Source organism: Campylobacter sp. RKI_CA19_01116, from assembly GCF_025771405.1.
Lineage (GTDB): Bacteria > Campylobacterota > Campylobacteria > Campylobacterales > Campylobacteraceae > Campylobacter_D.
This window is the reverse complement of the sequence record NZ_JAKMQF010000002.1, coordinates 172,521-230,191: the sequence shown is the minus strand read 5'-3', so window position 1 is coordinate 230,191 and position 57,671 is coordinate 172,521. Positions and strand designations below refer to the sequence as shown.

55 protein-coding genes, 1 tRNA gene and 1 pseudogene (2 of these 57 cut by a window edge) are annotated in these 57,671 nt (G+C 29.2%); 33 read left to right on the top strand and 24 right to left on the bottom strand.

What is annotated here, in order from left to right; genetic code table 11:
* The 5 genes in view from pckA to L8U41_RS02580 are tightly spaced (at most 57 nt apart) and all read right to left on the bottom strand, a layout consistent with a single transcriptional unit that may run on beyond the window.
* A protein-coding gene (pckA, locus tag L8U41_RS02600) for a phosphoenolpyruvate carboxykinase (ATP) (protein WP_257928712.1) crosses the window boundary here: on the bottom strand, positions 1–443 show its beginning. The gene continues 1,132 nt to the left of window position 1, outside the view; only the first 443 of its 1,575 coding nucleotides appear in the window; its start codon is at positions 441–443; the stop codon falls past the left edge of the window.
* A 10-nt stretch (positions 444–453) separates the two neighbouring features.
* On the bottom strand, positions 454–2,238 hold the full coding sequence (locus L8U41_RS02595) for a biotin/lipoyl-containing protein (RefSeq protein ID WP_263727732.1): 1,785 nt from the start codon (positions 2,236–2,238) through the stop codon (positions 454–456).
* A 57-nt stretch (positions 2,239–2,295) separates the two neighbouring features.
* Entirely contained in the window at positions 2,296–3,630 is a 1,335-nt protein-coding gene (locus L8U41_RS02590) for a sodium-dependent transporter (RefSeq protein WP_263727731.1), read from the bottom strand.
* A gap of 9 nt (positions 3,631–3,639) precedes the next feature.
* Positions 3,640–4,977, bottom strand: a complete 1,338-nt coding sequence (locus L8U41_RS02585; protein WP_263727730.1) for a sodium-dependent transporter — start codon at positions 4,975–4,977, stop codon at positions 3,640–3,642.
* Positions 4,978–4,986: 9 nt separating this feature from the next.
* Positions 4,987–6,339 carry a sodium-dependent transporter gene (locus tag L8U41_RS02580; protein ID WP_263679154.1) on the bottom strand — a complete coding sequence of 451 codons (1,353 nt, stop codon included), beginning with the start codon at positions 6,337–6,339 and terminating at the stop codon, positions 4,987–4,989.
* A gap of 197 nt (positions 6,340–6,536) precedes the next feature.
* Here L8U41_RS02580 and L8U41_RS02575 point away from each other — a divergent pair, with 197 nt between their 5' ends.
* The 5 genes and pseudogenes from L8U41_RS02575 to L8U41_RS07890 all read left to right on the top strand — a co-directional run bounded on the left by L8U41_RS02575 (position 6,537) and on the right by L8U41_RS07890 (position 8,786).
* Positions 6,537–6,860 (top strand): F0F1 ATP synthase subunit C, encoded by a 324-nt coding sequence (locus tag L8U41_RS02575; protein ID WP_012661906.1) that lies wholly within the window; start codon positions 6,537–6,539, stop codon positions 6,858–6,860.
* Between the two features lie 26 nt (positions 6,861–6,886).
* A tRNA-Leu gene (locus tag L8U41_RS02570) sits at positions 6,887–6,972 on the top strand.
* An 18-nt stretch (positions 6,973–6,990) separates the two neighbouring features.
* Positions 6,991–7,425 carry a hypothetical protein gene (locus L8U41_RS02565; RefSeq protein ID WP_263727729.1) on the top strand — a complete coding sequence of 145 codons (435 nt, stop codon included), beginning with the start codon at positions 6,991–6,993 and terminating at the stop codon, positions 7,423–7,425.
* Between the two features lie 65 nt (positions 7,426–7,490).
* A pseudogene (locus L8U41_RS07895) lies at positions 7,491–8,258 on the top strand (PAS domain-containing protein); the annotation flags it as partial.
* Complete coding sequence (locus L8U41_RS07890) at positions 8,238–8,786, top strand: methyl-accepting chemotaxis protein (RefSeq protein ID WP_412175022.1); 549 nt, start codon at positions 8,238–8,240, stop codon at positions 8,784–8,786. The pseudogene L8U41_RS07895 and the gene L8U41_RS07890, both read left to right, overlap by 21 nt.
* Before the next feature lie 11 nt (positions 8,787–8,797).
* Here L8U41_RS07890 and L8U41_RS02555 read toward each other — a convergent pair whose 3' ends face one another.
* The 8 genes from L8U41_RS02555 to L8U41_RS02520 all read right to left on the bottom strand — a co-directional run bounded on the left by L8U41_RS02555 (position 8,798) and on the right by L8U41_RS02520 (position 17,402).
* Positions 8,798–9,961, bottom strand: a complete 1,164-nt coding sequence (locus L8U41_RS02555) for a metal-dependent hydrolase (RefSeq protein WP_263727727.1) — start codon at positions 9,959–9,961, stop codon at positions 8,798–8,800.
* Positions 9,958–10,860 carry an NAD(P)H-dependent glycerol-3-phosphate dehydrogenase gene (locus tag L8U41_RS02550; RefSeq protein ID WP_263727726.1) on the bottom strand — a complete coding sequence of 301 codons (903 nt, stop codon included), beginning with the start codon at positions 10,858–10,860 and terminating at the stop codon, positions 9,958–9,960. Before L8U41_RS02550 ends, L8U41_RS02555 begins: the two co-directional genes overlap by 4 nt.
* Positions 10,861–10,862: 2 nt before the next feature.
* The gene (gene gatB, locus L8U41_RS02545; protein ID WP_263727725.1) at positions 10,863–12,281 is read right to left on the bottom strand and encodes an Asp-tRNA(Asn)/Glu-tRNA(Gln) amidotransferase subunit GatB; all 1,419 of its coding nucleotides are present in this window, start codon (positions 12,279–12,281) and stop codon (positions 10,863–10,865) included.
* 123 nt (positions 12,282–12,404) lie between these two features.
* Complete coding sequence (locus L8U41_RS02540; protein ID WP_039668715.1) at positions 12,405–13,085, bottom strand: F0F1 ATP synthase subunit A; 681 nt, start codon at positions 13,083–13,085, stop codon at positions 12,405–12,407.
* A 62-nt stretch (positions 13,086–13,147) separates the two neighbouring features.
* The gene (locus L8U41_RS02535) at positions 13,148–14,656 is read right to left on the bottom strand and encodes a phytoene desaturase family protein (protein ID WP_263727724.1); all 1,509 of its coding nucleotides are present in this window, start codon (positions 14,654–14,656) and stop codon (positions 13,148–13,150) included.
* A complete protein-coding gene (gene radA, locus L8U41_RS02530) occupies positions 14,647–15,987 on the bottom strand; it encodes a DNA repair protein RadA (protein ID WP_263727723.1) in 1,341 nt (446 codons plus the stop codon). Before radA ends, L8U41_RS02535 begins: the two co-directional genes overlap by 10 nt.
* A 3-nt stretch (positions 15,988–15,990) precedes the next feature.
* A complete protein-coding gene (ftsY, locus tag L8U41_RS02525) occupies positions 15,991–16,857 on the bottom strand; it encodes a signal recognition particle-docking protein FtsY (RefSeq protein ID WP_263727722.1) in 867 nt (288 codons plus the stop codon).
* Complete coding sequence (locus tag L8U41_RS02520; protein WP_263727721.1) at positions 16,857–17,402, bottom strand: TlpA family protein disulfide reductase; 546 nt, start codon at positions 17,400–17,402, stop codon at positions 16,857–16,859. The genes ftsY and L8U41_RS02520 overlap by 1 nt, the downstream gene beginning before the upstream one ends.
* A 67-nt stretch (positions 17,403–17,469) precedes the next feature.
* On the opposite strand from L8U41_RS02520, the gene L8U41_RS02515 reads away from it, so the two are divergent.
* The 4 genes from L8U41_RS02515 to L8U41_RS02500 are packed head-to-tail and all read left to right on the top strand — an operon-like array spanning position 17,470 to position 21,401.
* Positions 17,470–18,099, top strand: a complete 630-nt coding sequence (locus L8U41_RS02515) for a 5-formyltetrahydrofolate cyclo-ligase (RefSeq protein WP_263727720.1) — start codon at positions 17,470–17,472, stop codon at positions 18,097–18,099.
* Positions 18,023–19,576 (top strand): ribonuclease Y, encoded by a 1,554-nt coding sequence (gene rny / locus L8U41_RS02510; RefSeq protein ID WP_039628788.1) that lies wholly within the window; start codon positions 18,023–18,025, stop codon positions 19,574–19,576. Before L8U41_RS02515 ends, rny begins: the two co-directional genes overlap by 77 nt.
* A gap of 8 nt (positions 19,577–19,584) precedes the next feature.
* Complete coding sequence (locus L8U41_RS02505) at positions 19,585–20,148, top strand: DedA family protein (protein WP_039668721.1); 564 nt, start codon at positions 19,585–19,587, stop codon at positions 20,146–20,148.
* Positions 20,145–21,401, top strand: a complete 1,257-nt coding sequence (locus L8U41_RS02500) for a ComEC/Rec2 family competence protein (RefSeq protein ID WP_263727719.1) — start codon at positions 20,145–20,147, stop codon at positions 21,399–21,401. The genes L8U41_RS02505 and L8U41_RS02500 overlap by 4 nt, the downstream gene beginning before the upstream one ends.
* On the opposite strand, the gene L8U41_RS02495 is transcribed toward L8U41_RS02500, so the two are convergent.
* Genes L8U41_RS02495 through L8U41_RS02485 form a run of 3 tightly spaced genes read right to left on the bottom strand, consistent with a single transcriptional unit; the run spans position 21,348 to position 24,252 of the window.
* Positions 21,348–22,160 (bottom strand): YihY/virulence factor BrkB family protein, encoded by an 813-nt coding sequence (locus L8U41_RS02495; RefSeq protein WP_087685400.1) that lies wholly within the window; start codon positions 22,158–22,160, stop codon positions 21,348–21,350. The genes L8U41_RS02500 and L8U41_RS02495 overlap by 54 nt on opposite strands.
* A complete protein-coding gene (locus L8U41_RS02490; protein ID WP_263727718.1) occupies positions 22,160–23,542 on the bottom strand; it encodes an FAD-linked oxidase C-terminal domain-containing protein in 1,383 nt (460 codons plus the stop codon). Before L8U41_RS02490 ends, L8U41_RS02495 begins: the two co-directional genes overlap by 1 nt.
* On the bottom strand, positions 23,542–24,252 hold the full coding sequence (locus L8U41_RS02485; protein ID WP_373274567.1) for a plasminogen-binding N-terminal domain-containing protein: 711 nt from the start codon (positions 24,250–24,252) through the stop codon (positions 23,542–23,544). The genes L8U41_RS02490 and L8U41_RS02485 overlap by 1 nt, the downstream gene beginning before the upstream one ends.
* 126 nt (positions 24,253–24,378) lie before the next feature.
* Here L8U41_RS02485 and L8U41_RS02480 point away from each other — a divergent pair, with 126 nt between their 5' ends.
* Genes L8U41_RS02480 through tpx form a run of 3 tightly spaced genes read left to right on the top strand, consistent with a single transcriptional unit; the run spans position 24,379 to position 27,412 of the window.
* The gene (locus L8U41_RS02480; protein ID WP_047208535.1) at positions 24,379–25,536 is read left to right on the top strand and encodes a peptidoglycan DD-metalloendopeptidase family protein; all 1,158 of its coding nucleotides are present in this window, start codon (positions 24,379–24,381) and stop codon (positions 25,534–25,536) included.
* Position 25,537: 1 nt separating this feature from the next.
* Positions 25,538–26,881: a magnesium transporter gene (gene mgtE / locus L8U41_RS02475; RefSeq protein WP_263663450.1), complete on the top strand. Its 1,344-nt coding sequence runs from the start codon at positions 25,538–25,540 to the stop codon at positions 26,879–26,881.
* A gap of 12 nt (positions 26,882–26,893) precedes the next feature.
* Entirely contained in the window at positions 26,894–27,412 is a 519-nt protein-coding gene (tpx, locus tag L8U41_RS02470) for a thiol peroxidase (protein ID WP_263727717.1), read from the top strand.
* On the opposite strand, the gene L8U41_RS02465 is transcribed toward tpx, so the two are convergent.
* The 4 genes from L8U41_RS02465 to waaF form a co-directional block, all read right to left on the bottom strand.
* Positions 27,409–28,794: a replicative DNA helicase gene (locus L8U41_RS02465; RefSeq protein WP_263727716.1), complete on the bottom strand. Its 1,386-nt coding sequence runs from the start codon at positions 28,792–28,794 to the stop codon at positions 27,409–27,411. The two genes, tpx and L8U41_RS02465, sit on opposite strands and share 4 nt — an antisense overlap.
* A gap of 12 nt (positions 28,795–28,806) precedes the next feature.
* The gene (cysK, locus tag L8U41_RS02460; RefSeq protein WP_263727715.1) at positions 28,807–29,709 is read right to left on the bottom strand and encodes a cysteine synthase A; all 903 of its coding nucleotides are present in this window, start codon (positions 29,707–29,709) and stop codon (positions 28,807–28,809) included.
* A gap of 96 nt (positions 29,710–29,805) precedes the next feature.
* A complete protein-coding gene (locus L8U41_RS02455) occupies positions 29,806–30,108 on the bottom strand; it encodes an HU family DNA-binding protein (protein WP_039619003.1) in 303 nt (100 codons plus the stop codon).
* 92 nt (positions 30,109–30,200) lie between these two features.
* On the bottom strand, positions 30,201–31,115 hold the full coding sequence (gene waaF, locus L8U41_RS02450) for a lipopolysaccharide heptosyltransferase II (RefSeq protein WP_263727714.1): 915 nt from the start codon (positions 31,113–31,115) through the stop codon (positions 30,201–30,203).
* Positions 31,116–31,167: 52 nt separating this feature from the next.
* On the opposite strand from waaF, the gene L8U41_RS02445 reads away from it, so the two are divergent.
* The 10 genes from L8U41_RS02445 (at position 31,168) to L8U41_RS02400 (ending at position 42,323) form a co-directional block, all read left to right on the top strand.
* Positions 31,168–31,983, top strand: coding sequence for a glycosyltransferase family 2 protein (locus L8U41_RS02445; RefSeq protein WP_263727713.1), 816 nt, complete (start codon positions 31,168–31,170; stop codon positions 31,981–31,983).
* On the top strand, positions 31,971–32,717 hold the full coding sequence (locus L8U41_RS02440; RefSeq protein WP_233431005.1) for a glycosyltransferase family 25 protein: 747 nt from the start codon (positions 31,971–31,973) through the stop codon (positions 32,715–32,717). Before L8U41_RS02445 ends, L8U41_RS02440 begins: the two co-directional genes overlap by 13 nt.
* Positions 32,718–33,671 (top strand): UDP-glucuronic acid decarboxylase family protein, encoded by a 954-nt coding sequence (locus L8U41_RS02435; RefSeq protein WP_263727712.1) that lies wholly within the window; start codon positions 32,718–32,720, stop codon positions 33,669–33,671. It begins immediately after the preceding gene.
* A gap of 3 nt (positions 33,672–33,674) precedes the next feature.
* On the top strand, positions 33,675–34,973 hold the full coding sequence (locus L8U41_RS02430; RefSeq protein WP_263727711.1) for a UDP-glucose dehydrogenase family protein: 1,299 nt from the start codon (positions 33,675–33,677) through the stop codon (positions 34,971–34,973).
* Positions 34,970–35,938 carry a UDP-glucose 4-epimerase GalE gene (galE, locus tag L8U41_RS02425; RefSeq protein WP_263690994.1) on the top strand — a complete coding sequence of 323 codons (969 nt, stop codon included), beginning with the start codon at positions 34,970–34,972 and terminating at the stop codon, positions 35,936–35,938. Before L8U41_RS02430 ends, galE (L8U41_RS02425) begins: the two co-directional genes overlap by 4 nt.
* A complete protein-coding gene (gene glf / locus L8U41_RS02420) occupies positions 35,938–37,059 on the top strand; it encodes a UDP-galactopyranose mutase (protein WP_263727710.1) in 1,122 nt (373 codons plus the stop codon). Before galE (L8U41_RS02425) ends, glf begins: the two co-directional genes overlap by 1 nt.
* Positions 37,056–38,120, top strand: coding sequence for a glycosyltransferase family 2 protein (locus L8U41_RS02415; protein ID WP_263727709.1), 1,065 nt, complete (start codon positions 37,056–37,058; stop codon positions 38,118–38,120). The genes glf and L8U41_RS02415 overlap by 4 nt, the downstream gene beginning before the upstream one ends.
* Positions 38,121–38,846: 726 nt before the next feature.
* A complete protein-coding gene (locus L8U41_RS02410; RefSeq protein ID WP_263727708.1) occupies positions 38,847–39,914 on the top strand; it encodes a glycosyltransferase family 2 protein in 1,068 nt (355 codons plus the stop codon).
* Entirely contained in the window at positions 39,904–41,118 is a 1,215-nt protein-coding gene (locus L8U41_RS02405) for a glycosyltransferase family 2 protein (RefSeq protein ID WP_115646017.1), read from the top strand. The genes L8U41_RS02410 and L8U41_RS02405 overlap by 11 nt, the downstream gene beginning before the upstream one ends.
* Positions 41,119–41,120: 2 nt before the next feature.
* Positions 41,121–42,323 carry a glycosyltransferase family 8 protein gene (locus L8U41_RS02400; RefSeq protein ID WP_263727707.1) on the top strand — a complete coding sequence of 401 codons (1,203 nt, stop codon included), beginning with the start codon at positions 41,121–41,123 and terminating at the stop codon, positions 42,321–42,323.
* Here L8U41_RS02400 and L8U41_RS02395 read toward each other — a convergent pair.
* From L8U41_RS02395 to waaC, 4 genes are read right to left on the bottom strand one after another with little or no spacing between them, the layout of a single operon-like run.
* On the bottom strand, positions 42,316–43,377 hold the full coding sequence (locus L8U41_RS02395; RefSeq protein WP_263727706.1) for a glycosyltransferase family 4 protein: 1,062 nt from the start codon (positions 43,375–43,377) through the stop codon (positions 42,316–42,318). The genes L8U41_RS02400 and L8U41_RS02395 overlap by 8 nt on opposite strands.
* On the bottom strand, positions 43,364–44,143 hold the full coding sequence (locus L8U41_RS02390; RefSeq protein ID WP_263727705.1) for a glycosyltransferase family 2 protein: 780 nt from the start codon (positions 44,141–44,143) through the stop codon (positions 43,364–43,366). The genes L8U41_RS02395 and L8U41_RS02390 overlap by 14 nt, the downstream gene beginning before the upstream one ends.
* 8 nt (positions 44,144–44,151) lie before the next feature.
* Entirely contained in the window at positions 44,152–45,024 is an 873-nt protein-coding gene (locus L8U41_RS02385) for a lipid A biosynthesis lauroyl acyltransferase (RefSeq protein WP_263727704.1), read from the bottom strand.
* Positions 45,021–46,061: a lipopolysaccharide heptosyltransferase I gene (waaC, locus tag L8U41_RS02380; protein WP_263727703.1), complete on the bottom strand. Its 1,041-nt coding sequence runs from the start codon at positions 46,059–46,061 to the stop codon at positions 45,021–45,023. The genes L8U41_RS02385 and waaC overlap by 4 nt, the downstream gene beginning before the upstream one ends.
* Positions 46,062–46,131: 70 nt before the next feature.
* On the opposite strand from waaC, the gene L8U41_RS02375 reads away from it, so the two are divergent.
* The 11 genes in view from L8U41_RS02375 to pglF are tightly spaced (at most 58 nt apart) and all read left to right on the top strand, a layout consistent with a single transcriptional unit that may run on beyond the window.
* Positions 46,132–46,911 carry a 3'-5' exonuclease gene (locus L8U41_RS02375; protein ID WP_263727702.1) on the top strand — a complete coding sequence of 260 codons (780 nt, stop codon included), beginning with the start codon at positions 46,132–46,134 and terminating at the stop codon, positions 46,909–46,911.
* 58 nt (positions 46,912–46,969) lie between these two features.
* Positions 46,970–47,956: a UDP-glucose 4-epimerase GalE gene (gene galE, locus L8U41_RS02370; RefSeq protein ID WP_039626879.1), complete on the top strand. Its 987-nt coding sequence runs from the start codon at positions 46,970–46,972 to the stop codon at positions 47,954–47,956.
* Complete coding sequence (locus L8U41_RS02365; protein WP_263727701.1) at positions 47,950–49,644, top strand: ABC transporter ATP-binding protein; 1,695 nt, start codon at positions 47,950–47,952, stop codon at positions 49,642–49,644. Before galE (L8U41_RS02370) ends, L8U41_RS02365 begins: the two co-directional genes overlap by 7 nt.
* Positions 49,641–50,705: a glycosyltransferase gene (locus L8U41_RS02360; protein WP_263727700.1), complete on the top strand. Its 1,065-nt coding sequence runs from the start codon at positions 49,641–49,643 to the stop codon at positions 50,703–50,705. Before L8U41_RS02365 ends, L8U41_RS02360 begins: the two co-directional genes overlap by 4 nt.
* A 1-nt stretch (position 50,706) precedes the next feature.
* Complete coding sequence (locus L8U41_RS02355) at positions 50,707–51,807, top strand: glycosyltransferase (protein WP_263727699.1); 1,101 nt, start codon at positions 50,707–50,709, stop codon at positions 51,805–51,807.
* Position 51,808: 1 nt separating this feature from the next.
* Positions 51,809–53,947 (top strand): STT3 domain-containing protein, encoded by a 2,139-nt coding sequence (locus tag L8U41_RS02350; protein WP_263727698.1) that lies wholly within the window; start codon positions 51,809–51,811, stop codon positions 53,945–53,947.
* Positions 53,944–55,071, top strand: coding sequence for a N,N'-diacetylbacillosaminyl-diphospho-undecaprenol alpha-1,3-N-acetylgalactosaminyltransferase (gene pglA, locus L8U41_RS02345; protein WP_263724920.1), 1,128 nt, complete (start codon positions 53,944–53,946; stop codon positions 55,069–55,071). Before L8U41_RS02350 ends, pglA begins: the two co-directional genes overlap by 4 nt.
* Positions 55,064–55,666: an undecaprenyl phosphate N,N'-diacetylbacillosamine 1-phosphate transferase gene (pglC, locus tag L8U41_RS02340; RefSeq protein WP_087685512.1), complete on the top strand. Its 603-nt coding sequence runs from the start codon at positions 55,064–55,066 to the stop codon at positions 55,664–55,666. The genes pglA and pglC overlap by 8 nt, the downstream gene beginning before the upstream one ends.
* Positions 55,653–56,249: a UDP-N-acetylbacillosamine N-acetyltransferase gene (pglD, locus tag L8U41_RS02335; RefSeq protein WP_114640582.1), complete on the top strand. Its 597-nt coding sequence runs from the start codon at positions 55,653–55,655 to the stop codon at positions 56,247–56,249. Before pglC ends, pglD begins: the two co-directional genes overlap by 14 nt.
* Entirely contained in the window at positions 56,246–57,406 is a 1,161-nt protein-coding gene (gene pglE, locus L8U41_RS02330) for a UDP-N-acetylbacillosamine transaminase (RefSeq protein ID WP_263727697.1), read from the top strand. The genes pglD and pglE overlap by 4 nt, the downstream gene beginning before the upstream one ends.
* Before the next feature lies 1 nt (position 57,407).
* On the top strand, positions 57,408–57,671 hold the start of the coding sequence (gene pglF, locus L8U41_RS02325; RefSeq protein WP_214100189.1) for a UDP-N-acetylglucosamine 4,6-dehydratase (configuration-retaining). It continues 1,500 nt past the right edge of the window; only the first 264 of its 1,764 coding nucleotides appear in the window; it begins with the start codon at positions 57,408–57,410; its stop codon lies off the right edge, out of view.

The window sequence follows — 57,671 nt, the reverse complement described above, 5'->3', positions numbered from 1 at the left end:
AAATCAGGTTTAAACTCACCAAGCTCTTCTTCTTTTGGACGAATAAACATATTTTTTACAAAATGCGCTTGCCAAGCAATTTGTGTTACAAAACGCACAGCTTTGCGACTTTTTAACGAAGCACCACAATATGCATCTTGGATATAAATATCACTATTACTAAGTTGCTTTTTAGCTTTTGCTAAAAGTTTTTCAAATAATTCCTCGCTAATAGGTTGGTTAATCTTACCCCAAGCAATATATTTTTGTGAAGGATCTTGTTTTACAAAATATTTATCCTTAGGGCTTCTTCCGGTAAAAATTCCCGTATCCACACTAAAAGTGCCATTTTTAGTACATACACCTTCATTGTTATTTTTTTCATGTTTTAAAAGCTCATCATAACTAAGATTATGAAAAACTTGCCCGATATTTTCTAAACCTAAATTTTCTAAACCTATCATTTTTGCCTCCTTATTTATAAGTCATTAAAACCTGGCCTTCACTTACACTCTCACCAGCATTTACTAAAAGTTCTGCAATTTCTCCATCTTTACTTGCACTAACTTCAATCTCCATTTTCATAGCTTCAAGCACAGCTACAACTTGACCTGCTTTAACACTGTCATTTTCTTTTGCTAAAATTTTAAATACATTTGCATTCATACTCGCAACGATGGCATTAGCACTATCATCTACTTGTGCCTTTTTCACTTCTATCTTATCTGAGTTTACCTTTACGGCACTTTTGACATTAACATCTCTATCAAAACCTGCACTTACTTCCACATGATATTTATTACCATTAACTGAAACGGTAAATTGATTTTCATTAATAAGACTTGGTTTTAATTTACTATTTTTTCTAACATTAACCTTAGCTTCGCCTTTTAAGAAAGCTATGCCTTTTTCTTTACAAGCTGCAACGATAAAAATATTTTCTTCACTTGCTTCTAAATTTTCTTTTTCCAATAAGTTTTTAATATAAGCTATACTTTTACTCTCATCTGCATCAGCAATATCTGTAGCTAATTTTGTAGTTGGTTCTAATTTTAATTGCTCGCTTGCAAGCTTAATTACTTCAGGATCTGGAGCAACAGGGGTTTTTCCAAAATATCCTAAAACCATTTTTCCATATCCATCTGCTATTTTTTTCCAAGGACCAAACATTACATTATTAAAAGCTTGTTGGAAATAAAACTGCGATACAGGAGTAACCGAAGTACCATAACCACCTTTTTCTACTACTTCTTGCATGGCTTTTATAACTTGAGGAAATTTATCTAAAATATTATTATCTCTCATCATTTGGGTATTAGCAGTTAATGCTCCACCTGGCATAGGTGAAAAAGGTATTAAAGGATTTACCGCTGTTGCTTCAGGTGGTAGAAAATAATCTTTTAAACAATCTTTTAACACTTCTTCATATTTTAAAATTTTTTCTTCATCCAAACCAAGATCAAAATTGCTTCCCTTTAAAGCATGAAGCATGGTTAAAATATCAGGTTGGCTTGTACCACCACTAACAGGAGCAGCAGCCAAATCTATACCATCAACACCTGCTTCTAAAGCCGCTAAATAGCATGCTATACTCACCCCTGCAGTTTCATGCGTATGTAACCTTATATGCATATTTTCAGGCAAGTTTTTTCTAGCCATTTTAATAACTTCATAAATTTTATTTGGATTTGAAGTTCCACTTGCATCTTTAAAACAAATGCTATCAAAAGGAATTTGCGCTTGTAGGATTTCTTTTAAAATTCTTTCATAAAAAGGTACATCATGCGCGCCTTTACATTTTGGAGGTAAATCCATTAAAGTAATAGTGATTTCATGTTTTAAACCATGTTTAACTATGCATTCTCCACTAAATTTCAAATTATTTACATCATTTAATGCATCAAAATTTCTTATGGTAGTTGTACCATGTTTTGCAAACATTTTTGCATGTAAATCAATAATTTCTTTACTACCTGTATCAAGTGCTACAGTATTAACCCCTCTTGCAAGGGTTTGTAAATTTGCTTCTTTTCCAACGATGGCTCTAAATTTATCCATCATTTCAAAGGCATTTTCATTTAAATAAAAAAATAAGCTTTGAAACCTAGCTCCACCGCCAAATTCAAAATGCTTAATATCTGCTTCTTTAGCTGCTTCTAGGGCAGGAAAAAAGTCATTCATCAAAACTCTAGCACCATAAACAGATTGAAAACCATCTCTAAATGTGGTATCCATCACATCAATTAATTTTTTAGCCATAATTTTTCCTTATTTTTGCATCTTTGCAATTATAACCTTATTTCTTAAAAAATAAATTTATAAAATTTGATTTAACATAATGATAATAATCGCAACAGGCGCAACAAATCTGAGTAAAAAATACCATATTTCAAAAATACTTTTACTCATAAATTTAGAAAACAAATTATAGATTTTCATTTTATCTACAAAAAATCCTACAAAAATAGCACTAGCAATAGCTCCAAGTGGGAGCATAAAATTAGAAGTTAATTTATCCAAAATATCAAAAAAACTAAAACCAAAAAAACTAAAACTAGCCCCATAACTAGCACTAAAAGATAAAATACAACTCATCCCTAAAAGAAAAACCACAAAACCTATAAAAACCAAAGCTTTTTTTCTTGAAATTTTATATTCATTCACAAGATAAAAAGTAAAAGGTTCTATCATAGAAACTGCTGAAGTAATCCCTGCAAAAAACAAAGCCAAGAAAAAATAAAAGGCTAAAAAATGCCCAAAGATAGCACCTAAGTTGGAAAATAAAGTCGTTAAAGATATAAATACAAGTCCAGCACCTTCTGCGGGATTGGCATTAAATTTAAATATAAAAGTAAATACAATAAGCCCCATCATTAAGCCTATGCTGATATTTAAAAGCACAATTATGGCTGAACTTGTGATTAAATTTGTATCATCTTTTAATGAAGCTGCGTAAGTAGTAATACAACCTATACCTAAACATAAGGTAAAAAAAGCAAGGCCTAAAGCTGTTAAAACCGAGTTTAGATTAAGTTTAGTAAAATCAGGATAAAACAAATAAACAAAAGCTTCTTTAAAACCGTCTTGAAAAAAGCAATACGCTAGCATTAATACAAGCATGATAAATAAACTTGGCATAATCCAAACATTGAGTTTTTCTATACCACTTTTAACCCCTCTTGAGACAACAAATAAAGTAAGAAAAAAAGCAATTAAAAAATACAAACTACTTTCTAAAATACTATTTTGTATTAATTTTCCAAACAAAGCTCCTGCCTCTTGGGTATTGCTAGGTAGATAGTAAATCGAAGTTATCATGTATTTTAAAACCCAACCCATAATAACAAGATAAAAAGATAATACAAAAATTCCACCAAGCATAAAAAATCCCGCAAATTTCCATTTTTGAGCATACTTGGTTGCTAAACTTTTATAAGCATTTACAGGATCACTTTGACTTAATCTTCCCATAGCAATTTCAGCTAAAAATACACAAAATCCCACGCTAATAGTCAAAAGCAAATACAAAAGCACAAAAGCAAAACCACCATTTTGCCCTACTAAGGTTGGAAATTTCCAAGCATTTCCAAGCCCTATAGCACCACCTGCAACGGCTAATACAAAGCCTATTTTAGAAAATTTATCATTCATTTTAATGCCTTAGAAAAAAAGCTGTCTGGCCATGATTAAAATCACTGCTAATGGAGAAATATATCTTAAAAAGATATACCAAATTTCAAAATACACCCCACGCATAAAGGGATGAAATAAAATTTGCAAAGCTTCTTTTTTAAGCACAAAACCCACAAAAAACGCTGTAATTAAAGCAGAAATTGGCATTAATAAATTTTGTATGAAAAAGTCTAAAATATCAAAAAAACTTTTTCCAAAGAAATTTAAACTTGGCGCACTTACATGATAAAAAGAAAGTATAGATAAACTTCCAAGAAAATAAACAATCACACCTACAAAAACCAAAGCTTTCTTTCTTGAAATTTGATAACGATTTATAAGATAAAAAGTAAAAGGTTCTATCATGGAAATAGCTGAAGTAATTCCTGCAAAAAACAATGCGATAAAAAAGGCTATGGCTAAAACATTTCCTAAAAATCCTAATTTTGCAAAAAGTGTTGTTAATGATATAAATATAAGCCCTGGACCTTGTTGGGTAGGATCAGCCCCAAATTCAAATATAAAAGTAAATACAATAAGCCCCATCATTAAGCCAATGATAGTATTAATGATGATAATATTTAAAGCACTACTTATAAAATTTGTTTTATCGGGCAAGCTTGCTGCGTAAGTTAAAATCACACAAACACCCAAAGACATACTAAAAAATGCAAGCCCTAGTGCATCTAATATAGAATTAACACTTAATTTTGAAAAATCAGGTACAAACAAAAACTCACTTGCTTTAGAAAAACCATCCATGCTAAAAGAATACCCGAGCATTAAAATAAGTAGTATAAATAAGCTTGGCATCATCCAAACATTAAGTTTTTCTATACCACTTTTAACACCTTTTGATACTACATAAAAAATAACTATAAATACAAAAGTAAAACATATAAATTGAGATAAAACATCATTAGAAAGTAAATTTCCAAAAATAGCGCCTGCTTCATTTGTATCTTTAGGTAGTTCAAAAAATCCAAAATAAGCATATTTTGCTATCCAACCTATCACAACACTATAAAAAGACACTAGAATAATAGCACCAAGCATAAAAAATCCCGCTAGTGACCATGCCTTTTTATTTTTTGGTGCTAAAGTATGATAAGCATTTACAGGATCTTTTTCGCTAAGTTTTCCTATGCTAAGTTCTGCTAAAAATATCACAAAAGCCACACCCAAGGTTAAAAGTAAATACACCACTACAAAAGCTGAACCACCATTGTTACCTACCAGAGTTGGAAATTTCCAAGCATTTCCAAGCCCAACGGCTGAACCTGCCACTGCTAATACAAAACCTATTTTAGAAAATTTTTCATTCATCTTTTAACCTTAAAAAAATAATTGTTTTATCATGATTAAAATCACCGCCAAAGGTGAAATATATCTTACAAAAAAATACCAGCACTCAAAGTATTTACCCCTCATATAAGGATAAAATAAAGTTTGCAAAGCTTCTTTTTTAAGTACAAAGCCTACAAAGATTGCACCAAATAACCCGCCCAAAGGCATCATTAAATTTGAAGCTATAAAATCTAATATATCAAAAAAACTTTTTCCAAAAAATTCCAAAGAATCTTTACTCCACTCAATTCCTGATAAAATACATAAACTTCCTAAAAAATATACAATGAAAGCTATAAAAATCAAAGCTTTTTTTCTTGTAAAATTATAAGAATTAATTAAGTAAAAAGTTAAAGGTTCTATCATGGAAACTGCCGAAGTAATCCCTGCAAAAAATAAAGCTATAAAAAAGGCTATGGCTAAAATATTTCCCAAAGGTAAAAAGCCAATTGGATCAATATTTGAAAACAAACTCATTAAAGATACAAAAATCAAACCTGGACCTTGCTGAGCTGGATTGCCATTAAATTCAAATATGAAAGTAAATACAATAAGTCCCATCATAATACCAATGATAATATTAATAATAATAATATTAATAGTACTTGTAATAAAATTTGTTTTATCAGGCAAACTTGCAGAATAAGTTATAATCGAACCTACTCCAATAGATAAAGAAAAGCAAGCAAGTCCTAAAGCACTCAAAAACGCCCCTACACCAAGCTTAGAAAAATCAGGAGAAAACAAAAACTCACTCGCCTTAGAAAAACCATCCATACTAAAAGAATACCCAAGCATTAAAATAAGTAGTATAAATAAACTTGGCATCATCCAAACATTAAGTTTTTCTATACCACTTTTAACACCTTTTGATACTACATAAAAAATAACTATAAATACAAAAGTAAAACATATAAATTGAGATAAAACATCATTAGAAAGTAAATTTCCAAAAATAGCGCTACTTTCTTCTATGCTTTTTGGTAAAGGAAAAAATCCAAAATAAGCATACTTCACAATCCATCCTATAATCACACTATAAAAAGAAACAATCAAAATAGCGCCTATTAAAGAAAAACCGACTATAGACCAAGCTCTTTTGTGTTTTGGTGCTAAAGTATAATAAGCATTTACAGGATCTTTTTCACTAAGTTTTCCTATACTAAGTTCTGCTAAAAATATCACAAAACCTACACCCAAAGTCAAAAATAAATACAAAAGTACAAAGGCTGAGCCTCCATTTTGCCCTACTAAAGTTGGAAATTTCCAAGCATTTCCAAGCCCAACGGCTGAACCTGCCACTGCTAATACAAAGCCTATTTTAGAAAATTTATCATTCATAAAAATAACCTTAAATTTTATAAACACATAAAAAACATTTAATGTAGCTAAAAAAAACTTTAATTTATTTTAAAATATGCTTATTAATTTAAATTTCAATAATTTTAAAGCTATATTAATATATAATTTCGCTTTTATAAATCACGAGTAGGGATACGCAAGCCGAAAGGATTTAAATTTTATATCGAGGGAATACTATGAAAAAAATCGTATTTTTAATGCTAGCTTTAAGTGGTTTTGCATTCGCTGCTGAAGGCTCTATGAATCAATGGTTAGCTTCTTTTTCTATCTTAGCAGCAGGTTTAGGACTTGGTGTTGCAGCTTTAGGTGGTGCTATTGGTATGGGTAATACTGCGGCAGCAACTATAGCAGGTACTGCTAGAAACCCTGGTCTTGGTGGTAAATTAATGACTACTATGTTTATTGCTTTAGCGATGATTGAAGCTCAGGTTATTTATGCACTTGTTATTGCTCTTATCGCTCTTTATGCTAATCCATTCCAAGCATTAGTAGCAGCTTAATCACAAAAGCCCTTTTAGGGCTTTATGCGGTTATGGTGGAACTGGTAGACACGCCATCTTGAGGGGGTGGTGCGCTCAGCGTGTGCGAGTTCAAATCTCGCTAACCGCACCATTTAAGGAATTTTAAAAAATGGTTTTTTATCTCTTAATTAGTGCAATGGCTTTTTTAATTCTTTTTTTTGCTATTAAAAAATATATACTAAAATTAGATGAGCAAGCCTTACTTGAACCCATTAAAAATGATATCTATCCTGAATTTTGTGATCTTATTAACGAAGAAATAAGAAATATCAAAAACAATCTTTTACAAAACACTTTTACACTTCAAAATGAAAATAATAAAGATGAATTTTTGGAAAATTTAAGCGATATGAGCAGAAAGCTTAACCATATTCAAACTATGAATTTAAGTAAAAAAAGCAATGCTTTGTGGGAAGAAGCTCTTTTTGACTTTTTAAAAGAGCTCGAAAAGCTTAATGAACAATACTTAAAGAATAGTGATGAGATTAATGATTCAATCAGAACTTCTTTGCAAGAAAAATTTTCTAATTTAACAAAAAACTAACACAAACAAATTATTTATTTCAAAAAACACTTTATAATTTTAAGCTATTTTTATAAAGGAAATTCATGTTTGTCAATAAGAAAAAAATCAATGAGCAAATTATTCAATTAGAACAATCTAATCAAGCTTTTCAAGATATACTTAATGCTATTAGCAAAACTATGGCGATGATAGAATTTCAAACAGATGGGACCATCATTGGTGCTAATGAAAATTTTCTAAAAACTATGAATTACTCTCTAGATGAAATTAAAGGAAAACACCATAGTATGTTTTGCTTACCTGAAGTAGTAAAGTCTCAACGCTATGTTGATTTTTGGAGAGATTTAAAAGGTGGTAAATCAAGAAATGGTCTTTTTAGACGCATCGCAAAAGGTGGAAAAGACATTTATCTTGAAGCTAATTATCTTCCTATTTTAGATCAAAATAACAAAGTATATAAGGTTATTAAATTCGCCAATGACATTACTCAAAGACACTATGAAATGCTTGATTTAAAAAATACCATAGATGCAGCTAATCGTTCTATGGCTATTATTGAATTTAATCCTTATGGAGAGATTTTAAATGCTAATAAAAACTTCACTCAAACTATGGGTTATTCACTAAATGAAATCAAAGGAAAACACCATAGTATGTTTTGCGAAGAAAAGTTTAGAAACTCAAAAGAATATACAATTTTTTGGGAAGAATTAAGAAGTGGTAAATTCCAATCAGGAAAATTTATACGCTTTGGTAAAAACAATAAACTAATCCACCTAGAAGCAAGTTATAATCCTATCAAAAATGATGATGGAGAAATTTATAAAGTTATTAAATTTGCAACAGATATTACCGAGCAAGTTGTAAGAGATGAGGAAAAACTAAAGCTCATTAGCGAACTAGCAGAACAAAATGATAATTTAACACAAGAAGGCGATAGTGTTATAGAAAATACTGTTCAAAATATTCAAAATATTGCCGAGATGATGAATAATAGTAGTAATTTAGTTTCATCATTAAATGAACAATCAGAAGAAATCAAAAATATCATTCAAACTATTAGTGATATAGCAGATCAAACCAATCTTTTAGCGCTAAATGCTGCCATAGAAGCAGCGCGTGCTGGAGAACATGGACGTGGTTTTGCTGTGGTTGCTGATGAAGTTAGAAATCTAGCTGAAAGAACTGGACATTCAGTAAATGAAATTACTACCACCATTAATTCTATCAGAAATGTAACAGCTGAAGTTGTACAAAGCATTAAAGATGGTTTAAGTGGTGTAAATCAAAGTGTGGATTTAGCCAAAGAAGCTAGAGAATGTATGGAAAAAATTAGAAATAGCTCAGCTCAAGTAGCACAAGCTATGCAAAATAAATAAGAGTTTTTAGCTCAAAAGCTAAAAACTTTTCCTGCTATAAAGCTTTTTTCTACCTTACCTTGCAAGGTATCATTTGCATATAAACCCTCCCCTTTAAAAGAAAGATTTTCTTCAAATACAACTAAATCAGCATCAAAACCAAGTTCTATTTTACCTTTGTTTAATCCTAAAAATTGCGCTTGATTGTAACTTGTAAAATCACATAATTCTTTCCAAGTTAAAATACCTTCTTTTACTAAATATGTAAAACATAAACTCATATACATAGCTATGGCATTAATTCCAAAGTCTGCTTCATCAAAAGCTAAATCTTTTTTAGAGCTAGGAGTATGCAAAGAGCTTAAGAAAGTAATTTTTTTATCTTGAAGTAATTTTTTAAGACCTATTAATTCATTTTTTGCTCTTAGTGGAGGTAAAATTTTTGCTTGAGTATTGAAATTTTCACAAGCGTTTTCATCTTTGATTAAATGATGGATTGAAATTTCACTATATTGATCATGTAGTAATTCAAATGATCTTGTAATTGCTAAAGAGTTAAAACAAGCTTTGTTTTTATAAAACTCCACCAATTCTTTCATTTTTGCTACTTCACTAGTCTCAGCTATATCACTAATTCCTATAAGTCCTAATTCAAAACTTGTTTGCCCATCATTCATCACCCCATGATCATCAAAACTCTCATCAAAACACTTTAAAAACACCGGAGTTGATTTCATATTAGCATATTGCATGCACTGTCTTAAATAATTTGCACCTAAAGTACTTGAAAGTTCCAAGCCTTTTGCACCCATATCAATTAAGGTGGCAATATTTTTTAATTTTTCTGTTTTATCTAATACATTAATAGTAGGTAAAACATTAATATCTAAAGATTTTAATTTATCAAAATAAAGTGCATAGCCTTGAGTGTTAGCTTCTAAACTATCTTTTAAAACAATAGTCCCTACCCCGCCTTTTAAGCATGCTTTTTCAAGATCATATAATTTATCTATACTAAATTCATTATCAAACAAACTAACATTTAAATCAATAAACGAAGGAAGCAAAGTTTTGCCTTTTATATCAACAATATACTCATCATTATTTAAATCATTGGCAATTTGAGTGATTTTTCCATCTTCTATTTTAAGATCAAGTACTTGTTCACCATAAATTTTTGCATTTTTGATAATCATGATATTTCCTCCTTTGATGACATCAAATCTTTCAAAGATTCCCAAGCATTTTTACCCTCTAGCATTAAAACCACTTCATTAACAATCGGGGTATAAATTTGAAATTGCTTTGATAAGGCATGTATAGCATAAGCAGTTTGCACTCCTTCGGCTACCTCTCCAAGCTCCATTAAAATATCTTTTATATTTTTGCCACTAGCCAAACTCAAACCTACTCTATAATTTCTTGATAGATTGCTTGAAGCTGTTAAAAATAAATCTCCAGCCCCACTAAGTCCTAAAAATGTTTCTTCTTTAGCATTAAAAAACTGCCCAAAACGGTGCATTTCTACTAAACCTCTTGAGACTAAAGAAGCTCTTGCATTATTGCCTAAATTTAAGCCATCACAAACTCCGCTTGCAATTGCTAAAACATTCTTATAAGCACCACAAATTTCAGCACCTTTAACATCAGAACTTGTATAGGTTTTAATATAGTTTGGAAAAAAACTCGCAAATTGATTACAGAGTTCTTGATTTTTACCACTAATAACCAAAGCACAAGGTTTTTTCTCTAGCACTTCGCTTGCAAAAGAAGGTCCACTTAAAAAACAAAGTCTATCACTACTTATGAACTCACCAAAAACCTCATCCATAAATTTTAAACTTTTGCAATCAATGCCCTTAGAAGCTACAAGAATTTTTTGATTTAAATCTTTAAAATTATTTACAAGCCACTCATGTATTCCTTGAGCATATAAAGCAAAAACCAAATATTCATACCCTAAAGCTTCTTTGGTGCTAACAAAATAAGAAAGATCTTTTTCGTGAAAAGAAGTTATTACGCATTCATTTTTAACGCTCAATACATCATATAAAGCACTTCCCCATTTTCCTGCACCAACAACTGCTATTTTCATATTTAACCAAGTTTTGCTTTTAAAATTTCATTTACCTTAGCAGGATTAAACGCACCCTTGCCTGCTTTCATTGCTTGACCAACAAAGAAACCAAAAAGTTTATCTTTACCACTTTTATATTCAGCTACTTTATCTTCATTGTTTGCTAAAATTTCATCAACAATCTTTTCAATAGCACCATCATCGCTTACTTGTTTTAAACCAAGTTTTTCAATAGCATTATCAATTTCAACTTCTGTATTTTCAAACACATAAGCTAAAATATCCTTACCTGCTTTAGCACTAATAACACCTTCTTCTATGCGTTTGATTAAAACAGCTAATTTTTCTTGTTTTATAGGTGAGTTTTCTATAGTTAACTCACCTTTTAAAAGTCCCATTAACTCAGTTGTAAGCCAAGTAACACAAAGTTTTGGATTTAATTTTTGATCAATTAAATACTCAAAATATCTACAAAGCTCTAATGAAGAAACAATTACTTCACTATCGCTTTCTTTAATACCTAACTCACTAACAAATCTAGCTTTTTTCTCATCAGGAAGTTCAGGTATATCTTGACTTAGCATTTCATCATCTAAAATTACAGGTAAAAGATCAGGATCAGGAAAATATCTATATTCAGCAGAATCTTCCTTGCCTCTCATACTTCTAGTAACTAAATTAACCGTATCAAATAATCTTGTTTCTTGCACAACTTCTTGATCGTATTTTCCATCTTCCCAAGCTTCACTTTGGCGTTTTACTTCATACTCAATCGCCTTTTGGATAAAACGGAATGAATTTAAATTTTTAATCTCCACTCTAGTATAAAGCTTATCATCACCCTTTGGACGAATACTAACATTGGCATCACATCTAAAACTACCTTCTTGCATATTTGCATCTGAAATATCTAAAAATCTTATAATAGAATGAAGCTTTTTCAAATAAGCCACTGCTTCATCAGAACTTCTAAGTTCAGGCTCGCTAACGATTTCAAGCAAAGGTGTACCTGCTCTATTTAAATCTACTTTTGAAAAATTACTTTCATGTATATTTTTCCCCGCATCTTCTTCTAAATGAGCCCTAGTGATACCTATGCGTTTATTTTCTCCATATACATTGATAAATAACTCACCATTTTCCACTATAGGAATATCAAATTGCGAAATTTGATAAGCTTTTGGTAAATCAGGATAAAAATAATTTTTTCTATTAAAAATACTTTTTTTATTTATAGTTGCATTAACTGCTTTTCCAAATGCTATAGCTTTTTTCACTGCTTCTTGATTTAATACAGGTAAAGCACCTGGTAAAGCTAAACATGTTGGGCATACATTAGTATTTGATTTTTCTCCAAAAGAAGTCGCACATGAGCAAAAGATTTTTGTTTTGGTATTTAATTGTGCATGAACTTCAAGTCCTATAACAACTTCAAACATTAAAATTTTCCTTAGAATTTTTTGTTTATTCTAGCGTTTTTTATTTCAAAAAGAGTTTAAAAAAGAATAAAAGAGGAATATTAAAAAAGAAAAAAGCAAAAAATATTTTTTGCTTTTTAAAAATTAATGATGTTCATCAACTACAGTTGCACCTGCTAAATAAACATAAGTTAAAATCATAAAAATAAAAGATTGTAAAAATGCCATAAAAGTTAAAAGCATATAAGCAGGCAATGGCGCAACCCAAGGCACAAGAGCTAAAATAACTGCTAAGAATAAATCATCTCCTTTGATATTACCAAATAAACGGAAAGATAAAGAAATAACTCTTGAAAAATGAGAAACCACTTCTATAGGAAACATTAAAGGTGCTAGAATTTTAACAGGTCCCATAAAATGTGCAAAATACTTAAAAAATCCTTGAGTTCTAATGCCTTCAAAATGATAATACACAAATACTATAATAGCTAAAGAAGCACTAAAATTTAAACTAGCACTTGGAGCTTCAAAACCTGGGATAATTCCTATAATATTACTAAAAAACACCATAAAACCTATAGTTGCAACCAAAGGCAAATATTTTCTAGCAGCTTCATCACTACCCATGGTATCTCTACCCATGCTTAAAATGCCTTCCATATAAGCCTCAGCTAAATTCTGACTACCTCTTGGAACAATTTGCATGGATCTTGTAGCAAGTTTTGCTAAAATCAAAGAAATCACAACCACTATACCCAAATGAAAAAAGTATGCAAAGGTGTGACTAGAATCTATAAAAGAACTAAATAAAAATAAATCTTTCATTAAAAATCCTTAGCAGAATAAATATTTCAAAGCTAATATTATAAAAAAAAATTGCTTATATTTTAATGAAAATTCATTTTATTAGCGCAAAAATATCCTCCTAAAATCGCACCTGTAAAACCACCACCAGGAAATATAAAAGCATTAGCAAAATACAAATTTTGTATACTTTTACTTTTATAATGCAATCTATATTTAACCCCTTCTTGATCTTGAGAAAATCCATAAATTGCACCCTCATAAGCTTTAGTATATCTTTGTATAGTTTTTGGGGTAGCTAATTCTTGATGGATTAAGTGTGAGCTTAAATTTGGAAATATCTCATCTAGTCTTTGCACTATAGCTTTTAATACTTCTTCTTTTTTAGCTTTATAATCTTGTTTATTTAAATCCCATTCATTATAATTTGAACTAAAAGCTACAACACCTATGTATCTATCGCTAGCTAAACCACTATCAATTTTAGAATAATTCACAAAAGCCATAGGTCTTTTTTTGATATCTAGTTTTAAAATATTAGTATTTTCATATGAACTATTTAAAAAATCATCTTCAAATATAAAATTACAATAATCCATATTTTCATAAATTTTAGAAATATCTTTATCATAAATAAAATAAGCACTTACCAAAGAACAAGCACGCTTTTTAGACTCTATTGCTTTGATTTCTTGGGTTAAATTTAAATCTTTAAGCAAGTCTTTATATACGATTAAAGGATCACAATTTGCAATGATATTTTGCGCATAGATGGTGTGTTTTTGATTATTTTGAATGTATTCTACTCCATAAGCTTTTTGATCTTTTGTGAGTATTTTAACAACTTCAGCCTTAGCTAAAACCTGTCCTTGATTTTCTTTGATAACCTCAGCCAAAGCATCACTTAAAGCTTGTGAACCACCTTTAATATATACCCCACCATCATAATAATGCTTTTGAGCAATGCCATGAAAACTAAAAATAAATTCCTTACTATCATGATGATAATAACTCATATTTGCATTTAAAATCTTTTTTAACTTATCATTTTTAATATAAGCATTTAAAACATCATAAACTTTTTTATTAAACAATCTATTTTTGATAAATATCCAAGAAGTGCTAAATGGAAATAACAATAATTCACTTAATTTTAAATCCCAAGGAAACCTTCGAATAGCATAAGCTTGCGTTTTTATAGCTTTAAAATATTTATCAATGCCTTTACTTTCTTGTGGAAATTCTTTTTTCAAAACCTCTTTTACGTTTTCTATACCATGAGGCAAAGTTAGATTATAATTTTTACTTTTAATACTCCATGCACTTGGTAAAAGTAAAATTTCAATTTTATTCTTTATACCAAGTTTTTCAAAAATCAAATGCTTCATATCAGTTTTTGCTTCACCTAGGTCCATTTCATGAAGCCCCGCATCAATCAAAGCACCTTTTCTTTTAAAACAAGTAGCACAACCACCAATTAAAGAATGCTGTTCTAAAACTAAAACTTTTTTACCATTTCTAGCTAAAAAAGCACCCGCGCTTAAGCCTCCAAGTCCTGAACCTATAATGATTACATCAAATTTTACATCCATTCTAAAACCTCACGTAATTCTTTAGCTACAAAACATTTTAAACCAAGTTCTTCCATAGGTTTAACCGGCACTATGGCATTTTTAAATTTTTGCATTTTAGCTTCTTTTAAACGCACATCAAGTGAAAATACTTCTTTAATCTCACCATTTAAACTAAGCTCACCCACAAAAACACTATCTTTGCTTAAAGGGCGGTTTTTAAAACTTGAAATAATCGCTGCAATCACCGCTAAATCTGCCGCAGTTTCACTAATTTTCACCCCACCACTTACATTAATAAACACATCATAATGTCCCAAAGGAATTTCAAGCTTTCTCTCAAGTAAAGCTATGAGCATATCTAAACGATTTTTTTCATAGCCTGTTGCACTGCGTTTTGGGTAAGCACTCTCACAAACTAAGGCTTGAATTTCTAGTACTAAAGCTCTGCTTCCTTCCATCACTACACTCAAAGCGCTACCACTTACTGCCTTACCACGCGTAAAAAATCTATTAGCTATGTCTTTAGCACTAATTAAACCCTTAGGAGTCATTTCAAAAATACCAACTTCGGAAATATTTCCAAAACGATTTTTAAAACCTCTTAAAATCCTTATTTCTTTATTAGCATCACCTTCAAAATAAAGCACCACATCTACCATATGCTCTAAAATTCTAGGTCCAGCTATAGCCCCATCTTTAGTGATATGTCCTATGATAAAAGTGCTAATATTATTAGCCTTAGAATAGCGCATTAACTCAAAAGTAATTTCTCTAACTTGAGTGATACTACCTGCTGCTGAAGTAATTTTATTAGAATATAAAGTTTGAATAGAATCAATAATTAAAATTTCATAATCTTTTTTAGAAAGCTCACTTAAAATATCTTCCAAGCAAAGTTCAGTAAGTAAAAATAAATTCTCACAATTTGCATTCAAACGATCTGCGCGCAGTTTGATTTGAGATTTACTCTCCTCTCCACTTACATAAAGTACTTTTTTACCACTTTTTGCCAAATTGGAAGCAATTTTTAATAAAAGTGTGGATTTTCCAACCCCAGGTGAACCCCCAATTAACACCAAAGAGCCCACAACAAGCCCACCACCTAAAACTAAATCAAGCTCATTATCATCAGTGCTAATGCGAGTGAAATTTTCTACTATAACATCATTTATACATACTGCAGAACTTGGAGTATTTGAGAGCGAATTTAACTCTTTTAAAACCTTAATTTGCTCTTGCTTTAGCTCAATAAAACTATCCCAAGAACCACATTCAGGACATTTGCCTAGCCATTTACTTTGCTGATTTCCACAAGCTTGACATTCAAATAAAATATGTTTTTTAGCCATAAATTATGCAAAAATCTCTTCAACTAAAGTTTTAACGTATTCATTAGGATTAAACTCATGAATTTGTCCTAACTGCTCCCCTATTCCTACATATAAAATAGGAAGCTCAAGTTCTCTTGCTATACTAAATAAAGCTCCACCTTTAGCAGTTCCATCAAGTTTTGTAATAATCACTCCATCAAGTTTTACTAAATCATTAAAAGCTTTTGCTTGCAAAATTCCTGCCACACCTTGAGTACCATCAAGCACAAGAATTTTTCTATGAGGAGCTCCCTGCATAGCTTTATCACTTATACGAACAATTTTTTCAAGCTCATTTGCAAGATTTTTTTGATTTTGCAAGCGTCCTGCTGTATCTAAAATAACCCTATCATAGTTTTTTGCCAAAGCTTTAGAAATAGCATCATAAGCAACTGCTGAAGGATCATGTCCTTGTGAAGTAGCTATGATATCTATATCTAATTTTTGCGCCCATAATTTTAACTGCTCTATAGCTCCTGCCCTAAAAGTATCACAAGCTCCAAGTATAACCTTTTCACCATTTTCTTTATGCAAATGTGCCATTTTAGCAATGCTTGTGGTCTTACCCACTCCATTTACACCTAAAATCAAATCCACAAAAGGTTTGGCATTAGCAAGTTCTGGCTTATCATAAATAAAATAAGTTCCCATAACACGCTCTAAATCAGTCTTTTTGACCTCATCATTTGGAGGAAGATAGTAAATAATCTCTTCAACTATTTCATACGCCACATCAGCTTCTAAAAGCATTTCTTCAAGTAAATCTTTAGTAATGATTTTATTTGAAGCCTTAACTAAATGAATACTTTCTAAGGTTTTTTTCAAACCATTTTTTAAAAATCCAAACATTACATTATCGCTTTTTGTATATCTATATCTAACATTTCTTCAGGGATTATCCCTAAATACTCTTTAATCTTTTCACCTTTTGTATTAAATAACACCATTGTTGGAATAGAACTGACATTTAAAACTTTAGAAAAAACAAAATTATTCTCTCCTATAGCTACTGGAAATTTAATTTTTTCATCTTCTATAAAAGTTAATATTTCTTGCTCCTTATTCTCTTCCAAAAAAAGCGCTATTACTTCAAATCTATCTTGATATTTATCATTTAAATTATTTAAATGTGGAATTTGAGCCTTACAAGGTGCACACCAAGTCGTAAAAAAAACAAACAATTTAGCTTTAGCTATATCATCAAAATTAAATGCTTGCTCATGATATTTCACATACATTTTTCTATCATCTAAAAATTTTAAAGTAAAATCAGTATTTTCACTTTGAGTCAAACTCGCATTGTCTGTATTTTCAGTACTAGAATTTTCTTTATCACTCGAACATGAAGTAAAAAATATCATAATAAAAATTACTAAAAAAAATTTAAATTTCAAGTCTTATCCTTATAATTTTTTAAGCTTAAAAGTATAACATAAAAAGTTAAAAACTTTAAGGAAAGCCTTGATAAAAAACAATTTTAGAATAAAACAAAAATCCAAAATGCATTTAAAATTAAAGTATCAATACAAAAGGGATTTTTTGGTTTTTCAAGAAATAAAGAAAATTCTAAATTTATGCAAAAATTGTAAAAATATCCTTATATATATCCCTTTAAAATATGAAATTAATCTTTATAAATTCAGGCATTTTCTAACAAAAAAATATCAAATTTTCGTCCCATTTATGCAAGATAAAAGTTTAAAGGTAGTAAAATTAAGATTAGCTCTTGAAAAAAAGAGCTTTGGGGTGTATGAGCCAAAAGATTCTTTTTTGCAAACTCGCATTGATGTTGCGATTATCCCTGTAATAGGCGTAGATGCAAAGTTAGGAAGAATCGGTCATGGTCAAGGTTTTTACGATAGGTTTTTTGAAAGCATTTCTTATAAAAAACCTTTGGTTATTTTTACGCAAATAATCGATGCAAAATCTGATCAATTTTTTAGCCAAGATCATGATATAAAAGGAAATTTTTATATAAACCCTTATAAAAAATATTTTAGGAAAGTTAAAAACAATGATAGAAATATTAGTCGCATTAATAGCCGTTTTTATAGGCGGAGGGATTGGGTATATAGTCGCCAAAAAGATTAATGATGCAAATTTCAATATCTTTTTAGAGCAAGCAAAAGCAAAAGCAAAAGCCATTGAATATGAAGCTGAACTAACACTTAAAGATGCTAAAAATTCGGTTGCTGAAGCTGAATTTGCGGCAAAGAAAAAATTTGATGAAAAAATTCAAAAACTTCAAAAAGAACATTCTATTAAGCTAGAAGAGCTTAATAAAAAAGAACAAAATCTTCATTATCAAGAAAAACTTCATGAGGAAAATAAAAACAAGCTAGCAAAAGAACAGCAAGCTATAAAAGCTTTACATGAGGAAAATGAAAATTTAAAACAAAATTATGAAACAAAGCTTAGTGAAGTATTAAAAATTCTTGAACATTCAGCTGGTCTTACACAAGAAGAAGCAAAAAATATAGTTTTACAAAAAGTAGAAGAAAACTCAAGAGCTGAGATTGCTCATATTGTTAGAAAATACGAAGAAGAGGCTAGAAATGAAGCCAAAAGAAAAGCTAATTTTATCTTAGCGCAAGCTACTTCAAGATTTGCAGGGGAATTTGCTGCCGAAAGGCTAATCAATGTAGTAAATATCAAAAATGATGAGTTAAAAGGTCGTATTATAGGTAAAGAAGGAAGAAATGTTAAAACCTTAGAAATGGTTTTGGGTGTTGATATCATCATTGATGATACACCTGGAGCGATTATAGTAAGTTGTTTTAATCTATATAGACGCGCCATTGCTACAAAAGTGATTGAACTTTTAGTTGAAGATGGCAGAATTCAACCTGCAAAAATAGAAGAAATTCATGAAAAAGTTTGCAAAGAATTTGAAGATAATATCTTAGAAGAAGGTCAAACTATAGTAATGGATTTAGGACTTAATAATATACATCCTGAAATTGTTAAATTAATAGGAAAATTAAGATATAGAGCAAGTTATGGCCAAAATGCTCTAGCACATTCTTTAGAAGTGGCACATTTAGCTGGAATCATAGCAGCTGAGTGTGGAGGGGATGAAAAATTAGCAAGAAGAGCTGGGATTTTACACGATATAGGTAAGGCTTTAACACATGAATTTGAAGGCTCTCATGTGGATTTAGGAGCTGAACTTTGCAAAAGATACAAAGAACATCCTGTTGTGATTAATGCAATTTATGCTCATCATGGGCATGAAGAAGCTATAAGCATAGAATCAGCTGCAGTTTGTACAGCAGATACACTAAGCGCTGCACGCCCTGGAGCAAGACGTGAAGTTTTAGAAGCCTTCTTAAAAAGAGTGAGTGAGCTTGAAGATATAGCAAAGAGTAAAGAAGGGGTTAAAAAAGCTTATGCTATTAATGCTGGCAGGGAAATTAGAGTTATTGTTAATGCAAAATTAGTCAATGATGATGAATCTGTGCTTTTAGCCAAAGAAATAGCTGAAGAAATTCAAGAAAAAGTACAATACCCTGGTGAAATAAAAGTCAATGTCATCAGAGAACTTAGAGCGATTGATTTTGCAAGATAAGGTTTTTCATGCAAGAAATGATAGATAATCTAAGTACTTATGGCTATTTGATTTTATTTTTTTATTCTTTTGGTGGAGGTATGGTTGCTATACTTGCTGCAGGAGTGCTTTGTGCAAGTTCTACTAAACTTGATTTGCATTTGTGTATATTTTTAGCCTTTTTAGCTAATACCATAGGCTCAACTTTATTATTTATCTTGGGAAAATACTATAAAAAAGACATAATGCCTTATTTTAAAAATCATAGAAGAAAAATCGCTCTTGCTATGATGAAAATCAAAAAATATGGTGATTTACTTTTAGTAGTGCAAAAATTTATCTATGGAGTAAAAACTATCATTCCTATAGCAGCAGGTCTTTGTAAATTTAGCTTTGTAAGATTTTTTATCATCAATACCTTAGCTAGTTTAATTTGGGCTGTTATTTTAGGTTATGCTGGTTTTATTTTTGGAAATACCCTAAAAGAAGCTTTTGAAGCATTTGCCAACTATCCTTACATAGCTCCTGTTTTTATAATCACTTTAATTTTTATTATATGGTTATATTTATCACGCTTTTCTAAGAAAAAATGAGTTTAAAATTCTCTATAAAAGAAACTTATAGAGAATTTTTTATTTTATTATTGTGTTTTTTAGCAATTTTTAGTTTAAATCTCATCTATGAGTATAAAAAATATCAAAATTTTAAACTTACTAAGCATTTATTACTTAAAGATAACATCGTTTTATCTTCTTATGAAAAAACTAATAAAAAAGGTAAAAAATATCAAGTTTTAAAACTCAAAAATTCTGATTTTATTTTTTACACCACTAGCTTTAAAGATCTCAATTTAAGTAAAAATGATGTAATAAATCTTAGAATTATCACTAAAAATATTAACTTTAAAGATTATCTTAGTAAAAGTTTTTATGCACCAAGTTATGATTTTAACAAAACCAAAACACAAAAAGAAAATACCTTAATAAAGTATTTTTTAAATCAACATCATAATGAAAAAGTCAAAGAATTTTATGGGGCTTTATTTTTTGCCAAAAATGTATCAAGTGAGCTTAGAAATGATGTAAATTTTTACAATATCGCACATTTAATTGCTATTAGTGGATATCATTTGGGCTTGTTATTTAGCTTTTGTTTTTTGATTTTTGCTCCTTTATATGCTTTTTTTCATAAACGATATTTTCCTTATAGAAGTTTAAAACTTGATATTAGTATTTTTGCTTTCTTGCTTTTAATTTTTTATATATTTTTAATAGATTTTAGCCCTTCTTATACAAGAGCTTTACTGATGAGTCTTTTTGCTTTTTATTTATTTAGTAAAAATATTAAAATACTCAGTTTTAAATTTTTATTTTTAAGTATAGCATTTTGTATTAGCATTTTTCCAAAACTTCTTTTTAGTGTTGGATTTTTATTTTCTATTTTGGGAGTTTTTTATATTTATTTATATCTTCATCATTTTAAAGATCAATTTTCAAATTTTACTCATGTTTTTTTGCTAAATATCTGGACTTTTTTAGCAATGATTATCCCTGTCTTATACTTTTTTCCTCTACTTAGCTTTCAGCAATTTTTAGCCATACCTTTAAGCTTAGCCTTTGTGGTATTTTATCCTTTGGTTTTAATCTTGCATATTTTTTCTTATGGAAATTTATTAGATTTATATTTAATACATTTTTTTGAGTTTAAAATGCATGCGATTAATCTATCAATACCTTTTGTGTTTTATTATATTTATTTAATTTTATCTTTAATCGCTATATTTAATAAATACTTAGCTCTTTTTGTAGTTTCTCTTGGGTTTATTCCCTTTATTTTCTTGATTTAAAAGCAAATAAGCCTTTAATCCCAAAAGATAAATAATCCAAGAAATGTAAATCCACAAAAAGAAAAATAATATTACAGAAAAAGAACCATATACATTTAAATAAGTTTTATTATATACAGCATAATATACAAAAATCATCTTAGAAATATACCAAATCACAGAAGCGCCAAAAGAACTAATAAGTAAGGTTTTTAAATCACCTTTTTTGCTTACTGAACTTGAATAAGAGACAAAAAATAAAGCCCATATAATCACATAGGGTAAAATCTCAAAAAAATTTAAAGCAATATTAAAATCATCTAAGGTTTTTTGTATAAAACCTGAAATGTAAAAACTCACACCAAGTCCAAGCGGAGTTAAAGTTGCTAAAGTCCAATAAGAACTTATACTGTGCCAAAGACTTTTAGAATCTTCCTCTAAAAGCTTATTAATCACATAATCATAACCTGAAAAAAAAGCCAAAGAAGTCAAAGCCATAGCCAAAAGTCCTATAAGTCCTAAATTTACGCTGTTTTTTAAAAAGGTATTGATATATTGTATGATTAATTCTTGTTGAGTTGGGATTAAAAAAGTAAAAATTAAATTTTTAATTCTTTCTTGATACATTTCAAAACTTGGAATTTGAGTAAAAACCCAAAAACACAAAAACAAAAGTGGTATTAAAGACAAGATAGTATAAAAACTCAAAGCCGCAGCATAATTTAAAATTTCTTTATCTCTTAAAGCTAAAAGAATTTTAAATAAGTTTTTAAAACTCATCAAAGTCCCATTTTGAAAGGATTGAGTATATTATTTGGATCAAATGCTTTTTTGATATTTCTCATTAAGTCCATTTCAGCTTCACTAAAAGCAAGCTTCATAAAAGGAGCTTTTGAAATGCCTATGCCATGCTCTCCACTTAAAGTCCCACCTAAAGAGACCGTAAGCTTAAACACCTCTTCCACAGCTTCATAACCTTTTTTAACTAATTCAGGATTGTTTTTGTCACTTACCATTACATTAGTATGTACATTCCCATCGCCAGTATGACCAAAACAAGGGATTTTAAAACCATATTTTTTAGAAATTTCAGCTATGCCTTTTAAAAGCTCAGGTAGTTTTGAACGTGGCACTGTAATATCTTCATTAAGTTTTAAATTTCCATACATTGCTATGCTTTGAGAACAATTTCTTCTAGCAAACCAAATATTAGCTGCTTCTTGCTCATCTTTTGCTATTTTAAACTCTCTTACGCCAGATTCATAAAAACTCTCTTGCAAGATTTTTAAATCTGCTTCAATAGCTTCTTTTGCATTACCATCTACATCAGCGATTAAAATCGCACCCGCATCCATAGGCAAGCCTTTTTGAAATTTTTGCTCTAGTGCTTGTATGCTTAGTTGATCTAAAAATTCCATAGATACAGGAGTTACACCTTTAGCTAAAGTTTTATAAACTGCATTCATCGCTTCATCAATGCTATTAAAAATCCCCATAGCTGTCTTTTTAAACTTTGGCAAAGCTACTAGTTTTAAAGTAATCTCGCTAAGCACAGCCAAAGATCCCTCACTTGCTATTAAAATTCCAGCTAGATTATAACCTGCTACATCTTTTATAGTTTTTTTACCTGCTCTAATGATTTCTCCATTAGGTAAAACAGCTCTTAAAGCCATTACATAATCTTTAGTTATACCATACTTAGCAGCCCTCATACCCCCTGCATTTTCGCTTACATTGCCCCCTAAAGAAGAATACTCCATACTAGCAGGATCAGGTGGATAAAATAAGCCATATTCTTTTACTTTTTCTTGTAAAGCCACATTTATCACACCAGGTTGTACCACTGCGACTAAATTTTCAAGATCAATTTCTAAAATCTTATTCATATGCTTTTCAAAGCTTAGCACCACTCCGCCATTAACAGCCAAGCTTCCACCGGTAAATCCGCTGCCTGAGCCCCTAGGAATGACGATGATTTTATTTTCATTGCAATATTTTAGAATTTGACTAATATCATTTTCATCTCTTGGGAAAAGCACTCCATCAGGCAAATAATGCTTTTTAGTAGCATCATAACTATACGCTCTTTTATGGATAGGATCAAAATGCGCATTTTCAACCCCTAAAAGATCTTGAAAGAATTTTTGATGAATTTCTTGCATTATTTTTCTCTAGTTAAGCTAATTAATTTTTCATAATATACATAATAATTTCCAATAGCCTCATCATTTAAGCTAAAAATATCACTTTTATAACCTGTAATTCTTGAATAAAATGGAATTTGCAAACTTTGAGCTTGCGGTATGGCAAATTCTTCTATCTTGCCAAAATCTTGACAATCAACTATCTCAGCTTTATTTTCTAAAGCTACTACTAAAAGCCCTACAGCATTTTTTGAACAAAAAGATCTAAAATCTGATCTTCTTGGAGTTTGGCGGTATTCTTGTATCATATGCGCACCAAATAAATCAGGATGTAAAAAATAAATTCCATTTAATTTTTGAGCTATAAAATCATACACACTTTTATCAGGAGCTACAATCAAAGCTCTATCGTATAAATAATTTAAAACTATTTTATCCCCTACTTGTGGCAATACATTTGGCAAAGGCATAGCATCTTGAGCTAGCATATCAAAAACTTTAAATTGTAATTTAACCAAGCCATTTTCACGCCCTATCACACTAGCTCTTGCAATGATAGATTTTTGTGTATCAATTTCATGCACAACTATACCACTTGAGTGCAATAAAATTCTAGGATCATCTTTTATATAACCATAAATATCATCTACTTTTTCAAGTTTTGTTTGTATTAAATCAAAATTTTTAGCTTGTAAAAATGCTAAAAAACAGCAAAGCATTAAGATAATTCTTGACAATTTATACTCCTTAAAAAGTGTAAAAAATAAATTATATTGTTTTTTCCTTACAAAATTGTAAGAAAAATTAAGTAAAATACAAATTTATGTTTAAATTTTAGAAGGCTTTAGATTATCATGAAAAAAATTTTCATATCTTTACTTATATCCATAAAACTTTTTGCTATTTCAAGTGTTGAAGAACTTTCTTGGGAAAATGGCAAAACTTTACTTGATTTTTTACAAGATCATTCTATACCGCTTAATTTATATTATAATCTTGACACCGAAGATAAAGAACTAAGCGCAGAAATTGCAAGTGGCATTAAATACCAAATGCTAAAAGATGAGCAAGGTGAGCTCGAGCAAGTTTTAATCCCAATTAGTGATGATTTACAAATTCATATTTACAAAAATATAGAAAATAAATTCGTATTGAGTTTTACCCCTATTTCTTACACTAAAGAAAAAAGAACCATTCGCGTAGCTATTAACAACTCAGCTTATCAAGATGTTTATGATGAAAGTGGCAGTGTAACCTTAGCAAGAGCTATGGTGAGAGCTTTTAAAAATAGTGTTAATTTTAAAAATGTCAGAAAAGGCGATAGCGTAGTATTAATTTATGAGCAAAAAAGAAGACTAGGAAGACTTTTTGGCGATATTAATATCCAAGCAGCTTTAGCTAACATTAGAGGTAAAGAATATTCTGTGTTTTTATATAAAGATTCTTATTATAATGCTCAAGGAAAAGAGCTTGAAAATTTCTTTTTAACTAAACCTGTTAAATACACAAGAATTTCAGATCGCTTTACTAGGGCAAGATATCATCCTATATTAAAACGCTACAGGGCTCACTTAGGTATTGACTATGCTGCTCCAACGGGTACTCCGGTTAAGAGCGCAGGAGATGGAACGATTAGTTTTGTTGGGACAAAAGGTGGCTATGGTAAGGTTGTACAAGTAAAACATGTATCAGGCTATATGACTTTATATGCTCACCTTAGCCGTTTTGCAAAAATCAAACGTGGTCAAAAAGTCAAACAAGGTCAAGTGATTGCTTATGTAGGCTCTACTGGTATGAGTACTGGGCCACATTTGCATTTTGGACTTTATCTAAATAACAAAGCAATTAATCCTGAAACCATAGTGAAAATTCCAAAATCAAGCCTAAGCGGTAAAAATAAAGAAGAATTTTTAAAAATGGCAAAAGAGTATGAAAATCGCTTGCAAAGCATTGATGAAAACTATAAAAATCCACCAAAAGAACAAAATATAGAAAATTCTATGGAGCTTTGAGATGATGAATGATTTTTTAGAAGCACAAGAACTTTTAAAAAATATTTCCAAAGATCAAAGCACCTATGAAACCAATGAAGCCCTAAAGACTATCAAAAGATATAACGAAGAGCTTTATTTGCAAACTCTTAAATCTTTTGATACTTACACACTTGCAAATGTAGCTACTATAACGCCTGAACATATCTTAGAAGATATTTTAGAACACTTAAGCATTATAAAGATTGCAAAAGCAGTAGAAGAGCTTGAAAGTGATGATGCAACAGACTTAATTAAGCGTTTTGAAGAGCTAAATCCGCAAAAAACTTTAGCTATTTTAAACCGCTTAAGCTCTGAAGATAAAGAAGAAATTTTACGCCTTAAAAATTATGATGAAAATACTGCTGGTGCTTATATGCAAACAGAAATTTTCACAGCTTCTATTGATGAGAGTATAGAAAAAGCTATTAAAAGATATAGAATTTTAAAACATTCAGGACAAGTAGATCAAATTTTTCAAGTTTATATCATAGATAATCAAGGAAAGCTTTGCAATGCTATCAACCTAAGCGATCTTTTGCTTTGGGATTTTAAACTAAGTTTTGCAGATATTATTAAAAACAATAATGAAAGATATAAAAGCTATAGCATAAAAGATCATGAGGATATACAAAAGGCTATTGATATAGTAGAAGATTATGATTTGAGTGTTTTAGCGGTTGTAAATGATGATGGAGTGCTTTTAGGTAGAATTACCTATGATGATATCCATGATTTAATCCAAGAAAATGCAACAGAACAAATTTATAACTTAGCCGGAGTTGATGCAGATGTTGAGGAAGAAAGTGCTTTTAAAGCGGCTAAAGCTAGAGCTTTTTGGCTTATGATTAATCTTACTACTTCATTAATCTCAGCTAATATCATTAGTCTTTTTTCAGGTGAAATAGAACAACTTGTAGCCCTAGCAGTACTTATGCCTATCGTAGCTTCCATGGGAGGCAATACAGGCTCACAAGCTTTAGCAGTAACAGTTAGAAAGCTCTCACTCAATGAAGTAGAATTTAAAGATGCTAAAAAAGTTATATTAAGAGAGAGTGGAATTTCTTTACTCAATGGATTTATATTTGCTAGTATTATGAGCATTATAGCTTTCATATGGTTTAAAACAGCTCTTTTGGGACTTGTTATAGCCTTATCAATGCTAATTAATCTAGCCTTAGCCGGTTTTGTAGGTTCTTTTGTACCTCTAACTTTGAAAAAATTTAAAATCGATCCTGCGGTAGGATCAAGTGTAGTGATTACTGCGATTACTGATGGTTTGGGATTTTTTAGCTTCTTACTTTTAGCAAAAATGATTTTATTATAAAAAAGGGAAATTATGTCAAGCATTACATATAAAGGTCAAATTATAGAACTTGCAGGAATTGAATTAGAAGTTGGCGATAATGCTCCAAAGGTAGTTCTAAGAACCAAAAATCTTGCCCCAGTAGAAATAGCACCACCTGGAAAAACTCAAATTTTATTAACTCTACCCAGCTTGGATACACCAGTATGTTCAAAACAAGCCAAAGAAACCAATAAAAGACTAGCTTCTATGAAAAATATTGAAGTTATTATTATTAGCATGGATTTACCTTTTGCTATGGATCGTTTTTGTGCTACTGAAGGGATTGATAATATTATAACCGCAAGTGATTTTGCCTTTAAAGATTTTGGCATAAACTATGGGGTATTAATAAATGATAGTATATTTGCAGGATTGCTAGCAAGAGCAGCTTTTGTAATTAAAGATGGAAAAATAGTATACAAACAGCTTGTAAAAGAGCTGATGGGAAAAATCGATTTTAAAGATTTAGAACTTTTTATGCATAAAAATTATGGTTACCCTTTGAATTAACCCTCAAAGTTTGTAACCACAAAATCTTCTTTTGGAGCTTCAATAAAGCATGATTTTTCTTTCAAAAAAAGCAAATCCACATGCCCTACAGGGCCATTTCTATTTTTACCTATAATAAGCTCAGCCTTTTCTTGCACAGGATTTGGCATAAATTTTCTCTCATAAGTCTTGCCTTCATTTTTGGCTTTATTTTCTCTTTCTTTTTCTTCTTGCTCTCTATAAACTTCATCTCTATATACAAATAAAATCGTATCTGCATCTTGTTCTATAGCACCACTTTCTCTTAAATCACTAAGCATAGGACGCTTGTTTGCTCTACTTTCTAATGAACGATTAAGCTGTGAGAGTGCCACTACTGGCATATTTAATTCTCTTGCTAAAAGCTTTAAACCTCTTGAAATTTCACTCACTTGCAAATGCCTATCATTAAAAGCTGAGTTACTCATCATAAGACCGATATAATCTACCACGCAAAGCTCAATACTTTCATCTTGAGCTTTAATTTTGCGTAAAATCGAACGAATATCAGCTATACTAGCATAACCACTATCATAAATATAAAGATTTTTTTGTGCATATTCATTACAAGCATCACCCACCCTACTCCACTCATCATCATTTAAATCTGCGATTAGAATTTTTTGCAAAGGAATGGAAGTTTTTGCACTGATTAATCTTTGCATGATTTGCGTAGCAGGCATTTCTAGTGAAAACATTACAACGCCTTTATTTTGTCTTAGTGTTTTTTCTATAAAATTTAAACAAATTGTAGTTTTTCCCATACCTGGGCGTGCAGCGATGATTACAAGATCGCCAGGTTTAAAGCCTTTTGTCATTTTATTAAGCTCACTAAAACCCGTATCAAGTCCTAAAATATCCTTGTTTTCAGCTTCTTTTTGCCTTTTAAACTCATCCATAAGCTCAGACATAACCATAGTCATATCTTTAATACTATTACTATTTACACGGTTGGTAAGATTAAAAATCTCTTTGCCTATTTCATCTGAAATTTGAGAAATGCTTTTATCTTCATTTACCCTTGTAGGTATAGTATAAGCAAAATTTAAAAGTTGGCGTCTAATGGATTTTTCTCTTAATTCATAAGCGTATTTACTCACATCTGCTATGGAAGTAGTGGCTAAAACTTCAGCTAAAATTTGCTCATCTATTTTTTTATGTTTTCTTATAAAACTTGCACTTATAGGCTCGCCTGCATTCACACAAGCTAAAATCGCTTTATAAATATCTTGGTGAGCTTTGAGTGAAAAATCATTAATCTCAATATCTGAAGAAATGCTAAAAAAAGAATCTTCACTATATATACAAGAACTTAAAATCGCCCTTTCAAGATCTAAATCAAAATGCTCATTATTTTGACTCATACGCACTCCAAATTATAAATTTGCAAATAAATCAGTTGACAAATATCGCTCTGCTGTATCATTTAACATAGTTAAGACTTTTTTATTTGGATTTTCTAAAGCAATTTTTCTAGCCATATATACATTTGCACCACTTGAAATTCCTGCCATTATGCCATTTTTACCAAGCTCTAAGGCTGTATTTATAGCATCTTCATTGCTTACACAAACTATCTCATCTATAATTTTTTGATTTAAAATTTTAGGAATAAAATTTGCACCTATACCTTGAATTTTATGGCTTGCAGCGGTATTTTGACTCAAAAGTGGCGAAGATGTAGGTTCTAAAGCTATGATTTTGATATTAGGATTGTGTTCTTTTAAAATTTCTCCTACCCCACTAATAGTCCCACCTGTGCCAAAACCTGCTAAAAAAATATCAAGATCAGGCAAAACTTTTAAAATTTCTAAGGCAGTATTTTTTCTATGTGCGTTTTTGTTGTTGATATTTTCAAATTGACTTACCATAAACGAATTTGGAATTTCACTCAAAAGCTCATTAGCTCTATCAAGCGCTCCTTGCATACCTTTGCTTGCTTGAGTAAGCTCTAGCTTTGCACCAAAAAAACTCATCATTTTTCTACGCTCAATACTCATAGACTCAGGCATAGTTATGATAAGTTTAAGCTTTAAGCTTGCACAAATCATTGCTAAAGCTATGCCGGTATTTCCACTTGTGGCTTCTATAATGGTTGTTTCTTGATTAATCTTACCTTCATTTAAAGCTTGTTTTATCATCTCCACAGCCGCTCTATCTTTTATAGAATGACTTGGATTAAAATACTCACATTTAGCATAAAGATTTGGAGCAAATTCTTTTAAAGAAATAATCGGGGTATTACCTATACAATCTAAAATATTATTATAAACTGACATTGTTTTCCTTGTAATTTTTTAAAAACAATATCAAAAGAAAATTAATACTTAATCTATGAAGAAAAACGCAAAAGTTAGAAACTTTTGCGCAAAGAATTATTTTTTAGCTTTTTTAGCAGTTTTAGCAGCAGCAACTGCGTCTTTAAGGTTTTTACCTACTTTAAATTTAGCAACTTTAGTAGCAGGTACTTTGATAGTAGCACCAGTGCTTGGTACTCTAGCTTCTCTAGCAGCTCTTTCAGCTACAGAAAATGTACCAAAACCGATAAAGCTAATGCTATCACCTTTAGCTAATACATCAGTAATAGTAGCGATTACTGCATCAGTAGCTGCAGTTGCATCTTTTTTAGTTAGCCCAGCAGTTTGAGCAACTTGAGAAATAAAATCTGCTTTAGTCATAAAAAGCTCCTTGATTAAAAATGATTGTTAAGTTTAACACATTTATCAAGCTTTTGCAAGAGGTTTAAACCCAAATCACAAAGAAAAATATGCTAAAAAAATGTTTTTGCTAAATTTATTACCATTTCAGGCTTTAAATCTTTCATACATTTGTGGTGTTTTAAAGGGCATATCTTTTGCATACAAGGCATACAAGCTAAATTTAAATGTGCTATTTTAGCATTTTCTTGCCAAGGCGAGGTTTGACTAAATTTAGTCGAGCCAAAAATAGCCACCGTTTTCACCCCATAAACTGCACCTATATGCATAGGACCACTATCGTTTGTGATGAGTAAATCAAGTATAGAAATATTTTTACACAAAGTATAAATGCTAGTTTTACCACAAAGATTTTTTGCCCTTATGCCTTCTTTTAGAAGAAATTGTTCAATTTCATCACAAATTTCTCTCTCGCTTTCTACTCCAAAGATTAAAATTTGATGAGTGGAGCTAAATTCTTTTGCTACCCTTGCAAAATAGCTCGCTTCCCATCTTTTCGCACTTCCAAAATGTGCACCTGGGTTTATACCTAAAATTTTTTGAGTTGATTTTGCTTTTATAGGGAGTTTTAAAGCATTTGAAGTGGCTTTAAAATTTAAAGCTTTTTCTATGAAATTTAAGTATTTTAAGACTTGGTGTTCTTCTTTTAGAATATTTTTATCAAAATAAAATCTTTTCTTTGTTTTGATTAGATTTAAAACAATCTTACTTGAAAATGCCGAGCGAAATGAAAAAGCTAGATCAAATTTACCAAGATTTTTTCTGGCTTGTAAAATTTGCTTATATCTTTGCTTTTTATTTTCTACTAAAATTTGAGCATTTTCAAAGCGTTTAAAAAGCTCTGTACTTACAAAAGAACCATAAAAAGTAAATTTAGCTTGGGGGTATTTTTCTTTTATAGCATAAATAGCCGCACTAGCCATTACTGCATCGCCAAGCCAAGTAGGAAGGTTGATAAAAATATTCATGATTTTCCTTAAAAATAAAAGCTATAATTATATCAAAAAATAAAGAGCTAAAATGAGTCAAATTTCCATCATACTACCAACTTATAATGTAGAAAAATATATAGCTAGAGCATTAGAAAGTTGTATAAATCAAACTTTTAAAGATATAGAAATCATTGTAGTAGATGATTGCGGTAATGATAAAAGTATAGATATAGCCAAAGAATATGCTAGTAAAGATGATAGAATAAAAATCATACATAATGAAGAAAATTTAGGAACCTTTGCTAGTAGAAATATAGGTGTATTAAATGCAAAATCAGATTTTATAATGTTTTTAGATCCTGATGATTATTTAGAGCTTAATGCTTGTGAGCTTGGGCTTGAAAAAATTAAAGATATAGATATGGTAGTGTTTGATGCGTATGTACATAGAGTAAAATTTAAGAAATTTTATAGATTTAAACAAGATGAGCTTTTTAATAAAGATGATTTTTTGGAATTTTTACTTAGGCAAAAACATTTTTGCTGGAGTGTTTGGGCAAAATTATACAGAAAAAATTTGATATTAAAATGTTTTGAATATGTTGATTTCAAAGAAAGGCTTTGCTATGGGGAGGATGTGCTTTTTAACTATATAAATTTTATGTTAAGTGAGAGTTTTTTTGTATCGCAAGAATGTATATACCACTATGAATTTAATGAAAATGGTAGATATGAAAACAAAAATAAAGAAATTTTATGGCAAAATTATGAGCATAAAAAACAAAGTTTAAAATGCATTGAAAAATTAGCTAATATTTTTCCACATAAGCATTTTAATGAAAAAATATTAGAAGTTTTAGAGAAAGAAATTTTAGGATTGAAAGGTAGAGTTTGGAAAAAGTAAAAGTTTTTATCATCAATCTAGAACGCTCAGAAGATAGAAAAAATTTTATGCAAGAACAGATTCAAAAACTCTTTACATGCAATCCGGATTTAAAAAATCAACTAGAATTTGAATTTTTTAAAGCTATCGATGGTTCTAAAAATGAGCATTTGCAGTTTAAAAGCCACTTCCCATGGTGGTGTCAACTTGTACTTGGGCGTGAACTTAGCGATAGTGAAAAATCATGCTTTGCATCCCATTATAATTTATGGAAAAAATGCCAAGAACTTAATAACCCTATCATCATTTTAGAAGATGATGTCATCTTTAGTGATGAGTTTTTAAACAACTCAAATATTATCACTATTCTACAAAAAAGTAGTTTTTCATATATAAAACTACATTATTTATTTGATAAAAATATTCAACACTATAAAGATAATTTCTACATAAGTTTTTCTAATACTAGTGGAGCGCAAGGATATTATTTAAAACCCGAAGCTGCTCGTCTCTTTATATATTATTCAAAATTTTGGTACAAACCTGTTGATGATTTTATGGATTTATATCTTAATAAAAATTATAATATAATTTATAAACCTATATTACTTCAGCACACTGAGCTTATCTCAACAATTAAAGAAAGAAGCAAAAAAATTTCTTTTTTTAAAAAAATAACAAGGGAAATTTTTAGACTATTATTTCAAATTCAAAATTACATAGGTTATGCTATTTTTACTTTAAGGAAAAAATAAATGAAAACAATACTAATTACTGGTGGCAGTGGTTTTTTAGGTTCAAATTTATGTCAAAGATTGGTAGATGATAATCATATAATTTGCGTAGATAATAACTATACAGGTAGAATGGAAAATATCAACCATTTATTATCGCATCCAAATTTTACTTTTATACATCATGATATTTGTAATCCGCTTAAAATCGAAACAAAACTAGATCAAATATATAATTTTGCTTGTCCAGCTTCCCCTCCAGCTTATCAAGGAAATCATGCTATAAAGACAACTAAAACTAGTGTATATGGTGCTATTAACATGTTAGAATTAGCAAAAGAGCATAAAGCAACCATCATGCAAGCTTCTACTTCAGAAGTTTATGGAGATCCTCTTATTCATCCACAAAGTGAAGATTATAGAGGTAATGTTAATCCTATAGGTATTAGAGCTTGTTATGATGAGGGTAAAAGATGTGCTGAAAGCTTGTTTTTTGACTACTATAGACATGAAAATGTTGATATAAAAGTGATAAGAATTTTTAATACTTATGGTCCAAATATGGATCCAAATGATGGTAGAGTTGTGAGTAATTTTATATGCCAAGCTTTAAGTGGAAAAGATATTACTATATATGGAGATGGTTCTCAAACAAGATCTTTTTGTTATGTAGATGATTTAATTGATATTATTATCAAAGTGATGAATTCGCCAAAAGATTTTCAGGGACCTATAAATACAGGAAATCCAGGCGAATTTACAATCAAAGAATTAGCGCAAAAAGTTATAGAAAAAACAAATTCTAAATCACAAATCATTTATAAAGATCTTCCGTTAGATGATCCTACTCAAAGACGTCCGGACATAACTTTAGCAAAATCTAAATTTGATTGGGAGCCAAAGGTAAATTTAGATGAAGGCTTAGATAAAACTATAGAATATTTTAAAAAAAATATAAATTATTTTAAAGGTTAATGTATGAATATAGCTATTATAGGAACAGGATATGTGGGTTTACCAACAGGAGTTGGACTAGCAGAATTAGGTAATAAAGTTATTTGCATTGACAGAGAAATATCAAAAATAGAAGCATTAAAAAATAATAAATTAACTATATACGAAGATGGCTTAGAAGAATTGTTTTTAAAAAACACCAAAAATGGAAATTTGCAATTTAGTACTTCTATGAAAGAAGGTGTTGAAAATGCTGATGTGGTTATTATAGCTGTTGGTACTCCACCACACCCTGTAACAAAAGAAGCTGATATGAAGTATATTCATGCTGCTGCAACTGAATTAGCTGATTATTTAAAAGATTATACAGTGGTGGCTACTAAATCAACTGTTCCGGTGGGTACAGGAGATGATATAGAAAGTTTAATTAGCAAAAAAAATCCAAATGCAAAATTTGACGTTGTATCTTTGCCTGAGTTTTTAAGAGAAGGTTTTGCTGTATATGACTTTTTCAATCCTGATCGTATTGTAGTTGGGACTAACTCAGATCAAGCAAAAAAAGTTATTGAAAAACTTTATGAGCCTTTTAAACAGAAAAGCAAATTACTTTTTGTAAGTAGAAGATCTTCAGAGACGATCAAATATGCCTCTAATGCTTTTTTAGCTATTAAAATTCATTATATTAATGAAATGGCTAATTTTTGCGAAAAAGCAGGAGCGGATATTTTAGAAGTAGCCAAAGGAATGGGACTTGATGAGAGAATTGGCAATAGATTTTTAAATCCTGGACCAGGTTATGGAGGTTCTTGTTTTCCAAAAGATACCCAAGCTATGGCTTTTATGGGTAAACAAAATGATGTAGATTTAAGCTTAATAAATGCTGCTATAAATGGAAATGAAAAAAGAAAAGAAACAATAGCTCATAGAATTTTAAATTTAGTAGGAGATGTTAAAAATTCTAAAATTGCTATTTTAGGTTTAGCCTTTAAAGATGGCACAGATGATTGCAGAGAATCTCCTGCTATAGATATAATATTTAAGTTATTAGAACAGCATGCTTGTATACAAGCTTATGATCCTAAAGCTATGGAACTTGCAAAAAGTATTTTACAAGATAAAATTAAGTATTGCTCAAATGTATACGAAGCTTGTAAGGATGCAGATTTACTTGTAGTATTAACTGAGTGGAGCGAATTTAAAGATATTGATTTAGAAAAACTAGCTAGTATTATGAAAGATAAAAAGATTTTTGATTGTAGAAATTTACTAGATAAACAAAAAGCTTTAAGTCTTGGTTATAAATATGAAGGTATAGGAAGATGAGAAATGTTTTAGTGGTTGGCGGTGCTGGTTATATAGGATCTTGTACAACTAAGCATCTTTTAGATTATGGATATAATTGTATAGTTATTGATAATCTCATATACGGTCATAAAGAAGCTATTGATAAAAGAGCAAAATTTATACATGCTGATTTATTAGATTTATATTCTTTAAAAAATGTTTTTTCAAGTGAACAAATAGACTCTGTAATTCATTTTGCTGCTTTTGCTTATGTAGGTGAGAGTGTCATTAAGCCTCAAAAATACTATCAAAATAATGTCATAGGAACTTTAAATTTATTAAATGTCATGTTAGAGTATGATGTGAAAGATATAGTTTTTTCAAGTACTTGTGCTACATATGGTGAACCACAATACACTCCTATAGATGAAAAACACCCACAAAACCCTATCAATGCTTATGGTAGAACTAAACTTATGGTAGAGCAGATTTTTAAAGACTATGAAATAGCCTATGGTTTAAGACACATATCTTTAAGGTATTTTAATGCAGCTGGAGCTATGGAAGATATAGGTGAGAGTCATGAGCCTGAAACGCATTTAATACCTTTGGTTTTAAAAGCCATAAAAGGAGAGATAGAATGTATAAATGTTTTTGGAGATGATTATGATACCAAAGATGGAACTTGTATAAGAGATTATATACATATAGAAGATTTAGCAAGTGCTCATAGACTAGCTTTAGAAAATTTAGAGAAATATCATGGTTGTATAAATTTAGGAACAGGTATTGGTACCAGCGTAAAAGAAATCATCAATGCAGCTGAAGATGTAAGTGGTAAAAAGTGTCCTGTAAAATACGCTCCAAGAAGAGCAGGGGATCCTGCAAAGCTATTTGCTGATAATAAAAAAGCAAAAGAAATTTTAGGCTGGGAAATTAAATATAAAGATATAAAAGATATTATAAAATCTGCTTGGAATTGGGAGCTAAATAGGAAATTTTAATGGAAAAAATTCAAAACTTAATAGTCGGCTGTGGGCTAAGTGGTGTGATTTTGGCTAGAAAAATAGCTGAGGAAAAAAATGAAAAAGTTGTGATTATAGATAGAAGGGATCATATAGGTGGAAATATATATGATTATAAAGACAAAAATACAAATATAACTATACATAAGTATGGTCCTCATGTTTTTCATACAAGCATAAAAGAAGTGTGGGATTTTTTAAGTCGTTTTACCAAGTGGTATGTGTTTTTTTATAAAGTAAAAGCTTATATAGATGGCAAAGAAGTTAATATACCATTTAATCTAGATAGTTTATATAAAGTTTTTCCAAAAGAAATGGCACATAATTTAGAAAAAAAACTCATAGAAAAATATAGTTATGATTCTAAAACCACCATTTTAGAATTAAGAAATTCAAATGATAAAGATTTGCAATTTTTAGCTGATTATATATACAAAAAAGTATTTTTAGGATATACTGTTAAACAATGGGGTGTAAAACCAGAGGATATTGACCCTAGTGTAAGTGCTAGAGTGCCTATATATATAAGTAAAGATGATAGATATTTTCAAGATACTTATCAAGCCTTGCCAAGAGATGGTTATACTAAAATGATACGAAATATCTTAGATCATCCTTTGATAGAGGTAAGATTAAAAACTGATTTTAACGATATAAAAGAAAATATTTCTTATGATAAGCTTTTTTATACCGGCGCTATAGATGAGTTTTTTGACTATAAATTTGGTAAATTACCTTATAGAAGTTTGGATATAGTATTTGAAACTTACGATAAAGAATATATGCAATCATGTGCTCAAATGAACTATCCAAATAATTTTGATTTTACAAGAAGTGTAGAGTATAAATACTATCTTGATGAAAGATCGGATAAAACTATATTTTCTTATGAGTACCCTTGTGATTTCAAAGATGGAATAAATGAAAGATACTACCCTATACCAAATGATGACAATCAAAAATTATATGAAAAGTATTTACAAGAAGCTAGTATGCTAAAAAATGTATATTTTCTAGGAAGATTGGGTGATTATAAATATTATGATATGGATAAAACTGTGGATAGGGTTTTAAGTTATTTTCAAAAGGCTATTAAATGAATACAAAACCCTTTATCAGTTTCATATTACCTAATTATAATAACGAACATGTTTTAAATTTGTTTTTTGAAAAATTTATAATTAATAATACATATGATAATTATGAATTTATAATTGTTGATGATGGATCTGAGGATTGTAGTTTAGAGGTTTTATATAGTTGGAAAAATAGTGGTAAAATTAATAATATGCTTATTATAGAAGAACCGCATCTTGGTATTATAAACGCGCTTAATAAAGCCTTATTTTTATCCAAAGGTGAATTTATAATACGATGCGACGGTGATGCAACAATTGAAACACAATCATTTGTTGAAAAGTTTTTAGAATTTTACTATATAGAGCCTGAAAAAATAGGAGTTATAACCTCTAAAGTTATAGCTGATAATGGTTGGCTTCATGCTTTAGGTAGATCAGTTATATCTCCTAATGGTTTATTAGATAGAGGAAAAATTCCAACAGAAAAAATAGGATTTAGAAGTTGGGATTATAAATCAACAGTTTCTGCAAATTTTGACAATATTGTAAATAAGCCAGCAGAAATTGATACAGCATTAGGTGTTTTTACTTTTTTTAGGAGAGATATAGCATTAAAAATTGGTGGATTTGATAAAAATTATCCTCTTTGGATTGAGGATGATGATTTTTTTCTAATGTTTAGATTGTATAATAAAAAATGTTTTTATTTGCCAAACATTGAAATATGTCATAGATTTTCTCTAAGAGGAAATAGAAATCCAGATAGTTGGAAAAAAAGATACTTTAATTTTATTAAGACCATTGATGACGAAGTTCAACTAACAAGAAGTTATTATTTTTTTGGAAAGCTTAAAATTTTTGAGAGAAAATATATATCATGGCGTCCAAAAATACTATTACATAACTATAATTATTGGAGACGTAAATGGGGATTTGACTGTCTAAATCCAAACATGGAGGTTGTAAAAAAATTATATAAAGATACAGAAATTTTATGGAATTATGACATTAAATTAAGAAATGAAGGGGATTGGATTATTAATGAATATACAAAACTAAATCACACCAACATTCAACTATAAAAAACCTTTAATAAAAAATAATATTTTAACTTATCTATTTTAGAAAAAATTGAATTCAAGAATTTTTCAACATATATTTAAAAATACTAGAAAATAATATAAGTAAAATATACCGAAGTTGAATGAAATTTCAGCAAAATAATAAAGATTATTGAATATAGAAAATTACCAAAATAAACAATCTTAAAATATATAAGAATTTATATGATATAAAGAATATTTAAAATTTAAATCAGAATTACCTTAGATATCCAATTATGTTTTATAAAAAACTCTAAATTTTACCATATATACCACAGGAATAGCCTACTGTATAAAATGATTATAGTAATGAATTTACTGTAATAAAATTGACGAGCAACTTATATAAACTTTTACAATTAGATCTATTGATAAAGTTTTTAGATATTATCAGCTTATACAAAACAAAAACTTTTAAAGTAAATACCATATTATCAATATTAATTATTACTTTTATCTTTCTTTATATAATTGTTTATATATAAAATAAAAGAAATACCATAATAAACCACTGAAGTAAATTTAATGTGAATATAAATCGAGAAATTTAAAATTTGATAAAAAACACAAATAAAAATACAGAAATAGTGAATTAAAAATTTGTATGATTTTTAAAATCATAGACTAAAAGTAAAATCTTTAATTATCAAAAATTTAAAAAAATATTATATAATATTAAAATTTTTTATTAGGAAAACAATATACATGATCGATAAAAACACTCCTTTAATATCAATTATAATTCCAATTTACAATGTGGAAGGATATCTTAGAGAATGCCTTAATAGCGTTGTCAATCAAACATTAAAAGACATAGAAATTATATTAATTAATGATGGATCTACTGATAATTGTGGAAAAATATGTGATGAATATGCGATTAATGATGAAAGAATTATAGTCATCCACAAAGAGAATGCAGGTTTGGGGGCGGCATTTAATAACGGATTTGATATCGCTAAAGGAGAATATTGTACAATAGTTGAAAGTGATGATTATATAAAATTAGATATGTGTGAAAAACTTTACAAATTAGCTTGTAGTCTGGATTGTCAAGTAATTAAATCCGATTTTATTGGTTTTGAAGGCGAAGGAGAACAAAGAATTTTTAAAAATCTTCCTATATGCTATGATCAATCTTTGTATAACAAAAAAACTAATCCATATCTTAATCCAAATATTATTATAAATTCTTGGAATATGAATCAATCTAGTCTTTATAGAATGGATTTTATTAAAAAACACAATATAAGAGCAAATGAAACAAAAGGGGCTTCCTATCAAGATATAGGATTATGGTTTCAAATTTTAAGTCTAGCTTCAAGTATTTATTTTCATCATGAGGGATTTTATTTTTATAGACAAGACAATGAAAATGCTTCAGTTAAAAACAAAGAAAAAGTATATTCAGTCTGCGATGAATTTGAATTTTTAGATAAATTTCTTGATAGAAATTTAGAACATAAAAATAGATTGCAAGATATTTTTTATTGTTTCAAATTTAGAACATATTTGTGGAATTTAAAACGTATTGATAAGAAATATAAATTAGAATTTTTATATAAAATTTCGCAAGATTTTTCTCCGATTTACGACAAGTTAAATAAAAAGTATTTTACTTATAAAGAGTTGTCGGATCTTTGGAGCATTGTTAAGGATCCTAAAAAAAGCTATCAGAATCATTTTTTTCACAAAATAAAAAAAAATATTATTAAAACTAGATATAAGTTACAATATCTCTATTTCAAGATTAAGGATTCTCATGCACAATAATCCACTTGTTAGCATTATAATTCCAGTTTATAATGTAGAAAAATATCTAGATGAATGCATTCAAAGTTTAATACATCAATCATATACCAATTTAGATATAATTTTGGTAGATGATGGTAGCACAGATAAAAGTTTGGAAATTTGTTTAAAATATGCATCTCAGGATAATAGAATATTTGTTGTTTCAAAAATAAACTATCATCAAAGCTCTGCTAGAAATACAGGTTTAGAATTTATCAAAGGTACAATTTTAAGAAGATATTGCGAAGGCGAGGATATTGATTTTATAGAAAGCTTAACTCAAATTCATACTTTTGATAAATCATTTAAAAAAATTACAATATCTGAAGTTAATCAAGCAATAAAAATAAAAAATCAAAATTATGTAAAAGTTAATTTAGAAAATATCAATGAATTAATTGTTCAAGAGCTGCCTAATAGAATAATTCATTTCTTAGATAGCGATGATTATTTAAAAAGAGAGTGTATTGAATTTTGTGTAAATTCTATGATTAATCAACAATTAGAAATAATTATGCATGATTATATATATTACAATGATTTTAATAAGACTTTTAAAAAAGACAAAAAAACATTAAAATTTAATAATATAGTTTTTGAAAATGGAATACAAGTGATAAATAAAAAAAACGCTTATTATTACTTATGTTGGGTTTACTGTTTTAGCTCCAATATTTTAAATAGATATAATTTACGTTTTACACATGGAATTCATGCCGAAGATGACGAATTTGGTATATTTTTATTTTGCCTTGCCAATCGTGTATGTTATCAAAAATCAGAACAAATAGTATATAGAATTAGAGAAAACAGCACCATGACTAGCGAGAACGAGATTGATTTCCCTTCTTATATACCTAAATTTTTACAACCATTAGAAAATTACTTTGATAATTACAAAACCATGAGGCACTATTTTAGAGCATATAGTCACTTAATAATAGCTTCCCATATTTATAAATTTATTAATGAATCTTCTTTTAAATATAGAAAAAAATTGAAAAGATTTATATATAAATATACATCTTTATATGTAAATAATTATCATAAATTAAATTATTTACAAACGCATGAAATTTTAAAGCAAATGGGTATTAAAAATATTAACAAACTTAGTTATTATTATAAATTAAAATCTTTTTGGCGTAATCCAAAAAAAATATTTAACTTTTTTAGAAAGTAATAATGTATCACATAATCTTTAGTGCTGACGAAAATTATATAAAATATACAGCTGTTTTGATTACAAGTATTGTTAAAAATACAAATAAAAATAAATTTTATTTAAAAGAAAATAAATATTATTTCCATATTTTAAGTAACTTTATCAGTGATAGCACAATAAAAAAAATTCAGGGTTTAGAAAAAGAACTTAATGATATTTTCCCCTGCATAATACAAATTCATATTCTAAGCGATAAAAATTTTAAGAGTTATCCTATTAGTGGGGCTGCCCATAGCTCAAAATTACCTTATTATAGATTAAAATTAAGTTCTATATTAGAAGAACAAATAGATAAATGCTTATATTTAGATTCTGATATGTTGTGTTTGTGTGATATAAGAGAAATTTTTACCATTAATTTAGAAGGAAAAATAGCAGGAGTTGTAGGAGATCCTGGTTCTAAAAAATTTAAAATTAAATTTAAAGAATATGGTAAGAAAAAAGTTTTATATTTTGGTAAAAATTATTTTAACTCAGGTTTTCTACTCATCAACTTAAAAGAATGGAGAAAAAACGATATAGAACAAAAATGTGAAAATTTAGCTAGCAAAAGCTACTATATAAAAGCAGCAGATCAAGATCTATTGAATGCTACTATAAAACCGCAGTATCAATTAAAATTAGATTTCTCTTATAATTTCAACATAAAAACACTACTTTATGTAATATGTAAAAATGAAAAACCTAATAGGCTTAACTACACAAGAGAGGAATTTATTGAAAGTGCAAAATCACCCAAAATTCTACACTACGGAGAAAAGCCTTGGAAATTTTTAAAATCATACACAGATTTACAAGGTAAAAATATAAATGATTATTGGTGGCAAATAGCTGAAAAAACACCTATTTTTAATAAAGAACTACTTGAACAAAAAACAAACATTAAAGATCATTTACTTTATAGCACTTTGGGACTTGAGCTTTTAAAAGCTATAAAAAGTTTTAATTTTATAAAAATATCATCTTTGATTCACGATACAAACCAAGATAAATGTTTTATGTATAATGTGCAAATCATTCATAATGAAATCTTTGGTTTATGCTGTATGCTTGGAGAAATAGTCTTATATGCAAGAAGAAACAATAAAAATACTTTTAATGTATTATTAAAAGCGTTTAAAATTATTAATGAGTTTAAAAAATATGCCAATAAAATCAAATAATTAATAAATCTTTCCATTTTTGCATAACTTTTTCTTTAGAAAATTTATTACAAATATTTTCCTTAGCAGCTTGTCCCATTTGCTCTCTTAAGCCCTTATCATCCATAAGCAAACAAAGTTTATCTACAAAATCATGTAAATTGCCATCTTGTATTAAAAATCCACTTTTTTTATTATCAATGATATCACTAGGCCCTGTATTTATATCAAATGCAACACTTGGGATACTATAATTTGCACTTTCAATTAAAACCATTCCAAAACCTTCAGAATAACTAGTCATTGCATAAATACTTGCTTTTAGGTATTCTGTTTCTATATTTTTATTAAAAGGTAATAAAATTACAGAGTGTTCTAATTTTTTTAGTTTTATTTTATAAAGCAATTCTTCTTTCAAAATCCCATCACCCACAATATGGAGTTGCCATTCTCTAAATTTCTCACTCCTTTGTATCGTTTCCCAAATATCTATAAGCCTGAAAAAACCTTTTTCTTGAGTAAACCTACCAATACTTAAAACAACTTTTTGAGACAAATCACTTTTTTTAGAAGATATAAAAGGTAAAAAATTAGGAATTATTTGAATATTTTTATGCCATTTATTCCATTTTTCAAGTTCTTTTGATGAAAGTATAATAATTGCATCAAAATAATCAAAAATTCTCTTTTTTCTCTTAGGAGCTTTAATGTGCCAAATTCTAAAATACTTTAAAGTTTTATTCTTGAAAAAAGGTAAAAAATACCCATCATTAGCTACAATTATTTCTTTATTTCTTTGTCTAAAATAGAAAATCATTTTTAATGATAGAAAATAGCGACAAAAAATTTTTAGAAATATTTTTTTAATTCCTCTTGCATTTTTTAAATTAAATGCACTTAAGTAAGTTATTTTTACCTTTTCATCAAGCTCATAAGCAGTATTTGGTTGACTTTTATAAAAACTAAAAATTTCAACTTCATAATCAAAAGAAAAAGCATTAGCAAGATTTACACAAACCCTCTCTCCACCACCACTTTCTGTAATATCTTTTAAAAAAATATTAATCTTTTTCATTTTTGCAAACTTGATCATAAAGTTTCATATATCGAAAAAAAGCACCATTTGCATTTAAAATAGCAATCACAAATCCCTTATATCCATATAAAAAACCTTTTCTAAAAAAATAGTCCTTTATAAAAGTAAAAATAAATCTCAGTATGGCCTTTGTGGCACTCGGTTTTTTATTATATTTAAATTTTTCTTGCGCAGAGTATGAAGTATAGAGATTCATTTTACTTATTATTTCACTCATCTGATCGCATGTAAAATGCCTCAAACCATTTTGCAACTTAATCTTTTTACTATCTTCATGTAAAATCAAACTTTCATGTACCAAATTTTCATTAAAACTAGTATGGGTTTTATTAAATACTCGCATTACATGATCAGGCCACCACCCACAAGCTTTAATCCACTCTCCATTGTATAAATTTTCTCTTGGCAAAGCTATGATATCTTCTTTATTAGGCTCAATTTGCCCTAATTCTTGTAAAAATTCTTTCTTAGCAAGCTCATCTGCATCAATATTAAAAATCCAATCATTACTAGCATAACTGATGGCTAAATTTTTCAAAGGTCCAAAACCTATAAATTTATGCTGATAAATCTTGATATTTTTATAGTTTTTACTAAATTCATAAGCAATTTTCAAAGTATCATCATTGCTATCATTTTCTATTAAAACTATCTCGCCAAATTCTTGCAAAGATTCCAAGCAAGCTTTTAAAGTTTTTTGAGCATTTTTAACAATCATTATCACACTAATTTGCTTTAAATCCATTTTATATCCTATAAATACAACTCATGATTATATCTTTTAAATCTCTTATGAAAGAAAAAATACTCATCAGGTTTAAATTTAATCATCTCTTCACAACACTTCGCTTGATACTTAGTAAGCTCTTCTATACTTGCCTTACTTGCATCTAAAGCCTTAAAAGTTTTTACAAAAAATTTCTCATCTTTTTGATACACAAAACAAGGTAAAATCATAGCATTTGTTTTTTTGGCAAGCACACTTGCACCTGCTATGAAATTTACTTCTTGATTAAAATATTGCACCTTTATACTTTCACCATCTACCGCATCTTGATCGGTTAAAATTCCAAGCGATCTACCTTCTTTTAAGGCTTTTAGCATTTTTTTAAGCCCGCCCTTTTTTTCTATAAGCTCTATGTTAAACTGCGTGCGATTTTTACTTAAAATTTTATCCATTATCACGCTATCAAGCGCTCTTCCAACTATGGAAATTCCTTGAAACTTTGCCCCAAAAGATAAAGCCAAAAGCTCCCAGTTACCATAATGAGCCGTAGTTACGATCAGGGGTCTTTTACTTTGCATTATATTTAAAATTTGCTCCTCATCATCAAAGCAAATTTTATTGATGATTTCTTCTTTATTTGTATTTTGATTTTTGATAAAATCAATCCCAAATTTAGCAAAATTTTTATAGATATTAAGACTAGTTTCATCACGCCATTTTTGATCTTTTTCAGGAAAGCAAATTTTTAAGTTTGTATCAATGATTTTGCGGTGTTTGTGATTAAGTCTATAAGTGATTAAAGCAACCAAATTTGCAAAAGAGCTTAAAAGTTTTGAAGGTAAAATCTTCACAAGAGCTTTTAGTATATAAAAAAGGCTTAGATATATATAATTTATCATTTTTCTAAAAGCTCACAAGCAAGTTTAAAAATATCTTTTTCATCGATATTTTGTATACAAAAATCACTTCTATCAAATTTGAATTTAACATTAGTATCAAATTTTTTGCCCGCACTTATGGTTTTATTAATCTGAGTTTCAATGCACACACGACTATCCCATGTAGCGCCAAATATAGTTATAGAAGGTTTATTTAGCGCAAAAGCTAAATGAGTAGGTCCACTATCATTGCCTATAACCAAATCACTTATCTTTGTCATGCATATTAATTCTTTTAAAGATAATTTTGGTAGTTGAATTAATGCTTGAGTTGAAGAATTAACAATTTGACTTAATTGAATTAATTCCTGTGATAAGTAATATTCTTTTTGATTGCCCCAACAAAGATAAATATTAATTTCTGAAAAAGCATTCACAAGCATTTTACACAATAATGCCATTTTCGTTATAGAATATATTTTATTATCTTCTGCGGAACCAACATGGATTAATACATTTTTTAAATTTTGATTAAAATCAATTCTTTGAATCAATTCATCTTTAATTTCCTCATCCAAAGGAAAAACTGCTTGTTTATGATAAATTTCTTTATAATCAAATTCTTCATTAAAAGCATAGTGTACAAGAGATAAATACCGAATGTACACATTTTCATTATAACTTGCATCAAATTTTTGGCTATAAAAATTATGTGCAAAAGTTTCCCTTAAACCATTTTTATCAAAACCAAAAACATTAGAGCCTAAAATTCTACTGACCACAGCCGATTTAATCAAACCTTGCAAGTCAATCACAACATCATATTTATTTTGCCTGGCTTCAAAAAGGATCGCAAAGGTTTCTTTGAATTTTTTATCTTTTAAAGGTAATACATAAAGTTCATCTATCAAAGGATGATCTTGTAATAAATTAGCAAATCTTTTATCGACAAACCAATGAATTTCAATATTTTTGTTTATTTTTTTAATAAACTGCAAAACGATCGCAGATTGAATAATATCACCCAAAGCAGAAAGTCTTACAATTGCTATTTTCATTTTATATTAAACCTAATTTTAAATTTTCTGTTATGATTTTAACAAAGATTTTTTTAAAAAAAGGTTTATCATGCAAGAATATATTTGCGTTTTTGATTGTGAGAGCATTCCTGATGTAGAATTGATAAAACATCTTTATGATTTTAATGGCGATGATTTAAGCATTAGCAAGCAAGCTTTAGAAAGACAAAAAGAAGAAAGCGGGAGTGATTTTTTACCCCTGCCTTTTCATAAAGTTATAAGCATTTGTGCGGTAATTGCAGATAAATTTGGAAATTTCATCAAAGTCAATAAAATCAAAGGCGACAATGAAAAGCAAATGCTAGAAGAGTTTTTTAACTTCATAGACAAACACCAACCCCGCCTTGTAAGTTTTAATGGTAAAAGCTATGACATGCCTTTGCTTGTTATAAGAGCATTAAAATACAATATCAACGCAAGTGCTTATTTAGATGCAAGCGATAAATGGAATAACTACAAAAGCAAATTTGTAGAAAATAAACATTGTGATTTATTAGAATCTTTAGGAAGTTTTGGTCAAAAAGGCTTAAGACTTGACACACTTTGTGCTATGGCAGAACTTCCTGGAAAGTATGATGTACATGGAAATGAAGTATTAGAACTTTTTTATCAAAACAAGCTCGAAAAAATTCACGAATACTGTGAAAGCGATGTGTTAAACACCTATATGCTATTTTTAAAATACGAACTCATCAAAGCTAATTTAACCCAAGAAGATTATCTTAATATTTTAGAAAATTTCAAAGAAGAACTTTTGCAAAAACATAGCGATAAAAGCTATCAAAAGCCATTTTTAGAGGCCATAGAAAAAGAAAAAAGTAAGTTTTAAATTAATTAAGAAAAGTATATTAAAATAACTATTATTAAATATCACAAAAAGGATAAAAATGAAAATTTTAATCACCGGTGGCGCAGGATACATAGGCTCTCATACCTTAAAACAATTTTTAGAAACAAATCATGAAATTTGTGTATTAGATAATCTTTCAAAAGGTAGCAAAAAAAGTTTGGATGAACTTTCTAAAATCAGACCTTTTAAGTTTTTTGAGCAAGATTTAAGCGATTATGCTGGGATTAAAAAACTTTTCAAAGAAGAAAAATTTGATGCAATTGTACATTTTGCAGCTAGCATTGAAGTTCCTGAAAGTATGGAAAATCCTTTAAAATACTATATGAACAATACCGCAAATACAAGTAATTTAATCCAAACTTGTTTAGAAACAGGTGTGAAAAAATTCATTTTTTCTTCAACCGCAGCTACTTATGGAGAGCCACAAACTCCTATCGTAGATGAGCAAAGTCCATTAGCACCGATTAATCCTTATGGGCAAAGCAAACTAATGAGCGAAAAAGTCTTACAAGATGCTAACATGGCTAATCCTGAATTTAAATACTGCATTTTAAGATACTTCAATGTAGCAGGTGCTTGTATGAGTTATCCTATAGGTCAACGCTATCCAAAAGCTACTTTACTTATCAAGGTTGCTGCTGAAGTAGCCACAGGAAAAAGAGAAAAACTTTATATTTTTGGCGATGATTATAATACTAAAGATGGCACTTGTATTAGAGATTTTATCCATGTTGATGATATTTCAAGTGCGCATTTAGCTGCTTTAGAATACCTAGAAAATAATGAAAGTAATATTTTCAATGTAGGCTATGGACATGGCTTTAGCGTAAAAGAAGTTATTGAAACCATGAAAAAAGTAAGCGGGGTAGATTTCACAGTAGAACTAGCACCAAAAAGAGCTGGGGATCCTTCTGTGCTTATTTCAAATGCTGATAAAATCAAAACCCTAACTAATTGGAAACCAAAATATGATGATTTAGAATTAATCTGCAAAAGTGCTTATGAGTGGGAAAAACAGTGTTAAAAAAACTTTTTTTTATACTTAATGCTCATGATAAGAAATTTTTATTTGCTTTGCTAATTTTTTCTATTTTTATAGGATTTATAGAAAGCTTTGCTATTTCTTTAATCATGCCTTTTGTATCAGCGGCGAGTAATTTTGAGCTTTTAGAAAAAAGCTCCTATTTTCAACCTATATATGAGTATTTAAATTTACCAAGTTATAAGATTATTGCTTATTTTGGCTGTATATTAATCGCCTTTTATATTTTTAGAGCCTTTTTAAATGCCTTTTATTTTCATTTGCTTGCGCGCTTTTCTAAAGGGCGCTATCACAGCCTTGCTTGTCGTATTTTTGATAAATACTTACATCTTGAATATGAAAATTTTACTAATAAAAATCAATCAGAACTTTTAAAAACTATCACTCAAGAAGTATTTCATTTAAGTACTTTAATTAGTGCATTTTTACTTATGCTAAGTGAAAGCTTTGTGGTGTTTTTACTTTATACTTTATTGCTAATTATCAACTATAAAATCACTCTAGTTTTAAGTGTTTTTTTACTTTTAAATGCTTTTATTTTGATTAAAATTCTCTCACCCTTGGTAAAAAAAGCTTCCATAGCTAGAGAAGAAGCGATGAAAAATTATTTTGAAATTTTAAATGCAAATTTAAACAACCTTAAAATCATCAAACTCAAAACCAAAGAACAAAGCACACAAAAGCTTTATGAACTTCAAAGTGGGCTTTTTGCCAAAGCAAATATTAGCAATGAAAGCATGTCAAGCATTCCTAGAATTTACCTTGAAGGTATAGGTTTTTGTATGCTTTGTTTTATTGTGGTATATTTAGTTTTAAGATATGAAAGTGATATTTCATCTATCTTAGCAACCATCACCATTTTCGTAGTAGCTCTTTATAGACTTATGCCAAGTGCTAATCGTATCATCACAAGTTATAATGAAATCACATATTATAAAAACTCTTTAGATATTATTTATAATATGCTCAATGAAAAAGAAGAAAAACTAGGCGATGAAAGTATTAAATTTAAAGAAAAAATTGTTTTGAAAAATCTTTTCTTTGCTTATAAGGGTAAGAAAAATTTATTTAAAAATTTAAATTTTGAGCTTAAGAAAAATGAAAAAATCGCTTTTATAGGTAAAAGCGGAAGTGGTAAAAGCACTTTAGTCGATCTTATTATAGGGCTTTTAAAACCAAGCGATGGAGCTATTTTTGTAGATGGAATTAAGCTTGATGAGAGCAATATAAAAAGTTTTAGAAGTAAAATTGGCTACATACCTCAACAAATTTATCTTTTTAATGATTCTATTGCTAAAAATATTAGCTTTGGAGAAGAAGTGGATGAAGCACTTTTGCATAAGGTGATCAAACAAGCTAATCTTGAAAGCTTTGTAAATTCACTTGAAGATGGAGTGCATACTAAGGTGGGTGATTCAGGTTCGTTTTTAAGTGGAGGCCAAAGACAAAGAATAGCCATAGCAAGAGCGCTTTATCAACAACCTGAAATTTTAGTTTTAGATGAAGCAACTAGTGCTCTTGATCAAGAAAGTGAAGCAAAAATCATGGAAGAAATCTATAAAATCTCAAAAGACAAAACCCTCATCATCATAGCCCATAGACTCTCAACCATACAAGGTTGCGATAGAGTATTTGAAGTAAAACATGGGCATTTAAAGGAACAAGTATGAAAATTACTTTCATCATAGCTACTTTAAATTCAGGCGGTGCTGAAAGAGTATTAGTCACTTTAGCTAATGAACTTTGTAAAAATCATGAAATAAATATTATTAAATTTCACAAAGAAGACTCTTTTTACAAGCTTGATCCAAAAATCAAACTTTTTACCCTAGAGCAGTTTGACTTTTCCACTCTTTATAATAAAATAGCCTCACGCATTAAAAAATTCAAAGCCTTAAAACAAGCACTTAAAGAGCATAAAAGCGATATTTTTATCTCATTTTTAGATACCACTAACATCGCTTGCGTTTGGGCAAATAAAGGTTCTAATACACCTTTAATCATTAGCGAGCATAGCTCTTATACTTATTTAAAATCTAAAATTTGGAAATTTTTACGCCGTATAAGTTTTCCTCATGCAAATGCTCTAACCGTGCTAAGTAATGATGATAAAAATTATTATGAAAACTTTGTTAAAAAAGTTATCAATATGCCAAATCCTTGTCATTTTAGCCCCATTAAAGAAAATTTAGAAAAAGAAAATAATGTTATTTTCGTAGGCAGACTTGATCATAATAAAAATGCTTCTATGTTTTTAAAAGCCATAGCAAGACTAGATATAAATTTACAAAATCAATACAATTTTTTCATAGCAGGCGATGGAGAATTAAGACAAGATTTAGAACAAGAAGCTAAGAATTTAAATATCAAGGTTAATTTTTTAGGCAAAGTTGAAAATATGCAAGAGCTTTATAAAAAAGCAAAAATAATCTGCCTTTGCTCTTTCATAGAAGGCTTGCCAACAGTTTTGCTTGAAAGTTTATATTATCAAGTAGCACGCATTAGCACTAAATACACAAGCGGCCATAAAGATTTAATTGATGATGGAAAAGATGGATTTTTGGTAGATTTAGATGATGAAAAGGCTTTAAGCGAAAAACTCGCCCTTTTAATGCAAGATGAAAATTTAAGAAAAACACTAGCGCTTAATGCACAGCAGCGATGTAAAGATTATGAAGTGGCCAATGTAGCACAAAAATGGATTGATTTGATCAAAGAAGTAAGGGTTTAACATGAAAAAACTAGCAATTTTTATTTATTCATTAGGAAGCGGTGGTGCTGAAAGGGTTGTATCTACGCTATTACCTGTGTTAAATTTAAAATATGAAGTACATTTGATTTTAATGAATGATAAAATATCCTATGATATTCCTGAGGTTAATATCCACTACCTTGAAAAATCAAATCCAAGCGAAAGCAACTTAGCTAAATTTTTAAAACTGCCCTTGCTAGCTATGAAATACAAAAAGCTTTGCGAAGATTTAAAAATCAATTTGCAATTTGTATTATTAAATAGACCTAATTATATTGCTTTAATGGCAAAATCTCTAGGACTTAAATCAACCCTTATTATCAACGAATGCACTACTCCAAGTGTGATTTATAAACATAATAATCTAAATTCTTTTATCAATAAATTTCTTATTAAAAAACTTTATAATAAGGCAGATTTAATCTTAGCAAATTCTATAGGAAACAAAGAAGATTTAATACAAAATTTCAATATAGAGGCTAAAAAATGTGATATTTTATACAATGCCATAGATTTAGAAAGCATTATAGAAAAATCTAAAGAAGGAATAAACTTTAAAGATCCTTTTATATTAAGTGTTGGTAGGCTTGATCATGGTAAAAATCATGCTATGCTTATAAGAGCTTATGCAAAAGTTAAAACTGATTTAAAATTAGTCATTTTAGGCGAGGGTATTTTAAAAGATGAGCTTTTAGCTTTAATAGAAACTTTAAATTTAAAAAACAAAGTCTTTTTACTAGGTTTTGATAAAAATCCTTATAAATACATGAGTAAATGTGACTTTTTTGCTTTTGCTTCAAGTTTTGAAGGTTTTTCTAATGTTTTAATCGAATGCCTAGCTTGTAATACTGCCGTACTTTGCACTGATCATAAAAGCGGTGCAAGGGAATTATTTTTAAATGATGAGTTTGGACTTTTAGTAAAAGTAGATGATGAAAAAGCCATGCAAGAAGGCTTAGAAAAAATGTGCAATGATGAAGCATTAAAAGCTTCATATAGACAAAAGGCTTTTTTGCGTGCAAAAGAATTTGATAAAATTAGCATAGCAAAGCAATTATTTGAATTTTTCAACAAGGCATAAAATGAAACTACAACAAAATTTCACGAATAATAATTCTATAAAATATACCTGTATTTTAATCCTTATAGCCTTTGCTTTTAGTGTTTTGTGTAGATTATACTGGGTAGCTTGGGCAAGTGAGTTTTATGAGTTTTTCTTTAATGATCAACTCATGATTACTACTAATGATGGCTATGCTTTTGCAGAAGGTGCAAGAGATATGATAGCAGGTTTTCATCAACCTAATGACTTATCTTATTTTGGAAGCTCACTTTCTACTTTGACTTACTGGCTTTATAGTATTTTGCCTTTTAGCTTTGAAAGTATTATTTTATATATGAGTACTTTTTTTGCTTCTTTGATTGTTGTGCCTATTATATTAATCGCAAGAGAGTATAAACTCACTACCTATGGCTTTATAGCAGCCTTGCTTGGAAGCATTGCAAATAGTTATTATAACCGCACTATGAGCGGGTATTATGATACAGATATGCTAGTGTTAGTTTTACCAATGCTTATTTTACTTACTTTTATACGCTTAACTATTAATAAAGACATTTTCACCCTACTTTTAAGTCCAATTTTCATCATGATTTATTTATGGTGGTATCCATCAAGTTATTCTTTAAATTTTGCTATGATAGGACTTTTTGGACTTTATACTTTAGTATTTCATAGAAAAGAAAAGATTTTTTATCTAGCTATTGCTTTAATGATCATAGCTTTAAGTATGCTAGCATGGCAATATAAACTTGCTTTGATTGTATTATTATTTGCTATTTTTGCTTTTAAAGAAGAAAAAATTAATTTTTATATGATTTGGCCTTTGATTTTTATTAGCATTTTGATATTACATTTAAGCGGTGGCTTAGATCCTGTTTTATATCAACTTAAATTTTATGTTTTCAAAGCTTCTGATGTGCAAAATTTAAAAGATGCTGCCTTTATGTATTTTAATGTCAATGAAACTATTATGGAAGTAAATACTATCGATCCTGAAGTATTTATGCAAAGGATTAGCTCTAGTGTTTTAGTATTTATCCTTTCTTTTATAGGTTTTATCTTGCTTTGCAAAGATCATAAAAGCATGCTTTTAGCTCTACCTATGCTTGCACTAGGTTTTATGGCTTTAAGAGCTGGACTTAGATTTACCATTTATGCAGTTCCTGTGATGGCTTTGGGTTTTGGGTATTTTTTATATACATTTTTTAATTTTTTAGAAAAAAAACAAATCAAACTTAGTCTAAGAAATAAAAATATCTTACTCATACTCATTGCATTTTTTAGTATAAGCCCTGCTTTGATGCATATTTATTATTATAAATCCTCTACTGTTTTTACTTCTTATGAAGCTAGTATTTTAAATGATTTAAAAAATAAAGCTCAAAGAGAAGATTATGTCGTTGCTTGGTGGGATTATGGTTATCCAATACGCTATTATAGCGATGTAAAAACCTTAATCGATGGTGGAAAACACCTAGGAAAAGATAATTTTTTCTCATCTTTTGTCTTAAGTAAAGAACAAATTCCAGCAGCTAATATGGCAAGACTTAGCGTAGAATACACTGAAAAATCTTTCAAAGAAAACTATCCTGATGTTTTAAAAGCCATGGTTAAAGATTATAACCAAACAAGTGCTAAAGATTTTTTAGAAAGTTTAAATGATAAAGATTTTAAATTTGATACCAATAAAACTAGAGATGTATATATTTATATGCCTTATAGAATGTTGCGTATCATGCCTGTGGTGGCACAATTTGCAAATACAAATCCTGACAATGGAGAGCAAGAAAAAAGTTTATTTTTCTCCCAAGCTAATGCCATAGCTCAAGATAAAACCACAGGCTCTGTTATGCTTGATAATGGGGTAGAAATTATTAATGATTTTAGAGCCTTAAAAGTAGAAGGTGCGAGTATACCTTTAAAAGCTTTTGTGGATATAGAATCCATCACTAATGGCAAATTTTATTACAATGAAATTGATTCAAAAGCTCAAATTTATTTGCTCTTTTTAAGAGAATATAAAAGCTTTGTGATTTTAGATGAAAGTCTTTATAATAGTGCCTACATACAAATGTTTTTATTAAATCAATATGATCAAGATTTATTTGAGCAAGTCACTAATGATGCAAGAGCAAAAATTTATAGGCTAAAAAGATGAAAATAGGAATTTTAACCCATAGCGCAATGAGTGTGTATTATTTTCGTCTTGCACTCATTAGAGCTTTAGAAAAAAATAATCATGAAGTTATAATCATCACTCCAAAAGATGATTTTGCTATTAAATTACAAGAACTAGGCTATAAGGTTTGTTTTTATGATTTAGCTAGATCAAGTGTCAATCCTTTGATTGTTTTTAAAAATCTACTTAGTTTAAAAAATACACTCAAAAGTTTAAATTTAGATCTTTTACAAACAAGTGCTCACAAAAGCAATACAACAGGTATCATAGCAGCTAAAATGGCGGGCATTAAATATACTTTTGGTTTGGTTGAAGGCTTAGGAAGTTTTTATATAGATGATGATTTTAAAAGCAAATTAGTAAGAATGAGCATTAATTTACTTTATAAAATTTCTTTTAAACTTGCTAATGGTTTTATTTTTGTCAATGAAAGCAATGCTTTATTTATGAAAAATTTAGGCTTAAAAGAAGAAAAAATCAAAATCATCAAATCCGTAGGACTAAATTTAAAACAATTTTTACCTTTAAAAATTAGCACAGAAGAAAAACAAGCTTTTTTAAAAGAACACAATATGCCTGATAAACCTATCGTTTTAATGATCTCAAGAGCGCTTTGGCATAAAGGCATTAAAGAATTTTATGAGGCAAGCCAAATTTTAAAAGATAAGGCAAATTTTGTTTTGGTAGGCGGAAGGGATGATAATAAATCTTGCGCACCATTAGAATTTTTAAACTCAAATGATGTTTTTTATCTTGGCGCAAGAAGTGATATTGCACATTTATTAAATTTATGCGATATTTTTGTTTTACCAAGTTATAAAGAAGGCTATCCAAGAACGGTTTTAGAAGCACAAGCTTGCAAAAAAGCATGTGTTGTAAGTGATGCTGAGGGTTGCATTGAAGCAGTGGATAATGCCATAGATGGTTTGATTTGCAAATGCAAAGATAGTAAAGATTTAGCTGAAAAAATCGCAGTTTTATTAGAAGGTGAAAAACTAAAAAATACTTTAGCGCAAAATGCTTTTCTTAGAGCGCAAAATTATGATGAAAATATCATAGCTTTGAAATATCTTGACTTTTATAGGGGTTTTACAAATGTATAAAAATGGTTTAAAGCGTGTTTTTGACTTTTTTTTAGCTTTGATTTTGTTGATTGTTTTTTCACCCTTTATAGTGCTTATAGGTATTGTTTTAAAAATCGTTCAAGGAAGTGTGCTTTTTAAACAAGCAAGACCAGGATTAAATGAAAAAATTTTTTATATTTATAAATTTAAAACCATGAGTGATGAAACCGATGAAAATGGAGAATTACTTCCTGATGAATTACGCTTAAAGCCTTTTGGCAAACTAGTTAGAAGCTTGAGCTTAGATGAATTACCACAGCTTTTTAATGTATTAAAAGGCGATATGAGCTTCATAGGCCCAAGACCTTTACTTGTAGAATACTTGCCCTTATACAATCAAGAGCAAAAAAAACGCCACGATGTAAGACCAGGTATTACAGGTTGGGCACAGATTAATGGACGCAATGCTATTTCTTGGGAGCAAAAATTTAAATATGATGTAGAATATGTGCAAAATTGCTCTTTTTTATTTGACCTTAAAATCTTTTTTATGACTATTATTAAAGTTTTAAAAAGAAGTGGGGTTAATAAAGAAGGAGTAGCTACAACGGATAAATTCAATGGACACAACTAAAAGTATTTATATATATGGTTCTAGTGGGCATGGTTTAGTCTGTGCTGATGTGGCTAGAAATTTAGGATATGAAAAAATCATCTTTTTAGATGATAATAAAGGCTTAAAATATCACTCCAACTTAGAAAAACACGATATGTTTATTGCTATTGGTGCAAACTCTATTAGAGAAAAACTTTTCAAAAAAGCAAAAGAAGATGGATTTAGATTAGTAAATTTGATACACAAAAGTGCTATTATTAGTCCAAGTGCTTTTTTAGATGATGAGGGTATTTTGATCATGCCAAATGTCGTAGTTAATGCTAAAGCTAGCATTGCAAAAGGTGTGATTTTAAATACTGCTTGTGTGATTGAGCATGAGTGTTTTGTAGATGAGTTTAGCCATATTAGCGTTGGAGCTAAACTAACAGGAAATGTAAAAATAGGAAAGCGTTGTTTTTTAGGAGTTAATTCAAGCGTTATTCCTTGTATGAGTTTAAATGATGATATAACTTTAGGCGCAGGAGCAGTTGTAGTTAAAAACTTAACTTCTAAAGGCATTTATGCCGGAGTTCCTGCTAAGAAAATAAAGGAGGTAAAATGAGATTTTTTCTATCAGCACCACATATGAGTGGAAAAGAATTAGAATACATACACAAAGCTTTTGAAAGTAATTATATAGCACCTTTGGGTGAGTTTGTTAATGCCTTAGAACAAAGTATTAAAGATTATACAAAAAGTTCCAACGCACTTGCTCTAAATGCAGCCACTGCAGCCATTCATCTAGCTTTAAGAGTTTTGGGTATCAAAGAAGGTGATGTAGTTTTAGCTTCAAGTTTTACTTTTATTGCTTCAGTAGCGCCTATTTCTTATATGAACGCTACGCCTGTGTTTATTGATTGTGATGAAACTTATAATTTAGATGTAAATTTATTAAAAAAAGCTATCAAAGAAAGTCCTAAAAAGCCAAAAGCTCTCATTTTAACACACCTTTATGGTAATGCTTCTAAAATGGATGAGATTGTCCAAATTTGTAAAGAAAATGAGATTTTTTTAATCGAAGATGCTGCTGAAGCTTTGGGAAGTTTTTACAAAAATAAAGCTTTAGGTACTTTTGGGGATTTTGGAGTATATTCTTTTAATGGTAATAAAATCATCACAACAGGTGGTGGTGGTATGCTTGTAAGTGAAAATCATGCTAATCTTGAAAAAGCAAGATTTTATAGCACTCAAGCTAGAGAAAATTGCCTTCATTATGAGCATAAAGAATATGGCTATAATTATAGAATGAGCAATATCTTAGGTGCAATCGGCACTGCTCAAATGGAAGTTTTAAAAGAAAGAGTAAGTAAAAAGCGTGAAATTTATAGCTGGTATAAAGAATTTTTAAGTGGCACCTTTACTTTTTTAGATGAACTTGAAAATACCAAGTCAAATCGCTGGCTAAGTACTGCTTTACTTGATTTTGATTTAAATAAACTTAATACTTATGAAAAACATTGTATATGTGAAAATAAAAATGTTCAAATTCAAGATAAAATTTTAAAAATCATACAAGTTTTAAAAGATAATAAAATCGAAAGTCGCCCGCTTTGGAAACCAATGCATTTACAAGAACTTTACAAAGGTTGCGATGCTTACTTAAATGGCAATAGTGAGTTTTTCTTTAGCAATGGAATTTGCCTTCCAAGCGCAACTACTATGAGTAAAGCCGATGTAGAGGAAGTTTCTACTTTAATCTTAAACACCTTAAAGGACTAAGATGGATTATAAAAGCAAACGCCTAGGTTTTTTCCTAGGCGCTGATATTTTACTTTTTGTTATAAGTATTTATTTGTCTTTTTCTTTACGCTTTAGTGCAGACATTCCAAGTGAATTTTATGAAGGTATGTTTAAAAGTGCTGTGATTTTAATTTTGCTTAAAATCATTTTTCTAGCTTTTTTTAAAATTTATCAAGTTGCTTGGAGATTTTTCTCACTTAATGAAGCACGTAAATTAGTCATCGCTTTAGCTTTAGCTGAGCTT

Excerpts from the sequence above, each read along its gene's own strand:
- L8U41_RS02595 (WP_263727732.1), bottom strand. The coding sequence starts at position 2,238 with ATGGCTAAAAAATTAATTGATGTGATGGATACCACATTTAGAGATGGT.
- L8U41_RS02590 (WP_263727731.1), bottom strand. The coding sequence starts at position 3,630 with ATGAATGATAAATTTTCTAAAATAGGCTTTGTATTAGCCGTTGCAGGT.
- L8U41_RS02585 (WP_263727730.1), bottom strand. The coding sequence starts at position 4,977 with ATGAATGAAAAATTTTCTAAAATAGGTTTTGTATTAGCAGTGGCAGGT.
- L8U41_RS02580 (WP_263679154.1), bottom strand. The coding sequence starts at position 6,339 with ATGAATGATAAATTTTCTAAAATAGGCTTTGTATTAGCAGTGGCAGGT.
- L8U41_RS02575 (WP_012661906.1), top strand. The coding sequence starts at position 6,537 with ATGAAAAAAATCGTATTTTTAATGCTAGCTTTAAGTGGTTTTGCATTC.
- L8U41_RS02565 (WP_263727729.1), top strand. The coding sequence starts at position 6,991 with ATGGTTTTTTATCTCTTAATTAGTGCAATGGCTTTTTTAATTCTTTTT.
- L8U41_RS02555 (WP_263727727.1), bottom strand. The coding sequence starts at position 9,961 with ATGATTATCAAAAATGCAAAAATTTATGGTGAACAAGTACTTGATCTT.
- L8U41_RS02550 (WP_263727726.1), bottom strand. The coding sequence starts at position 10,860 with ATGAAAATAGCAGTTGTTGGTGCAGGAAAATGGGGAAGTGCTTTATAT.
- gatB (WP_263727725.1), bottom strand. The coding sequence starts at position 12,281 with ATGTTTGAAGTTGTTATAGGACTTGAAGTTCATGCACAATTAAATACC.
- L8U41_RS02540 (WP_039668715.1), bottom strand. The coding sequence starts at position 13,085 with ATGAAAGATTTATTTTTATTTAGTTCTTTTATAGATTCTAGTCACACC.
- L8U41_RS02535 (WP_263727724.1), bottom strand. The coding sequence starts at position 14,656 with ATGGATGTAAAATTTGATGTAATCATTATAGGTTCAGGACTTGGAGGC.
- radA (WP_263727723.1), bottom strand. The coding sequence starts at position 15,987 with ATGGCTAAAAAACATATTTTATTTGAATGTCAAGCTTGTGGAAATCAG.
- ftsY (WP_263727722.1), bottom strand. The coding sequence starts at position 16,857 with ATGTTTGGATTTTTAAAAAATGGTTTGAAAAAAACCTTAGAAAGTATT.
- rny (WP_039628788.1), top strand. The coding sequence starts at position 18,023 with ATGATAGAAATATTAGTCGCATTAATAGCCGTTTTTATAGGCGGAGGG.
- L8U41_RS02505 (WP_039668721.1), top strand. The coding sequence starts at position 19,585 with ATGCAAGAAATGATAGATAATCTAAGTACTTATGGCTATTTGATTTTA.
- L8U41_RS02500 (WP_263727719.1), top strand. The coding sequence starts at position 20,145 with ATGAGTTTAAAATTCTCTATAAAAGAAACTTATAGAGAATTTTTTATT.
- L8U41_RS02495 (WP_087685400.1), bottom strand. The coding sequence starts at position 22,160 with ATGAGTTTTAAAAACTTATTTAAAATTCTTTTAGCTTTAAGAGATAAA.
- L8U41_RS02490 (WP_263727718.1), bottom strand. The coding sequence starts at position 23,542 with ATGCAAGAAATTCATCAAAAATTCTTTCAAGATCTTTTAGGGGTTGAA.
- L8U41_RS02480 (WP_047208535.1), top strand. The coding sequence starts at position 24,379 with ATGAAAAAAATTTTCATATCTTTACTTATATCCATAAAACTTTTTGCT.
- mgtE (WP_263663450.1), top strand. The coding sequence starts at position 25,538 with ATGATGAATGATTTTTTAGAAGCACAAGAACTTTTAAAAAATATTTCC.
- tpx (WP_263727717.1), top strand. The coding sequence starts at position 26,894 with ATGTCAAGCATTACATATAAAGGTCAAATTATAGAACTTGCAGGAATT.
- L8U41_RS02465 (WP_263727716.1), bottom strand. The coding sequence starts at position 28,794 with ATGAGTCAAAATAATGAGCATTTTGATTTAGATCTTGAAAGGGCGATT.
- cysK (WP_263727715.1), bottom strand. The coding sequence starts at position 29,709 with ATGTCAGTTTATAATAATATTTTAGATTGTATAGGTAATACCCCGATT.
- L8U41_RS02455 (WP_039619003.1), bottom strand. The coding sequence starts at position 30,108 with ATGACTAAAGCAGATTTTATTTCTCAAGTTGCTCAAACTGCTGGGCTA.
- waaF (WP_263727714.1), bottom strand. The coding sequence starts at position 31,115 with ATGAATATTTTTATCAACCTTCCTACTTGGCTTGGCGATGCAGTAATG.
- L8U41_RS02445 (WP_263727713.1), top strand. The coding sequence starts at position 31,168 with ATGAGTCAAATTTCCATCATACTACCAACTTATAATGTAGAAAAATAT.
- L8U41_RS02435 (WP_263727712.1), top strand. The coding sequence starts at position 32,718 with ATGAAAACAATACTAATTACTGGTGGCAGTGGTTTTTTAGGTTCAAAT.
- L8U41_RS02430 (WP_263727711.1), top strand. The coding sequence starts at position 33,675 with ATGAATATAGCTATTATAGGAACAGGATATGTGGGTTTACCAACAGGA.
- galE (WP_263690994.1), top strand. The coding sequence starts at position 34,970 with ATGAGAAATGTTTTAGTGGTTGGCGGTGCTGGTTATATAGGATCTTGT.
- glf (WP_263727710.1), top strand. The coding sequence starts at position 35,938 with ATGGAAAAAATTCAAAACTTAATAGTCGGCTGTGGGCTAAGTGGTGTG.
- L8U41_RS02415 (WP_263727709.1), top strand. The coding sequence starts at position 37,056 with ATGAATACAAAACCCTTTATCAGTTTCATATTACCTAATTATAATAAC.
- L8U41_RS02410 (WP_263727708.1), top strand. The coding sequence starts at position 38,847 with ATGATCGATAAAAACACTCCTTTAATATCAATTATAATTCCAATTTAC.
- L8U41_RS02405 (WP_115646017.1), top strand. The coding sequence starts at position 39,904 with ATGCACAATAATCCACTTGTTAGCATTATAATTCCAGTTTATAATGTA.
- L8U41_RS02400 (WP_263727707.1), top strand. The coding sequence starts at position 41,121 with ATGTATCACATAATCTTTAGTGCTGACGAAAATTATATAAAATATACA.
- L8U41_RS02395 (WP_263727706.1), bottom strand. The coding sequence starts at position 43,377 with ATGAAAAAGATTAATATTTTTTTAAAAGATATTACAGAAAGTGGTGGT.
- L8U41_RS02390 (WP_263727705.1), bottom strand. The coding sequence starts at position 44,143 with ATGGATTTAAAGCAAATTAGTGTGATAATGATTGTTAAAAATGCTCAA.
- L8U41_RS02385 (WP_263727704.1), bottom strand. The coding sequence starts at position 45,024 with ATGATAAATTATATATATCTAAGCCTTTTTTATATACTAAAAGCTCTT.
- waaC (WP_263727703.1), bottom strand. The coding sequence starts at position 46,061 with ATGAAAATAGCAATTGTAAGACTTTCTGCTTTGGGTGATATTATTCAA.
- L8U41_RS02375 (WP_263727702.1), top strand. The coding sequence starts at position 46,132 with ATGCAAGAATATATTTGCGTTTTTGATTGTGAGAGCATTCCTGATGTA.
- galE (WP_039626879.1), top strand. The coding sequence starts at position 46,970 with ATGAAAATTTTAATCACCGGTGGCGCAGGATACATAGGCTCTCATACC.
- L8U41_RS02360 (WP_263727700.1), top strand. The coding sequence starts at position 49,641 with ATGAAAATTACTTTCATCATAGCTACTTTAAATTCAGGCGGTGCTGAA.
- L8U41_RS02355 (WP_263727699.1), top strand. The coding sequence starts at position 50,707 with ATGAAAAAACTAGCAATTTTTATTTATTCATTAGGAAGCGGTGGTGCT.
- L8U41_RS02350 (WP_263727698.1), top strand. The coding sequence starts at position 51,809 with ATGAAACTACAACAAAATTTCACGAATAATAATTCTATAAAATATACC.
- pglA (WP_263724920.1), top strand. The coding sequence starts at position 53,944 with ATGAAAATAGGAATTTTAACCCATAGCGCAATGAGTGTGTATTATTTT.
- pglC (WP_087685512.1), top strand. The coding sequence starts at position 55,064 with ATGTATAAAAATGGTTTAAAGCGTGTTTTTGACTTTTTTTTAGCTTTG.
- pglD (WP_114640582.1), top strand. The coding sequence starts at position 55,653 with ATGGACACAACTAAAAGTATTTATATATATGGTTCTAGTGGGCATGGT.
- pglE (WP_263727697.1), top strand. The coding sequence starts at position 56,246 with ATGAGATTTTTTCTATCAGCACCACATATGAGTGGAAAAGAATTAGAA.